51 protein-coding genes (2 of these 51 only partly in view) are annotated in these 57671 nt (G+C 32.7%); 38 read left to right on the forward strand and 13 right to left on the reverse strand.

From position 1 onward, the window contains the following. The 17 genes from DIS18_RS01140 to DIS18_RS01220 form a co-directional block, all read left to right on the forward strand. Positions 1-584: the final stretch of an RsmB/NOP family class I SAM-dependent RNA methyltransferase gene (locus DIS18_RS01140; protein WP_109351211.1), read on the forward strand. It extends 631 nt beyond the left edge of the window; only the last 584 of its 1215 coding nucleotides appear in the window; its start codon lies off the left edge, out of view; the stop codon is at positions 582-584. A 36-nt stretch (positions 585-620) separates the two neighbouring features. After that, a complete protein-coding gene (locus DIS18_RS01145; protein WP_109351212.1) occupies positions 621-1154 on the forward strand; it encodes a hypothetical protein in 534 nt (177 codons plus the stop codon). 284 nt (positions 1155-1438) lie between these two features. Beyond that, on the forward strand, positions 1439-2011 hold the full coding sequence (locus DIS18_RS01150; protein ID WP_109351213.1) for a cupin domain-containing protein: 573 nt from the start codon (positions 1439-1441) through the stop codon (positions 2009-2011). 280 nt (positions 2012-2291) lie between these two features. Next, entirely contained in the window at positions 2292-5951 is a 3660-nt protein-coding gene (gene purL, locus DIS18_RS01155; RefSeq protein ID WP_109351214.1) for a phosphoribosylformylglycinamidine synthase, read from the forward strand. A 63-nt stretch (positions 5952-6014) separates the two neighbouring features. After that, on the forward strand, positions 6015-6533 hold the full coding sequence (locus DIS18_RS01160) for a hypothetical protein (RefSeq protein ID WP_109351215.1): 519 nt from the start codon (positions 6015-6017) through the stop codon (positions 6531-6533). Beyond that, positions 6517-7626, forward strand: coding sequence for a hypothetical protein (locus tag DIS18_RS01165; RefSeq protein ID WP_146191773.1), 1110 nt, complete (start codon positions 6517-6519; stop codon positions 7624-7626). The genes DIS18_RS01160 and DIS18_RS01165 overlap by 17 nt, the downstream gene beginning before the upstream one ends. 112 nt (positions 7627-7738) lie before the next feature. Further along, positions 7739-8395 carry a DinB family protein gene (locus DIS18_RS01170; RefSeq protein ID WP_109351217.1) on the forward strand — a complete coding sequence of 219 codons (657 nt, stop codon included), beginning with the start codon at positions 7739-7741 and terminating at the stop codon, positions 8393-8395. 112 nt (positions 8396-8507) lie between these two features. Further along, positions 8508-10283: an AMP-dependent synthetase/ligase gene (locus DIS18_RS01175; protein WP_109351218.1), complete on the forward strand. Its 1776-nt coding sequence runs from the start codon at positions 8508-8510 to the stop codon at positions 10281-10283. A gap of 107 nt (positions 10284-10390) precedes the next feature. Then, positions 10391-10786, forward strand: coding sequence for a DUF1761 family protein (locus DIS18_RS01180; RefSeq protein WP_109351219.1), 396 nt, complete (start codon positions 10391-10393; stop codon positions 10784-10786). Between the two features lie 115 nt (positions 10787-10901). After that, positions 10902-11348 carry a MarR family winged helix-turn-helix transcriptional regulator gene (locus DIS18_RS01185; RefSeq protein ID WP_109351220.1) on the forward strand — a complete coding sequence of 149 codons (447 nt, stop codon included), beginning with the start codon at positions 10902-10904 and terminating at the stop codon, positions 11346-11348. Positions 11349-11353: 5 nt separating this feature from the next. Continuing rightward, positions 11354-13762, forward strand: coding sequence for a 3-hydroxyacyl-CoA dehydrogenase/enoyl-CoA hydratase family protein (locus tag DIS18_RS01190; protein WP_109351221.1), 2409 nt, complete (start codon positions 11354-11356; stop codon positions 13760-13762). A 4-nt stretch (positions 13763-13766) separates the two neighbouring features. Next, complete coding sequence (locus tag DIS18_RS01195) at positions 13767-14960, forward strand: acetyl-CoA C-acyltransferase (protein ID WP_109351222.1); 1194 nt, start codon at positions 13767-13769, stop codon at positions 14958-14960. 26 nt (positions 14961-14986) lie between these two features. Next, a complete protein-coding gene (locus tag DIS18_RS01200) occupies positions 14987-16789 on the forward strand; it encodes an acyl-CoA dehydrogenase family protein (protein ID WP_109351223.1) in 1803 nt (600 codons plus the stop codon). A gap of 111 nt (positions 16790-16900) precedes the next feature. Then, entirely contained in the window at positions 16901-17647 is a 747-nt protein-coding gene (locus tag DIS18_RS15000) for a nuclear transport factor 2 family protein (RefSeq protein WP_219930750.1), read from the forward strand. A 17-nt stretch (positions 17648-17664) separates the two neighbouring features. Then, the gene (locus DIS18_RS01210) at positions 17665-18294 is read left to right on the forward strand and encodes a TMEM175 family protein (protein WP_109351224.1); all 630 of its coding nucleotides are present in this window, start codon (positions 17665-17667) and stop codon (positions 18292-18294) included. A 49-nt stretch (positions 18295-18343) separates the two neighbouring features. Beyond that, complete coding sequence (locus DIS18_RS01215) at positions 18344-19990, forward strand: M1 family metallopeptidase (RefSeq protein WP_109351225.1); 1647 nt, start codon at positions 18344-18346, stop codon at positions 19988-19990. A 3-nt stretch (positions 19991-19993) separates the two neighbouring features. After that, positions 19994-20569, forward strand: coding sequence for a YdeI/OmpD-associated family protein (locus DIS18_RS01220; RefSeq protein WP_109351226.1), 576 nt, complete (start codon positions 19994-19996; stop codon positions 20567-20569). Between the two features lies 1 nt (position 20570). On the opposite strand, the gene DIS18_RS01225 is transcribed toward DIS18_RS01220, so the two are convergent. The 3 genes from DIS18_RS01225 to DIS18_RS01235 form a co-directional block, all read right to left on the reverse strand. Continuing rightward, positions 20571-22037, reverse strand: coding sequence for a MoxR family ATPase (locus DIS18_RS01225; RefSeq protein ID WP_109351227.1), 1467 nt, complete (start codon positions 22035-22037; stop codon positions 20571-20573). A 75-nt stretch (positions 22038-22112) separates the two neighbouring features. Beyond that, the gene (locus DIS18_RS01230) at positions 22113-23240 is read right to left on the reverse strand and encodes a vWA domain-containing protein (protein ID WP_109351228.1); all 1128 of its coding nucleotides are present in this window, start codon (positions 23238-23240) and stop codon (positions 22113-22115) included. Between the two features lie 89 nt (positions 23241-23329). Further along, positions 23330-24007, reverse strand: coding sequence for a Crp/Fnr family transcriptional regulator (locus DIS18_RS01235; protein WP_109351229.1), 678 nt, complete (start codon positions 24005-24007; stop codon positions 23330-23332). Between the two features lie 113 nt (positions 24008-24120). Between DIS18_RS01235 and DIS18_RS01240 the strand changes: the two genes are divergently transcribed. The 13 genes from DIS18_RS01240 (at position 24121) to DIS18_RS01300 (ending at position 40845) form a co-directional block, all read left to right on the forward strand. Further along, positions 24121-26496, forward strand: a complete 2376-nt coding sequence (locus DIS18_RS01240) for a heavy metal translocating P-type ATPase (RefSeq protein ID WP_109351230.1) — start codon at positions 24121-24123, stop codon at positions 26494-26496. Positions 26497-26659: 163 nt separating this feature from the next. Continuing rightward, positions 26660-26845 carry a cbb3-type cytochrome oxidase assembly protein CcoS gene (ccoS, locus tag DIS18_RS01245; protein ID WP_109351231.1) on the forward strand — a complete coding sequence of 62 codons (186 nt, stop codon included), beginning with the start codon at positions 26660-26662 and terminating at the stop codon, positions 26843-26845. Between the two features lie 98 nt (positions 26846-26943). Further along, positions 26944-29139 carry a cytochrome-c oxidase, cbb3-type subunit I gene (ccoN, locus tag DIS18_RS01250; protein WP_109351232.1) on the forward strand — a complete coding sequence of 732 codons (2196 nt, stop codon included), beginning with the start codon at positions 26944-26946 and terminating at the stop codon, positions 29137-29139. Positions 29140-29159: 20 nt separating this feature from the next. Next, complete coding sequence (locus DIS18_RS15020; RefSeq protein ID WP_109351233.1) at positions 29160-29345, forward strand: CcoQ/FixQ family Cbb3-type cytochrome c oxidase assembly chaperone; 186 nt, start codon at positions 29160-29162, stop codon at positions 29343-29345. After that, positions 29342-30271, forward strand: a complete 930-nt coding sequence (locus tag DIS18_RS01260) for a cbb3-type cytochrome c oxidase N-terminal domain-containing protein (protein WP_109351234.1) — start codon at positions 29342-29344, stop codon at positions 30269-30271. The genes DIS18_RS15020 and DIS18_RS01260 overlap by 4 nt, the downstream gene beginning before the upstream one ends. Positions 30272-30386: 115 nt before the next feature. Then, a complete protein-coding gene (gene ccoG, locus DIS18_RS01265; protein WP_109351235.1) occupies positions 30387-31811 on the forward strand; it encodes a cytochrome c oxidase accessory protein CcoG in 1425 nt (474 codons plus the stop codon). Between the two features lie 139 nt (positions 31812-31950). After that, positions 31951-32397 carry a FixH family protein gene (locus tag DIS18_RS01270; protein WP_109352548.1) on the forward strand — a complete coding sequence of 149 codons (447 nt, stop codon included), beginning with the start codon at positions 31951-31953 and terminating at the stop codon, positions 32395-32397. Position 32398: 1 nt separating this feature from the next. Then, positions 32399-33100 carry a sulfite exporter TauE/SafE family protein gene (locus DIS18_RS01275; RefSeq protein ID WP_109351236.1) on the forward strand — a complete coding sequence of 234 codons (702 nt, stop codon included), beginning with the start codon at positions 32399-32401 and terminating at the stop codon, positions 33098-33100. A 322-nt stretch (positions 33101-33422) separates the two neighbouring features. Beyond that, on the forward strand, positions 33423-34094 hold the full coding sequence (locus DIS18_RS01280) for a TetR/AcrR family transcriptional regulator (protein ID WP_109351237.1): 672 nt from the start codon (positions 33423-33425) through the stop codon (positions 34092-34094). Positions 34095-34096: 2 nt separating this feature from the next. Continuing rightward, positions 34097-35761 carry a peptidase domain-containing ABC transporter gene (locus DIS18_RS01285; protein WP_109351238.1) on the forward strand — a complete coding sequence of 555 codons (1665 nt, stop codon included), beginning with the start codon at positions 34097-34099 and terminating at the stop codon, positions 35759-35761. A gap of 3 nt (positions 35762-35764) precedes the next feature. Then, the gene (locus DIS18_RS01290) at positions 35765-37123 is read left to right on the forward strand and encodes an HlyD family secretion protein (RefSeq protein ID WP_109351239.1); all 1359 of its coding nucleotides are present in this window, start codon (positions 35765-35767) and stop codon (positions 37121-37123) included. A 100-nt stretch (positions 37124-37223) separates the two neighbouring features. After that, complete coding sequence (locus DIS18_RS01295) at positions 37224-38627, forward strand: TolC family protein (protein ID WP_109351240.1); 1404 nt, start codon at positions 37224-37226, stop codon at positions 38625-38627. A gap of 229 nt (positions 38628-38856) precedes the next feature. Further along, positions 38857-40845: a WD40/YVTN/BNR-like repeat-containing protein gene (locus DIS18_RS01300; protein WP_146191774.1), complete on the forward strand. Its 1989-nt coding sequence runs from the start codon at positions 38857-38859 to the stop codon at positions 40843-40845. Between the two features lie 335 nt (positions 40846-41180). Here DIS18_RS01300 and DIS18_RS01305 read toward each other — a convergent pair whose 3' ends face one another. Together DIS18_RS01305 and hemN are read right to left on the reverse strand one after the other, a co-directional pair. Next, on the reverse strand, positions 41181-42014 hold the full coding sequence (locus DIS18_RS01305; RefSeq protein WP_109351242.1) for a universal stress protein: 834 nt from the start codon (positions 42012-42014) through the stop codon (positions 41181-41183). 87 nt (positions 42015-42101) lie between these two features. Continuing rightward, positions 42102-43466 (reverse strand): oxygen-independent coproporphyrinogen III oxidase, encoded by a 1365-nt coding sequence (gene hemN, locus DIS18_RS01310; protein WP_109351243.1) that lies wholly within the window; start codon positions 43464-43466, stop codon positions 42102-42104. Positions 43467-43590: 124 nt separating this feature from the next. On the opposite strand from hemN, the gene DIS18_RS01315 reads away from it, so the two are divergent. The 3 genes from DIS18_RS01315 (at position 43591) to DIS18_RS01325 (ending at position 45323) form a co-directional block, all read left to right on the forward strand. Further along, a complete protein-coding gene (locus DIS18_RS01315) occupies positions 43591-44160 on the forward strand; it encodes a superoxide dismutase family protein (protein ID WP_109351244.1) in 570 nt (189 codons plus the stop codon). 68 nt (positions 44161-44228) lie between these two features. Beyond that, positions 44229-44774, forward strand: a complete 546-nt coding sequence (locus DIS18_RS01320) for a hypothetical protein (protein ID WP_109351245.1) — start codon at positions 44229-44231, stop codon at positions 44772-44774. Between the two features lie 18 nt (positions 44775-44792). Then, the gene (locus DIS18_RS01325; protein WP_245925554.1) at positions 44793-45323 is read left to right on the forward strand and encodes a CIA30 family protein; all 531 of its coding nucleotides are present in this window, start codon (positions 44793-44795) and stop codon (positions 45321-45323) included. On the opposite strand, the gene DIS18_RS01330 is transcribed toward DIS18_RS01325, so the two are convergent. Together DIS18_RS01330 and DIS18_RS01335 are read right to left on the reverse strand one after the other, a co-directional pair. Then, positions 45324-46682, reverse strand: a complete 1359-nt coding sequence (locus DIS18_RS01330) for a pyridoxal-phosphate dependent enzyme (RefSeq protein ID WP_109351247.1) — start codon at positions 46680-46682, stop codon at positions 45324-45326. A 177-nt stretch (positions 46683-46859) separates the two neighbouring features. After that, a complete protein-coding gene (locus DIS18_RS01335; protein WP_109351248.1) occupies positions 46860-48095 on the reverse strand; it encodes an ABC transporter permease in 1236 nt (411 codons plus the stop codon). 9 nt (positions 48096-48104) lie between these two features. Between DIS18_RS01335 and DIS18_RS01340 the strand changes: the two genes are divergently transcribed. From DIS18_RS01340 to DIS18_RS01360, 5 genes are all read left to right on the forward strand, one after another. Next, positions 48105-49337, forward strand: a complete 1233-nt coding sequence (locus tag DIS18_RS01340) for an exo-beta-N-acetylmuramidase NamZ family protein (protein ID WP_109351249.1) — start codon at positions 48105-48107, stop codon at positions 49335-49337. After that, positions 49334-50413, forward strand: a complete 1080-nt coding sequence (locus DIS18_RS01345) for a serine hydrolase domain-containing protein (RefSeq protein ID WP_109351250.1) — start codon at positions 49334-49336, stop codon at positions 50411-50413. Before DIS18_RS01340 ends, DIS18_RS01345 begins: the two co-directional genes overlap by 4 nt. A gap of 86 nt (positions 50414-50499) precedes the next feature. After that, positions 50500-51672 carry an LETM1-related biofilm-associated protein gene (locus DIS18_RS01350; RefSeq protein WP_109351251.1) on the forward strand — a complete coding sequence of 391 codons (1173 nt, stop codon included), beginning with the start codon at positions 50500-50502 and terminating at the stop codon, positions 51670-51672. Between the two features lie 59 nt (positions 51673-51731). Then, the gene (lpxD, locus tag DIS18_RS01355) at positions 51732-52724 is read left to right on the forward strand and encodes a UDP-3-O-(3-hydroxymyristoyl)glucosamine N-acyltransferase (RefSeq protein WP_109351252.1); all 993 of its coding nucleotides are present in this window, start codon (positions 51732-51734) and stop codon (positions 52722-52724) included. Between the two features lie 5 nt (positions 52725-52729). Beyond that, complete coding sequence (locus DIS18_RS01360) at positions 52730-53626, forward strand: hypothetical protein (RefSeq protein ID WP_146191775.1); 897 nt, start codon at positions 52730-52732, stop codon at positions 53624-53626. A 7-nt stretch (positions 53627-53633) separates the two neighbouring features. On the opposite strand, the gene DIS18_RS01365 is transcribed toward DIS18_RS01360, so the two are convergent. The 6 genes from DIS18_RS01365 to DIS18_RS01390 all read right to left on the reverse strand — a co-directional run. Next, positions 53634-54389, reverse strand: a complete 756-nt coding sequence (locus DIS18_RS01365) for a LytR/AlgR family response regulator transcription factor (RefSeq protein WP_109351254.1) — start codon at positions 54387-54389, stop codon at positions 53634-53636. A gap of 6 nt (positions 54390-54395) precedes the next feature. Continuing rightward, positions 54396-55049, reverse strand: a complete 654-nt coding sequence (locus DIS18_RS01370) for a hypothetical protein (protein WP_146191776.1) — start codon at positions 55047-55049, stop codon at positions 54396-54398. A gap of 149 nt (positions 55050-55198) precedes the next feature. Then, positions 55199-55528, reverse strand: coding sequence for a 2TM domain-containing protein (locus DIS18_RS01375; RefSeq protein ID WP_109351256.1), 330 nt, complete (start codon positions 55526-55528; stop codon positions 55199-55201). A 12-nt stretch (positions 55529-55540) separates the two neighbouring features. Next, positions 55541-55843 (reverse strand): 2TM domain-containing protein, encoded by a 303-nt coding sequence (locus DIS18_RS01380; protein ID WP_109351257.1) that lies wholly within the window; start codon positions 55841-55843, stop codon positions 55541-55543. A gap of 12 nt (positions 55844-55855) precedes the next feature. Next, positions 55856-57193: a histidine kinase gene (locus DIS18_RS01385; RefSeq protein WP_425428162.1), complete on the reverse strand. Its 1338-nt coding sequence runs from the start codon at positions 57191-57193 to the stop codon at positions 55856-55858. 22 nt (positions 57194-57215) lie between these two features. Next, positions 57216-57671: the 3' portion of a hypothetical protein gene (locus tag DIS18_RS01390; protein ID WP_109351258.1), read on the reverse strand. The gene runs 168 nt beyond the window's last position; the window shows 456 of its 624 coding nt (coding positions 169-624); its start codon lies off the right edge, out of view; the stop codon is at positions 57216-57218.

Genomic DNA, 57671 nt, shown 5'->3' on the forward strand with positions numbered 1-57671 from the left:
CCTCCTCACAATTAGTAGCCGATTTTCTAGATGTAGCACCAGGTATGAAAGTGGTAGACACCTGTGCAGGCGCAGGCGGTAAAACATTACACATAGCCTCTTTAATGGAAAACAAAGGGCAAATTGTGGCTATGGATATTTACGAAAGCAAGCTTAAAAAACTAAAAGTAAGAGCCCGTAGAAACGGTGTACATAACGTCGATTTAAAAGTAATTGATTCTACAAAGCCAATCAAAAAATTATACAATAAGGCCGACCGCGTTTTAATAGACGCCCCATGTTCAGGATTAGGCGTTTTACGTAGAAACCCAGATGCTAAATGGAAACTAGAACCCGAGTTTCTAGATAAAATTAGAATTACCCAACAAGAGGTGTTACAACAATATTCTAGAATGGTAAAAGAAGGTGGTAAATTGGTATATGCTACCTGTTCTGTATTACCATCAGAAAACCAAAACCAAGTCAAAGCCTTTTTAAAATCTGAAGGTGGTGCAAATTTTGAGTTGGTAAAAGACAAAAAAATTCTAGCTCACGAAAATGGTTATGATGGGTTTTATATGGCTTTGATGGAACGTAAAGCGTAATTTCAATACCAATTAAATGGTTTAAGAATGTTTAGTATGACAAAATTTTCAAAGCACATATTTTCAATAGTTGTATTATTAATTTTATTTAGCTGTTCTTCTAAAGATGAGTGTAAAAAAGATATAATTGTTCAATATGAACAAACAATATCTGGACCTTCAGGAACAACTTTCATACCTGAAATCACACAAGAAGTTCCCTGTGATTTTCCTGAACCAGAAATAGTTGATCCTAACTTAGTTGAAGGAAGTGAATTAGAAAATTTTACCTACGATGTAATCAGTTTCAATTATACGCCAGATACAGGTAATAATACAAGCAAAGTTCAGTTTGAAATAAAATTAAATAACAACAATAACTTTATTGCAAAAGGCTATCCTATTTTAAGGATTGAAGCTGATGGAATTGTCTTTTCTTCAAGCTACCAACAAGATGCTATTACACGTTGTAACGAAATTTCAGCAAACTCTAGTTGTACTTTTACTCTTGATAAAGAGTATCCCATATTACCAAACATACCACAACCAAGTGAATATAAATTAGTTTCTGTCACTTATCTTACCCTCTAAAGAACAAAAAATCTAGCCCACGAAAATGGTTATGACGGTTTTTATATGGCGTTGTTGGAACGTAAAGGGAAATCTCTTATCATTCTGAACTTGTTTCAGAATCTCTTCATTCTTAATAAATAAGTTAGATCAAAGTGTATAATTAATTTCAAGTGCTCGAGTGCTTAAAAACTCAAAAGATTTTCAAAAAAATTCATTTTCTTTTATTAACTTTCCTCCTAGCTACCATAACGTTATCATTGTTATGTTAGTAGTAATATTAACCAACCAAACATCTCATCATTATGAATCGTAAAGATTTTATTAAATCGTCTGCACTTAGCATTGGTGCTTTTTCTTTAATCCCCATGGTAAATGCTTGTAAAACTGAAACTAAAAACGAAACTGTTGTAGAACCTACAGCTCCTGAAGTTGAAGAACTGCTAAACCCAAAAATTGTAAAAAATAGCGAGGGTAAGGTTTTGAATGTTTTGGGAGATAATCAAAACATTAAATTAACAGGTAAAGACACTAACGGACAATACACGCTAATAGAACAAAACAATTTACCTGGTGTTGGTATCCCACCGCATGTGCACGAAAACGAGGATGAAGTATTCCAAGTTTTAGAAGGACAAGTAGAAATGCATGTTGGAGATAAAACGACAACTCTATATGCTGGTGACCTTATTTTTTGTCCTAAAGGTGTACCACATTCTTGGAGAGTTGTTGGAGAAGAAAAAGCCAGAGCTATGTTGAGCATTTTTCCTGCCGGATTAGAGGGTATGTTTCAAGAATTATCTGAATTGCCTGCTGGACCTCCAGATATGAAAAAAGTAAGTGAGATTTGCGGGCGCTATAAATTAAGATTTGTTTAAATAAATAGTTTCTTGCCTTGGCAGGAATGACAAAAAATAGGACTGCGCTATGACTTTGACAGATGGTTGCGTTAGGGATTGAGCGGCATGTTTGAAATCCCCGACTTAGGAGGGATTGAGTAGCGGAAAGCCCGACCCTTTTAGGGTAACGCCCAAAACAAAAAAATAGTTGTTGAAAATACTGTTAATAACAGCTTCTGGTTTCGTAAAAAAAACAACATTGAATCGTGAAAAAAGTGTATTTTTGCACTTTCTTTAAACACATACAAATTAAGACCTAATGATTCATTTCTTTGGAAACGTAACCAGCAAAGTTTTTGCTGTTCAAACAACAAAAGAATTATCAACTGAAACCATCTCTAAATTAACGTGGCTTTTTGGCAACCAAGCAAAAATTAAGCAAGCATCTTTGGATGCTTTTTTTGTTGGCCCTCGTGCAGCTATGATTACGCCTTGGAGTACGAATGCGGTGGAAATTACCCAAAATATGGGAATTACCGATATTATTAGAATTGAGGAATTTAAAGCGGTTGCTGAGGATTTTAAGGATTTTGACCCAATGATTTCGGAGAAATTTAATGGTTTGAATCAAGAGAGTTTTACTATTGATATTAAGCCTGAACCGATTTTAAATATTGAGGATATTGCGGCTTATAATGTGCAGGAAGGCTTATCGTTAAGTGATGAAGAGGTTGCGTATTTAGATGGTGTGGCGAAGAAAATTGGGAGACCGTTAACGGACTCTGAAGTGTTTGGGTTTTCGCAAGTGAACTCGGAACATTGTAGACATAAAATTTTTAACGGGACGTTTGTGATTGATGGTGAAGAAAAACCTACCTCGTTATTTAAATTAATTAAAGAAACATCGAAACAACATCCTAACGATATTGTTTCGGCTTATAAAGATAATGTGGCTTTTATTAAAGGCCCGAAAGTGGAACAGTTTGCACCAAAACGTGCCGATGTTCCTGATTATTACACTACTGAAGATTTTGATTCTGTAATTTCTTTGAAAGCAGAAACACACAACTTCCCTACTACTGTTGAGCCTTTTAACGGTGCTGCAACGGGTTCTGGTGGTGAAATTAGAGATAGACTTGCTGGTGGAAAAGGCTCTTTACCTTTAGCAGGAACTGCTGTTTATATGACATCGTATTCCAGACTTGAAGAAAACAGACCTTGGGAACATGGTGTTTCAGAACGCGATTGGTTATACCAAACGCCAATGGATATTTTAATAAAAGCATCGAACGGTGCATCAGACTTTGGAAACAAATTTGGGCAACCATTAATCTGTGGTTCTGTATTGACTTTTGAGCATGAAGAAGATGCTAGAAAATTAGGGTTTGACAAAGTGATTATGCAAGCTGGTGGTATTGGCTACGGCAAAGCAAATCAAGCTTTAAAAGACACCCCAAAAACGGGTGATAAAATAGTAATTCTTGGTGGTGAAAATTACCGTATTGGTATGGGTGGTGCTGCGGTATCATCGGCAGATACTGGTGCTTTTGCTTCAGGTATTGAATTAAATGCGGTACAGCGTTCTAACCCAGAAATGCAAAAACGTGCTGCCAATGCGGTACGTGGTATGGTAGAAAGTGATGAGAATTTTATCGTTTCTATTCACGATCATGGTGCTGGTGGACATTTAAATTGCTTATCTGAACTCGTTGAAGATACTGGCGGAAAAATTGATTTAGATGCTTTACCTGTTGGAGACCCTACGCTTTCTGATAAAGAAATTATTGGTAACGAATCTCAAGAACGTATGGGATTGGTTATTGGAGAAAAACATATCGACACCTTACATAAAATTGCAGACCGTGAACGTTCGCCAATGTATACCGTTGGTGATGTTACTGGAGACGACCGTTTTACTTTTCAGTCTAAAACCAAAGGCAACAAGCCAATGGATTTGGCTATGGAAGATATGTTTGGAAGTTCGCCAAAAACGGTGATGACAGACAACACCGTTAAAAGAAATTACAGCAATGTTGCTTATAACTCTGATAATTTCAATGATTATTTAGAGCAAGTGTTACAACTAGAAGCGGTAGCTTGTAAAGATTGGTTAACAAATAAAGTAGACCGTTGTGTTGGTGGTAAAGTAGCAAAACAACAATGCGTTGGTCCATTACAAATTCCTTTAAACAATGTTGGCGTAATGGCGTTGGATTATAAAGGCAAAGAAGGTATTGCCACTTCTATTGGGCACTCTCCTATTTCTGGATTAATTAATCCTGTTGCTGGAAGTAGAAATTCAATTACTGAATCGCTTACCAATATTATTTGGGCGCCTTTAAAAGATGGGTTACAGTCTGTTTCTCTTTCTGCAAACTGGATGTGGCCTTGTAAAAATGAAGGTGAAGATGCGCGTTTATACGAAGCTGTTGAAGCGATTTCAGAATTCTCAATTGATTTAGGTATTAATGTGCCTACCGGAAAGGATTCCTTATCTATGAAGCAGAAATATCCTAATGAGGATGTGATTTCTCCTGGTACAGTTATTATTTCGGCAGCAGCCAATTGTAACGATATATCTAAAGTTGTAGAGCCTGTTTTTAATAAAAATGGTGGCGCTATTTATTATATAAACATCTCACAAGATGATTTTAAATTAGGTGGTAGCTCTTTTGCGCAAGTGCTTAATAAAATTGGAAATGATGCGCCAAATGTTAAAGATGCTGGGTATGTTAAAAATGTATTTAACACCATCCAAGATTTAATAAGAAACGAACACATTGTTGCTGGCCACGATGTGGCTTCTGGCGGTTTAATTACTACTTTATTAGAACTATGTTTTGCAGACATCAATTTAGGTGCTGAATTAGATCTTTCTGCTTTAGCTGAAAACGATTCGTTTAAGTTATTGTTTTCTGAAAATGCTGGTATTGTAATTCAGGCTAAAGATACTTCGATAGAGCAAGTTTTAGCTGATGCTAATATTGAATTTTTTAACATAGGAAACGTTACTGAAAGTGATACGTTAAGCATAATTAATAATGCTGATGTATTTACATTAACCGTTTCAAGATTGCGTGATGTTTGGTATAAAACATCGTTCTTACTAGACCAAAAGCAAACAGCGAATGGTTTAGCCCAAGACCGTTTTGATAATTATAAAAATCAACCTTTACAATTTACTTTCCCAAAACATTTTACGGGTAAATTACCTGTAACTGGAAGTTATAGACCAAAAGCTGCCATACTTCGTGAAAAAGGTTCAAACTCTGAACGTGAAATGGCAAATGCTATGTATTTAGCTGGTTTTGATGTGAAAGATGTACACATGACCGATTTAATTTCTGGTCGTGAAACCTTAGAAGATATTAAGTTTTTAGGCGCTGTTGGTGGTTTCTCCAACTCTGATGTTTTAGGTTCCGCTAAAGGTTGGGCAGGTGCTATTAAATACAACGAAAAAGCAAATAAAGCTATTAAGAACTTCTTTGATAGAGAAGATACATTATCTGTTGGTATTTGTAATGGTTGTCAGTTATTCATGGAATTAGAAGAAATAAATCCAGACCATGAGATTCACGGAAAAATGCATCATAACGATTCTCATAAACATGAAAGTTCTTTTACTTCTGTAAAAATTCAAGAGAATAACTCAGTAATGCTTTCTAAACTTGCTGGCACTACTTTAGGGGTTTGGATTTCGCATGGTGAAGGGAAATTTAATCTACCTTACACTGAAGACAAATATCATATTGTTGCTAAGTATGGTTATGAAGGTTATCCTCATAATCCTAACGGTTCAGATTTTAATACGGCGATGATGAGTGATAAAACGGGGCGCCATTTAGTAACCATGCCACACATTGAGCGTTCTACATTCCAATGGAATTGGGCTAATTATCCTGATGGACGAAAAGACGAAGTTTCGCCTTGGTTAGAGGCTTTTGTTAATGCTAGATTGTGGATTGAAAATTATAGTTAATTTCATATAAACTAGATATAAAAAAACTATAGCTTGCAGTTTATTTTTATTGTAAATTGCATAATGCATAAAAAATTAACTGTTTACATTTTAGTTTTTACGCTTCTAATTGTCCCTTTTTTATTAAAAACAATAGATAGTAGGCTTGAAATTTTCCCTTCAGTTATTCTACCTTCAAATTCAAATCCTATAGATATAAGTAAGGATATAAGTTTGACAAAGTTAGACTTGTATGGTATTGATAATTTAGGTAATCAAAAAAAATTAGATTATAATAAATTTTTTAAAAATATTCCTATTTCTTATTCCCATTGGATAATTAGAAATAATTTTGGATTAAATAATAAGCAAAATCTCTCATTTAAAACTACTAAACTTGGTATTACTTTCAAAACCAAATCTAAGGTAACCAACCAAGAGGTTATTAAAACTAAAAAGTGGTTACAAAAAAGACTATTAATTCAAGAGTGTTCAGATTCTCTTTTGATTATTAAGAACACTAAACTCATTATATCAAAAGATACTAGAAAACTAAAAGAAAAATTATTTGTTAATGATACCATTTTTGAATTATATAAATAATCGTCTTTTGCTATTATCTTCAAAAGTCGAAAAAGCTACAAATGTCCCCACAACTAATTTAGCCTATTATCGCGTATTTTTTGGTTTATTACTACTGCTATATTTTACACCTTCTTGGACTTGGATAAGTGATATTCCTCCTGCTTTTTTTAGCCCACGTATTTTTAGTTTTGCTTATTTAGGTGATGGATATCTACCTCCTTATACATACAAAGCAGCTGATATCTCTGCAATTATACTTATAGCAATGATTACTCTTGGAATCAGGACTAGGTTAGCTCTTATAGCTATGTTTATTCTAAATTCAGTTTTTTTTAGCTATTCTTATAGTTTTGGAAAAATCGATCACAATACTACATTTTTAATTTTCACCTATCTTCTACTTGCTTTTACTAACTCTGGATCTGAAATAGCTCTCTTAAAAGACAAAAAAATATCCACTGAAATGCAAAATATTTCAATAGCAATCATTGCAATAATGATATGTTTCGGATTCTTTTCAGCGGGTATTTCAAAATTTTTTAGATGGATTGATTTCGACTTATCAACTAGTGGTTTTTTATTTTGGTTTAATTTAGAATACTTTATCGGTAATAGTAAAATGTTTTTGGCTGATAAGATTTTTTATATGCCAATTATTGTAATTGAGTGCATGGATTATTGCGCTGCTATTTTTGAAGTAAGTGCATTGTTTTTTTTATTAAAAGGAAAGAAATCTTGGTTTATCTTTCTAATTATCAGTTGTGTATTTCATTTATCTACATTAATATTCATTAATATCGATTTTACTTTAAATGTACTTACTTACGGCATTTTTCTATTTACTCCATTTTTTAAAAATTATAGTTTACCTATAAAAAAACATAAAATCTTTAAAAAAATTTTAATTTATTTTGTCTTACTATTTACATTTATCAAAATATTTTTGATTGTAAAAACCAATCAAGCCTCAATCACTTATGATTTAGGATTAACCACAGAAACAAAAAACTACATTAATTTGTTCCTGTGGTTATTTACCATTTTAATAAGTTTTTACATTTTGAAAAAACCTATTAAATTTGGTTTAATAAAAAAGAATGATACCAAATAGAAGTTATCACACCACAAAAATAAAATTTGACCTTGGTTAGAGGCTTTTGTGAATGCAAGACTTTGGTTAGAAAATAAATAGGTAACTTTATGAGGAATTAAATTTCCTCACAATGAAAAATCATCTTAAATCAGTAAACCGAAGAGATTTTATAAAAAAATCCTCTCTACTAACTATTGGAGCTTTAGGAGCTAATCATTTATTTGCAGCTCCACATCTCAAACCACTAAATAACTTTCCTCAAGATGCTAATATAAATATTGTTGGCCCAAAAGAAGGTTATACACCTCAAATAGGAACCCTCGTTTCTATGATGGATTGGATGCGTATGGTAATTCTAAATCCTGTGAGAAATATGAGTGTTTCTGATTTGGATTATTTAGTAGATGAAAACGCCAATAGTATTGGAGCAATGCTTATGCATTTAGCGGCTACCGAACGCTTTTACCAAATACATACTTTCGAGAATAAAACTTGGGGAGATTGGTCTAAAGAAGATGCTGACAAATGGAATGTTGCTTCAGGTTTAGGCGATAGAGCTAGGAAGGAAATTAAAGGCAATAATCTAGATTATTACTTAGAACATCTTTCTGAAGTAAGAGAAAACACTTTAAAAGAATTTAAAAATCGTGATGATGAGTGGTTGATGTATGTAGATAAAGATTTTCCTTGGGGGCCTACAAATAACTATTGTAAATGGTTTCATGTTTGTGAGCATGAGTCAAACCATAATGGGCAGTTTAAATTTATTAAGTCAAGAATTAAGTGACATTTTTAAAGATTTATTCAAACTTCTGCTTAGTATTTATTAGAAAAAAAACTGCTATTTGAAAATCATTTTAATTTTCATACTTTGCATCATTGCTTATTAAAGATTCCCTATGAAAGAGATAACAAGACTTTTTGATTTCCCATATTACCAATTAGAAACAAAACCTAATGATGCCGCTTTAGTAACAAAATACAATGGCGAATGGGTTAAAACTTCTACTCAAGAATATATAGACAAATCCAACGCCATAAGTAGAGCTTTACTAAAATTAGGTATAGAAAAGGGTGATAAAATTGCTGTCATTTCATCTACAAACAGAACAGAATGGAATATTATGGATATTGGAGTACTTCAAGTGGGTGCTCAAAATGTTCCCATTTATCCAACAATTTGTGCTGAAGATTATGAGTATGTGCTAAACCATAGCGAATCTATATATTGTTTTGTATCAGATGAAGAAGTTTTAGAAAAAGTAAATAAAGTAAAAGCAAATACTAAAATAAAAGACGTTTATTCTTTTGATCATATTAAAGGTTGTAAGCATTATTCTGAATTATTTGAACTTGGAAATGACACATCTAATCAAGATGACGTTGAAAAAAGAAAAGAAGCTGTTAAACCATTGGATTTAGCAACAATAATATATACTTCAGGTACAACAGGTAAACCAAAAGGAGTGATGCTTTCTCATTGGAATATTACAAGTAATGTTTTAAATAGTGTTCCAAGAGTTCCATTAAAAGAAGGAGAAACCAGAGTTCTAAGTTTTTTACCTATTTGCCATATTTTTGAGCGTGTGCTCATATATGTTTACCAACATTCTTGTACATCTATTTATTTTGCTGAAGGGATTGATAAAATTGGAGATAATGCAAAAGAAATTAAACCTAACTTAATGAGTGTGGTTCCAAGGCTACTAGAAAAGGTATATGATAAAATTATGGCTAAAGCCGAAGAATTATCTGGAATAAAAAAAGGATTATTTCATTGGGCAGTTCGTTTAGGTGAACAATGGGAACCTTATAAACAAAATGGAGCTTGGTACGAATTTAAACTAAGTATAGCAAATAAACTGATTTTTAGCAAATGGAGAGCCGCTCTTGGTGGTGAGTTATTTACTATGGTTTCCGGAAGTGCAGCTTTACAACCACGTTTATCTAGAATTTTTTGTGCTGCAGGAATGCACATAATGGAAGGTTATGGCTTAACAGAAACCTCTCCTGTAGTATCCGTTGGAAAATACTCTGATGGTTTCTTTAAAATCGGGACAGTTGGAAAGCCAATTGATGGCGTTGAAGTCAAAATTGCTGAAGATGGTGAAATTCTAATTAAAGGTCCTAATGTTATGATGGGATACTATAAGGATGAAGAAAAGACGAATAGTGTCATGACAGGAGATTATTTTCATACTGGAGATAAAGGAGAAATTGATTCAGATGGATTTCTTAAAATAACAGGGCGTAAAAAAGAAATGTTTAAAACCTCTGGAGGTAAATATATCATTCCAACACTATTAGAAAACGATTTAAAACAATCCCTTTTTATCGAGCAAATTATGGTCATAGGAGAAGGTGAAAAAATGCCTACTGCTCTGATACAACCAAATTTTGAATTTGTAAAAGAATGGATTGAACGTAAAAACCATCAAGTAGGAACATCGTTTGAGGATATTGCTAAGTCTGAAATTGTCAAGAAGCGAATCCAAAAAGAAATTGACAAATGCAATCAGAAATTTGGAAAATGGGAGCAGATTAAAAAGTTTGAAATTACTCCTGAAGAATGGTCTATAGATTCAGGACATCTTACTCCTACCATGAAAATGAAAAGAGATGTCATAAAAAAAATGTATTCAGATTTGATTGAACATATATATCGTCCTGTTTAACTTCTTACAACTTTAAAAACCTCTTTATTTTGATCTCTAATCCAATGGTTTTTAACAAATTAATCAATTTTTATTATATTTAAGCCTAACCAATTAAAACTAATATAATGAAAACTAAAAATTTCTTAGTATCAGGTATTGTAGGAGGTATTGTCGATTTCCTATTAGGATGGCTATTTTATGGTATCATTTTTAAAAATGTATTCCCTCAACCAGAAGAAAGTGAAACTACCATGTTATTTATCTTTCTTGGATGTTTAACTTTTGGTTTATTTGTGGCTTATATTTACACTAAATGGGCACAAATAGCAACAGCAGCTACTGGAGCTAAAGCTGGTGCCATTATCGGGCTATTTATTGGATTGTTTTACAATTTCTTTAATTTGGCTATGATTCCTGGAGCTGAAATACAACTTGCCGCCTTAGATGTAGGAATTTCTATTGTTATGACTACAATTATAGGTGCTGTAGTTGGTGCTATTAACGGTAAATTAGGCGAATAGAATAATTGTTTTTAAAACTTATTACTTAATTTAAGTAACGTAAATATAATTTAACAAAAAAATACTATGCATGCATAGTATTTTTTTTTATATTTGAACTCACCAATTAAAAACAATGAAGGACAAAACTATTGATTACATACTAAGAACAACTTGGTTAACTGTTCAAAAAATGTATAATGAAGAGGCTTCAAAATTTGGAAGTACAATGGCCACAGGTTTTACTTTACTTAGCATAGACCCAGAAAAAGGAACACCTTCAACAGCTTTAGGCCCAAAAATGGGTGTTGAAGCTACGAGTTTATCTCGGATTTTAAAAACTATGGAAAAAAAAGGATTAATTACTAGAAAACCTAATCCTAAAGATGGTCGCGGTGTTATTATAGGATTAACCGCCTTTGGAATAGAAAAAAGAGACTACTCAAGAGAAAAAGTATTACTATTTAATGAAGCTATTAAGAACAATGTTTCAGAAGAACAACTCAAAAACTTTTATGAAGTAGCTGAGATTATTAATGATATGGTTAGCAATAAGAAAATATACAATCAATCCGATAGTTAAAAAAAATGAGTAAACGAAGAATAAAAAAAATAGCCATTATTGGCTCTGGAATTATGGGAAGTGGCATTGCATGCCATTTTGCTAATATTGGTGTAGATGTGCTTTTATTAGACATTGTCCCAAGAGAACTAAATGAAAAAGAAAAAGCAAAAGGATTGACTTTAGAAGATAAAGTTGTTAGGAATAGACTCGTAAATGATGCTTTAACTGCATCGTTAAAATCTAAGCCATCCCCTATTTATCATCAAGATTTTTCAAGTAGAATTACAACTGGAAACCTTGATGATGATATTGCAAAGGTTGCAGATGTTGATTGGATTATGGAAGTTGTAGTAGAAAGACTTGACATTAAACAACAAGTTTTTGAAAAACTAGAAAAGTATAGAACTCCGGGTACGCTGATTACTAGTAATACGTCTGGTATTCCTATAAAGTTTATGAGTGAAGGACGTTCAGAAGATTTTCAAAAGCATTTCTGTGGTACACACTTTTTCAACCCTGCACGTTACTTAAAATTATTTGAAATTATTCCTGGGCCAAAAACCGATGCTTCTGTTTTAGAGTTCTTAAATGGTTATGGTGAACAATTCCTTGGAAAAACATCTGTAATAGCTAAAGACACACCTGCCTTTATAGGAAATAGAATTGGTATTTTCAGTATTCAAAGTTTATTCCATACCGTTAAAGACCTAGATTTAACTATTGAAGAAGTTGATAAATTATCAGGTCCAGTAATTGGTCGTCCAAAGTCAGCTACGTTTAGAACGGTTGATGTTGTAGGCTTAGATACTTTAGTTCATGTAGCAAACGGCATTAGAGAAAACTGCCCTAATGATGAACGTTTAGAGCTTTTTAAATTACCAGATTTCATCAATACTATGATGAAAAATAAATGGTTAGGAAGTAAAACTGGACAAGGGTTTTATAAAAAACAAGTTTCTGCTGATGGTAAAAAAGAAATTCTATCCTTAGACCTAAATACTCTAGAATACCGATCTGCAAAACGAGCAAAATTTGCCACGTTAGAATTAACAAAATCTGTTGATAGAGTTGTAGATCGTTTTAAAATATTAGTAAAAGGAAAAGATAAAGCTGGTGAATTCTATAGAAAAAGTTTTGCTGCTTTATTTGCTTACGTTTCAAACAGAATTCCAGAAATCACAGACGATTTATATAAAATTGATGATGCTATGAAAGCTGGTTTTGGATGGGAACATGGTCCTTTTCAAATTTGGGATGCTATTGGAGTAGAAGCAGGAATAGAAATCATGAAAGCTGAAGGTTTAGAACCTAACACTTGGGTTAATGATATGTTAGCATCAGGCAGTTCATCTTTCTACTCGGTAAAAGATGGTGCTTCTTATGCTTATGATATTCCAAATAAAACACAAGAAAAAATTCCTGGGCAAGATAGCTTCATCATATTAGATAATATCAGAAAATCAAATGAGGTATTTAAGAATTCAGGTGTCGTTATTGAAGATTTAGGAGATGGTATTCTTAATTGTGAATTCCAATCTAAAATGAATACTATTGGTGGCGATGTACTTGCAGGACTAAACAAAGCTATTGATTTAGCTGAAAAAGATTTTGCTGGATTAGTTGTTGGTAACCAAGGTGCAAACTTTTCTGTTGGCGCCAATATTGGTATGATTTTCATGATGGCTGCTGAACAAGAATACGATGAGCTAAATGGCGCTATCAAATATTTTCAAGACACGATGATGCGTATGCGTTATTCATCAATTCCAACTATATCTGCTCCTCATGGCATGTCTTTAGGTGGTGCTTGTGAGTTATCGATGCATGCTGATAAAGTGGTTGCAGCTGCAGAAACTTATATGGGACTTGTAGAATTTGGGGTTGGTGTAATTCCTGGTGGTGCAGGCTCTAAAGAAATGGCTTTAAGAGCATCGGATACCTTTAGAAAAGGTGACGTTCAATTAAATACATTACAAGAATACTTCTTAACAATTGGTATGGCAAAAGTATCAACTTCTGCATATGAAGCATTTGATTTAGGGGTACTTCAAAAAGGAAAAGATATTGTTGTTGTAAACAAAGACCGCCAGATAGCAGTTGCAAAACAACATGCAAAATTAATGGCAGACATTGGATACACCCAACCTGTTAAGCGTACTGATGTAAAAGTACTTGGTAAACAAGCTTTAGGTATGTTTTTAGTAGGAACAGATGCAATGAAAGACTCAAACTACATTAGTGAGCATGACATGAAAATTGCTAATAAACTAGCATATGTGATGGCTGGAGGCGATTTATCTGAACCAACTTTAGTAAGCGAACAATACTTATTAGATTTAGAACGTGAAGCTTTCCTTTCACTTTGTACAGAACGCAAAACTTTGGAAAGAATTCAGCACATGTTAACAAAAGGAAAACCTTTAAGAAACTAAAAAGATGAAAACAGCATATATAGTTAAAGCATATAGAACAGCAGTTGGTAAAGCACCAAAAGGCGTGTTCCGTTTTAAAAGAACAGATGAATTGGCGGCAGAAACCATCAAATATATGATGAAGGGATTGCCAAATTTAGATCCAAAACGTATCGACGATGTTATTGTTGGTAATGCGATGCCAGAAGGTTCTCAAGGGTTAAATATGGCACGTTTAATTTCTCTAATGGGATTAGAAGTTATTGATGTTCCTGGTGTAACTGTTAACCGTTTTTGCTCTTCTGGAGTAGAGACTATTGGTATGGCAACTGCAAAAATCCAAGCTGGAATGGCCGATTGCATAATTGCTGGTGGAGCAGAAAGTATGAGTAGCGTACCAATGACTGGTTTTAAACCAGAATTAAATTATGATGCGATTGTAAAAGCTGGTCATGAAGATTACTATTGGGGCATGGGAAATACTGCTGAAGCTGTTGCAAAACAATTCAATGTGTCTCGTGAAGACCAAGATGAATTTGCTTATAATTCTCATATGAAAGCTTTAAAAGCTCAAGCAGAAAACCGGTTTCAAGATCAAATTGTACCTATTGATGTAGAACAAACATATATTGATTCTAACGGTAAAAAAGCAACAAAATCATATACTGTAACTAAAGATGAAGGGCCAAGGAAAGGCACAAACAAAGCAGCTTTAGCAAAATTAAGAGCAGTATTTGCTGCTGGTGGAAGTGTTACTGCTGGTAATTCATCTCAAATGAGTGATGGTGCAGCTTTTGTTATGGTTATGAGTGAGGACATGGTTAAAGAATTAAATCTTGAACCTGTTGCAAGAATGGTAAATTATGCAGCAGCTGGTGTAGAGCCACGTATAATGGGAATTGGTCCAGTAAAAGCAATTCCAAAAGCATTAAAACAAGCAGGTTTAAATCAAGACGATTTATCATTAATTGAATTGAATGAAGCCTTTGCGTCTCAATCTTTGGCAGTAATTAGAGAATTAGACTTAAATCCTGATATTATAAATGTAAATGGTGGCGCTATTGCACTTGGGCATCCTCTTGGTTGTACTGGGGCAAAATTATCAGTGCAACTATTTGACGAAATGCGCAAGCAAAACATGGCAGGAAAATATGGAGCAGTTACCATGTGTGTGGGTACTGGACAAGGTGCATGTGGCATCTTTGAATTTTTAAATTAAAGAAATAAAAAAATAAAGTAAAAGCAATGGAAAAAGACATTCTACGTGGTGGCCAATTTTTAGTTAAAGAAATTGAATGTGAAGATATTTTCACTCCAGAAGATTTTAATGAGGACCAGCTTATGATGAAAGAAGCTGTAACCGAATTTGTTGATAGGGAAATTTGGGCAAAAAAGGCACAGTTTGAAAAGAAAGATTACGCATTAACTGAATCTTGTATGCGTCAAGCTGGAGAGCTTGGTTTTTTAAGTGTTTCAGTTCCTGAAGAATATGGTGGAATGGGTATGGGTTTTGTTGATACCGCTTTAGTTTGCGATTATATATCTGGAGCCACAGGGTCTTTCAGTACAGCTTTTGGAGCACATACAGGAATTGGAACTATGCCAATAACTTTATATGGTAACGAAGAGCAAAAACAAAAATATGTTCCAAAATTAGCCAGTGGAGAATGGTTTGGTTCATACTGCTTAACAGAACCAAGTGCAGGTAGTGATGCCAATTCTGGTAAAACAAAAGCAGTTTTATCTGCAGATGGAAAAACCTATAGTATTACTGGTCAAAAAATGTGGATTTCAAATGCAGGTTTCTGTAGTGTAATGATTGTTTTTGCCCGTATTGAAGACGATAAAAATATTACTGGATTTATTGTTGAATACGACCCAGAAAATCCTAATGGAATAACCATGGGTGAAGAAGAGCATAAACTAGGTATTCGTGCTTCCTCTACAAGACAAGTTTTCTTTAACGATACCGTTGTTCCAGTTGAAAATATGCTTTCCACTAGAGGTAATGGTTTTAAAATAGCCATGAATGCTTTAAACGTTGGTAGAATTAAACTTGCAGCTGCTTGTTTAGATGCTCAACGCCGTGTAATTTCTGTCTCAGTAAATTATGCAAACGAACGTATTCAATTTAAAACACCAATTTCTAGTTTTGGAGCTATTCGTCAAAAAATAGCAGAAATGGCTACTAATTGCTGGGTGGATGAAGCTGCAACTTACCGTGCTGCTAAAAATATTGAAGACCGTATTACAATTCGTCAGAATAACGGTAAAGACTCACATCAAGAAGCAGAATTAAAAGGTGTTGAAGAATATGCCATTGAATGTTCTATTCTTAAAGTAGCAGTATCAGAACATGTACAGAATTGTACAGATGAAGGTATCCAAATTTTTGGAGGCATGGGATTCTCTGAAGAAACACCAGTAGAATCAGCTTGGAGAGATGCAAGAATTGCCAGAATTTATGAGGGTACTAATGAAATTAACAGAATGCTTTCCATTGGCATGTTAATTAAAAAAGCCATGAAAGGTCATGTTGATTTATTAGGGCCTGCTCAAGCTGTTGCCAAGGAACTAACTGGAATACCTTCTTTTGATGTTCCTGATTTTTCAGAATTATTTTCTGAAGAAAAAAGTATCGTTAAGAATCTTAAGAAACTATTTTTAATGGTTGCTGGAGCTGCGTTACAAAAATATGGAGAGAAAATTGAAGAGCAACAACAACTTATGTTAGCAGCTTCAGATATTTTAATTCAAATATACTTAGCAGAGTCTGCTATTCTTCGTGCTGAAAAAATGGCGAAGAAAGAAGGAGAAGATAATGTAAAAGAGCAAATAGCTATGGCCAAATTAAATTTATTTCATGCTATTGATGTTATAGAAACCGCTGGTAAACATTCTATTATTTCATTCTCTACAGGTGATGAGCAACGTATGATGCTTATGGGCTTAAAACGCTATATAAAGTATGTAAATATGCCTAATATTATAGAGTTGAGACATATTATTGCTGAAAAAGTGATTAAAGAAAATAAGTATTGTTTTTAATTTTAGAATACAAAGTATAAAGAGTGACTAACTCAATTATAAAAAGCGCTTCGAATTAATTTTCGAGGCGTTTTTTTATTTCACTATATTTATAATATTAATTAATTAATCATGAAGTATATACTAAGCATACTTTGCTTCCTTTTTACCAAACAAGTATTTTCACAATCAGATTCTATCAACTTAGATTTAAGTAATTCTTCTAAAATTGTTCAACAACATATTGCTCCTTTCAATAATAGAAATTTAGATTCATTTTCAAACGCATTTCATAAAGATATTATGGTAACGAGATTTCCTGATGATACCATGTATATTGGAAAGGAAAAATTAAAAGAAAACTATAAAAAATTCTTTAAGGAAAATAAAAAATCGCATGTATCTGTTTTAAACAGAATGACACTTAAAAACTGGGTTATTGATGAAGAATTAGGAACTGTAAATAATTCCACAAACAGACATATAAGTATATATAGCACAAAAAATGACAAAATAAAATCAATGACATTTGTTGGTAATAAACAAACAACTTCAAACCCAGAATCTATTGTTAACAAACAACTCCTAGCCTACAACAATAGAGACATTGATAAATTTATTGAAACTTATTCAGGACAAATTAAACTTTATATGTTCCCAAATCAGTTAATTTCTAAAGGTCATGAAACCATGCGAAAACAATATGCACCCATGTTTGAAAAAGTTTCAGATTTGAATGCTCAAATAGTAAATAGAATGGTTCTTGGAAACAAAGTAATCGACAAAGAAAAGGTAACCTATAATGGTAATACTTTTTATGCAATTGCTATTTATGAAGTAAAAGATGGAAAAATATCAAAAGTTACATTTATTCAATAATTATATAAATTAAAGTATTGAAAATTAATCACAACATAAATAGAGTTGAAGCACTTAGTGATGCAGTATTTGCTTTTGCTGCAACTTTAATGGTAGTCTCTTTAGGCTCCGGAGATACCCTTTTAGAATTAAAAAGTAATTTTAAAAACTTGATTAGTTTTGGTGTTAGTTTTTTTGTTTTAATAGCTTTATGGAAATTACATTACAACTATTTTAGAAGAAATAATTACTTAGACAATAGAATTATAACTTATAATTCAGTGCTACTTTTTGTAGTTCTATATTTTGTTTTTCCATTAAAATCTTTAACTGGTACTTGGTTAAAGCAATCTGCTGTTTCTTTAAATGACTTAGCATCACTATTTATTCTATATAGTTTAGGATTTTTGTTAATTTTTTTATGTTTTTCTTTAATGTACAAGAGAGCATATAAAAAATCTGAAAAGAATTCAATTACACTTTTATTTTATCACAGACATTTTTTAATTTTTGTAGTAGTAGCTCTTGTATCAATTCTGTTAGCTATTTTTAAAATAGGCATCATATTTGGAGTACCTGGATTTGTATATGCTTTTTTAGGGCCTTTATGCTATTTTCATGCATTAAAATTCAATAAAAAACATCCAGATTTTATTCAAAAAAAATGATGAACTACTATTAACCTTTTTATTTAATTTTAAACAAAATATTAATTTTATGAAAAATAATTTCAGTTTAATCATAGTATTTTTAATCAGTCCCTTATTCTTTTTAAATGCTCAAGGATTGCTTTCAGAAAAAAATGTGTTCACCAAACAAGATACTTTAAGAGGTAGTATTACTCCTGAACGCGAATGGTGGGATTTAACTTATTATCACTTAGACATAAAAGTAGATCCTGATAATAAATTCATTTCTGGCAAAAACACGATACAATATAAAGTTTTAGAAAGTGATTCTGTTATGCAGATTGATTTACAACCTCCTATGAAACTTTTAAAGGCGGTTCAAAACGGTAAAGAATTGAAAATTAAACATGATGGAAATGCTCATTTCATATCGTTATTAGAAAACCAAAAAGCAGATGATGTAAATGATTTAACTGTTTACTACGAAGGGCATCCTAAAGAAGCTGTAAGAGCTCCTTGGGACGGAGGAATTTCATGGAAAAAAGATAAAAATGGAAATCATTTTATTGCATCATCCTGCCAAGGTTTAGGCGCTAGCGTATGGTGGCCTTGTAAAGATCATATGTATGATGAGGTAGACAGTATGCAAATTAGTGTAAATGTGCCTTCAAAATTAATTAATGTTTCAAATGGAAGACTTCGCAAAGTTGAACAAATTGGCGATACAAAAACGTATCGTTGGGTCGTTAAAAACCCAATTAACAATTATGGTGTAAACATAAATATTGGTGATTATGTGAATTTTTCTGAAGTATATGATGGTATGGCAGGGAATCTTGATATGGATTATTATGTTCTTAGAGATAATCTTGAAAAAGCTAAAAAACAATTTAAACAAGCGCCTCTAATGATGAAAGCATTTGAGCATTGGTTTGGTCAATACCCTTTCTATGCTGATAGTTTTAAATTAGTGGAAGTCCCCTATTTAGGTATGGAACATCAAAGTTCTGTGACTTACGGAAATGGTTATCAAAATGGGTATTTAGGAAACGATTTATCAGGAACTGGTTGGGGTTTAAAATTTGATTTTATTATCATCCATGAAGCAGGCCATGAATGGTTTGCTAATAATATCACAAATATTGATGTTGCTGATATGTGGATTCACGAAGGATTTACTGCTTATTCAGAAAATCTTTATCTAGATTATCATTTTGGAAAAGAAGCTTCTGCTGAGTATGTTATTGGTACTCGTAAAAACATACAAAATGATAAACCTCTGATTGGTACTTATGATGTAAACAAAGAAGGCTCTAGTGATATGTATTATAAAGGTGCCAACATGCTTCATACTTTAAGACAGTTAATTGAAGATGATGAGAAATGGCGGAATATTTTACGAAAAATGAACACTGAATTTTATCATCAAACAGTTTCATCAAAGCAAATTGAAAACTTTATAAGTAGGGAAACTGGTTATGATTTAACTGAGTTTTTTAATCAGTATTTAAGAACCGTTAAAATACCAACCTTAGAATATGAGATTAAAAAGAAAACTTTAAAATACCGTTGGGTAAATATTATAGAAGGTTTTGACATGCCTATTCAAGTGAAAATAAATGATGAAGAAAAATGGCTATTTCCTAAAGCTGATTGGAAAGAAGAATCTTTGGAATCTAAAATTAATACTTTTGAAATAGACCCAGATTTTTATGTTGAATCTAAAAAAGGATAAGTTTTGAAAGATTTACCAGAACTTTATTTCGAACGTGATACAGACTGGTATGATTGGTTAATAAATAATCATGATAAAGAAAAAGGTGTTTATCTCATCTTTTATAAACTTGAAATGAATATTCCAACCATGCGTTGGGAAGAAGCTGTTAAAGTTGCTATCTGTTTTGGTTGGATTGATTCTACTGTAAAAAGTTTAGGTAATGGAAAAAGACGACAATACTTCTGCCATAGAAATCCCAAAAGCACTTGGAGCGCTCTAAATAAAAAATATGTAGAAAATTTGGAAGTAAATGGGCTAATTCATGAATCTGGTTATAGAATGATTGATTTAGCTAAAGAAACTGGTACTTGGACAGCCATGGACGATGTTGAAAACGGTATTATTCCAGATGATTTACAAAAGGCTTTTAATAATAATCAAAGGGCTTTTGAAAACTACAAAGATTTTACTAAAGGCTACAGAAAAAGTTACTTATCCTGGTTGCATAGTGCAAAAAGAGAAGAAACCAGAAAAAAGCGCATTATTCAAATTATTGAATTATGCGCTAATAATATTAAAAGTAGGGATAACTGGTAAATTATATACCACTTATAAAACTTCCATAAGGATCTTTAAATTGAATGCCTTCTGTAAATCTATGTTTACTCAATTGTTTGTATTCTACTAAGGCCCATAGCACAAATTCTTTGACAAAATAACTATCTTGTTTTGTTAAATTGGGTTGAAATTCTGATAACAAATCATCTAAAGGAGAAATAGCATTCAATAAGTTTTTATATTCTTTATCACGTAAGTCATCAAACAGCTCGAAGCCATCTTTTTGATTAAAAAACCAAGATACAATGTCATCATAAGGACTTTCTTGATCTTGCTTTTGTAACTTCTCAATTTTTGGGAAGTATTCTACAAATAAACTTTTAACAGCTTGTCCAATTAAGTTATTTGCAACAACAGCTGCTCCTTCTTGTTCACCTTCATAAACCAATTCTACTTTTCCTGTAATGGCAGGAATAATACCAACAAAATCAGATAATCTTAATGTTGTTTGTCCGTCGCCGTTTATTAATGCACGTCGTTCCGCTGTACTTAATAAATTTTCTAAAGCTGTAATACTTAAACGCGCACTAACACCACTTTTCGCATCAATAAATTCACTTTCACGTGCTTCAAAAACAATTTGTTCTAATAAGTCTCTAGCCAAATCAGGAACAATAACTGAAGACTTTTGGTTTTCAACTAATTTAGCTTCTTGTTCTGTGATTTTTCTTGCAGTTTCAATGTCTTCAGGATAGTGCGTTAATATTTGAGAACCAATTCTATCTTTTAAAGGTGTTACTATACTCCCTCTATTAGTGTAATCTTCAGGATTTGCAGTAAATACAAATTGCATATCTAGAGGCAAGCGTAACTTAAACCCTCTAATTTGAATATCGCCTTCTTGTAAAATATTAAATAATGCTACTTGAATTCTAGCCTGTAAATCTGGCAATTCATTAATCACAAAAATACATCGATTTGCTCTTGGAATCATACCATAATGAATCACTCTATCATCTGCATAACTCAATTTTAAATTAGCCGCTTTAATCGGGTCAACATCTCCAATAATATCAGCTACAGTTACATCTGGAGTTGCTAGTTTTTCAGCAAAACGATCATTTCTATGCAACCATGAAATTGGTGTTTTATCTCCTTTTTCTTTAATCAATTCTACAGCATATCTCGAAATAGGCTGTAAAGGATCATCATTAATTTCAGAGCCTTCAACAACTGGTATATATTCATCTAATAAATTCAACATTAAACGTGCTAATCTTGTTTTTGCTTGTCCGCGTAATCCTAATAAATTAATATTATGTCTTGATAAAATAGCGCGTTCTAATTCTGGAATAACTGTGTTTTCATAACCATGTACACCTTCAAATGTAGTTTCCTTATTTTTTATTTTTTTAATCAAATTATCTCTCAACTCATCTTTAATAGACTTGTTTTTGTAACCTGATTTCTTTAATTCTCCTAATGCTTTTATATTTTCTATTTTCATATTTCTTCTTAGCTTTTTGCCATTGGCTTTTTGCCTTTAGCTATTACTATTATGTTTTATAACAGCTAATCGTAGTTAGCCTCTAATTCTTTTTTTTCTGTTTGTTTCGTAATCTTCAAAAATCATTTCTCCCAAACCTTTAAGTCCAGTATAAAATGCCTTACCTTGATTTGCATAGGTAAACTCTCTAACAAATTGCATCAAATAAGGATCTTGGGCAATCATAAAAGTTGTTATAGGAATATGTAATTTTCTAGCTTGTTGAGCCATCATGTAACACTTATTTACAATATGTGTATCCAAACCGTTACTATTCTTATAATATTCTCCATCTGGTAAACGCAAACAACTTGGTTTACCATCGGTAATCATAAAAATTTGCTTATTCGTATTACGCTTTCTTCTAAGCAAATCCATAGCTAATTGTAAACCTGCTACTGTATTTGTATGATAAGGACCTACTTTTAAGTATGGCAAATCTTTTATTTCTATTTGCCACGCATCATTACCAAAAACTAAAATATCTAAAGTGTCTTTTGGGTATCGAGTTGTAATTAATTCAGCAAGCGCCATAGCTACTTTTTTGGCAGGTGTAATTCTATCTTCCCCATAAAGAATCATACTGTGACTAATATCAATCATCAACACCGTACTCATTTGAGATTTATGTAATGCTTCTTCTACCACCAAATCATCTTCTGAAAGTGTAAAATCAGAAATTCCATGGTTGATTTGAGCATTTTTCAAACTTTCTGTCATCGATACTTTATCTAGAGCATCTCCAAACTGGTAACTTCTAAAATCCCCTGTATGTTCATCGCCAATACCTGGACTTTTACTTTTGTGATTTCCTTGTCCGCTACGTTTTATTTTTCCAAAAATCTGATCCAGCGCTTGTTGACGAATAGCACGTTCGGTTTTTGCTGTTATTTCTAAAGTGCCGTTTCCATCTGGATCAATTTCTTCACGCAAATAACCTTTCTTTTTAAGGTCTTCAATAAAATCTTCTATTGAATATTCGGGAGTTGTTAATTTATATTCTTTATCCAACTCACGTAACCAATCTATGGCTTCATCAAAATCTCCTGATGTGTGTGTAATTAATTCCTTAAAAACTTCAAATAATTTATCAAAGGTGGATTTGAAAGGCGCTTCATATTTTTTAAAAACGAAGCCTTTTCTTAGAGTTTTGTCATTTTGCATAGCACTATAAAAATACTATATTTTTATAGAAAACGACAATCTTGATAATCAGATTTATCTATACTTTAACAAGAATTTTTAATGGCGAGTTATTCAACGCGCTTTAAACCGTTTAAGTTTTCAATCTTTATATATTTACCCATTGTAGAGATTAAGCCTTCTTTTTTAAATTGAGAAAGCACACGTATGGCAGATTCTGTAGCAGTACCAACAATATTAGCATAATCTTCTCGAGACAAAAGTACACTTAAGGTTCCATCTGGGTTTATACCAAAACTTTCATGAATATAAATTAATGCTTCTGCTAAACGCTGCCTTACCGATTTTTGAGCCATATTTACTATAATATCGTCGGCTTCTTTTAAGTCATGAGCCATATCTTGTAAGACATCAAAAGAGAATTTTGGATTTTTCTGTAAATCCGCTATAATCTCACTTTTTGGAATAAAACAAACTTCCATATCATTCAAAGCAACGGCTTGTAAATTCGAACTTTCTTCACTTATTAAAGAACGCTGACCAAGTAACTGACCTTTTACAACCATTTTTACAATTTGATCTTTACCGTTTTCACTAAGCTTGGATAATTTACATATACCATCTTTAACGCAATAAACGCCATTTAAGACTTCCCCTTCTTCAAAAATCACTTCTCCCTTTTTAATCGTTTTTGATGTTTTGCAAGACGATATTCTTACTAACTCATCTTTAGTCAAAGATTTAAGTGAATTGAACTGCTTTATAATGCATTGTTCGCACTTACCCATAATGAATAGTTTGTTTGTTCTGTAAAAATATACAAAACATGACAGATATCATATTTTAAACTTAGTTGTTTTATGACTTTTGCCTCAGGTATAAATGAGCAAATAAAATAATTATGGAACATAAAACATGTTTCCATTGTGGATTAGATTCTACAACTTCAGAAATTATATATGATGATAAATCATTTTGTTGTAATGGTTGTAAGACTGTTTACGAGATATTTTCTGCAAACGATTTAACGTGTTACTACGATTTACAAAACGCACCAGGTACTACACCAAAGGAGATTGAAGGCAAATATAACTTTTTAGACAACCCTAAAATAGTTGAACGTTTACTGGAATTTAATGATGAAAAAACTCAAATCGTTACTTTATATATTCCGCATATACATTGCAGTTCTTGTATTTGGATTCTTGAGAATTTGAATAAACTGCATCCTTCTGTAAGTTCATCAATTGTAAATTTTGGAAAGAAAACAGTTCGGGTAAATTATCATACGGAACATTTTTCTTTGAAAGATTTAGTAAAACTTCTAAGTAGTATTGGCTATGAGCCTTTTATAAGTTTAGATGATTATAGCGTTGGAAAAAAGAATGTTGACCGCTCACTAATTTACAAACTAGGTGTTGCTGGTTTTGCTTTTGGTAACATTATGTTTTTGTCGTTTCCTGAGTATTTTCAGGTGAGTGGATTTTGGATTGAAAAATATGCACCCGTTTTTAGATGGTTGATGTTTGTGTTTTCTTTACCTGTTGTTTTTTACTCGGCTCAAGATTATTTTATTTCAGCTTATAAAGGAATACGCTCTAAAATTTTAAATATTGATGTGCCTATTGCTTTGGGTGCAGCAGTTTTATTTGTGAGAAGTACAGCCGAAATTATTTTTGATATTGGCACAGGTTTTTTTGATAGCCTTTCTGGACTTATTTTCTTTTTGCTACTTGGGAAGTTTTTTCAGCAGAAAACCTATGCGTTTTTATCCTTTGAGCGCGACTATAAATCGTATTTCCCGATTGGAATCACTAAAATTTTATCTGATAATTCTGAAACGTCTATTCAAGTTTATGATATTGAAAAAGGCGACAGACTTTTAATTAGAAATGAAGAGTTGATTCCTGTAGATTGTATTTTGATTAAAGGGAATGCACGGATTGATTACAGTTTTGTTACTGGAGAATCTGAGGCGGTTTCAAAACAATCTAGCGATAAATTATTTGCTGGTGGAAAACAATTGGACGGCAGTATAGAGGTTGATGTTTTAAAAACCGTAGAGCAAAGTTACTTGATCCAACTTTGGAGTAACGATGTGTTTAGTAAAAATAAAGAGGATGGTTTTATAACTTTAACTAATGCCATTAGTAAGCGTTTTACCATTGCTGTTTTGAGTATTGCTATAATAGCCACAAGCTATTGGCTATTTTCAGATTCTTCTAAAGCATTAAATGTATTTACATCTGTATTAATAATTGCTTGCCCATGCGCTATTGCATTGGCAGCACCTTTTACGTTTGGTAACTTATTGCGCATTTTTGGAAAGTTGAAATTTTACGCAAAAAACGCTTCAGTTATTGAACAATTAGCGGCTGTTGATACTATCATTTTTGATAAAACAGGAACCATTACTGCTAATAAAGAAACGTCTATTGAATATATTGGATTAGAACTTTCAGAAGATGAAGAAGCGTTATTGAAAAGTACATTGCGAAATTCTAATCATCCATTAAGTAGGTCTTTATATTCTCTTTTGAATGAAAATGACATTGTGACTTTAGATACTTATGAAGAACATATTGGTAAAGGTATTGAAGCGAAACACAATCAAGATTCTATAAAAATTGGTTCTGCACCTTTTGTGGGTTATACTTCTGAAGCAGCTACGCTAAATACGGCGGTACATGTGAGTACTAATAACAAATACAAAGGATCTTTTACGTTTTACAATAAGTATAGAAAAGGATTATCCAAATTATTTAATAAACTGAAAAAGGAGTATGATTTAGTGATTCTTTCTGGCGATAATGCTGGAGAAAAAGAAAACTTAACAAAACTGCTTCCTGCTAAAACGAAATTATTTTTTAATCAGCAGCCTGAGGATAAATTAGAATACATAAAACACCATCAAAATTCGGGTGCTAAAGTGTTGATGATTGGAGATGGTTTAAATGACGCTGGTGCTTTGGCACAGAGTAATGTTGGGATTGCTATTTCGGAGAATGTGAATGTGTTTTCGCCAGCTTGCGATGCGATTTTGGATGCTACGAAATTTAATCAACTATATCATTTTATTAAGGCTTCAAAACAGGCTATAAAAATTATTAAATGGAGTTTTTTGCTGTCTCTTATTTACAACTGTATCGGGCTTTATTTTGCGATTACTGGACAATTAGCACCTGTGATTGCTGCAATTTTAATGCCTTTAAGTTCGATTAGTATTGTGGTTTTTACAACGATTTGCACGAATATTTTAGGACGAAAATTGAAATAGGGATTGGAACTGATTTTAGCGGATAAGTGCGTTAGGGATAGCAGCGGATAGCCCACAGCCTTGTGGTAACGTCAAAAAAATTAAAATAAACGATAGAACATGACAAATGTCATCTTTTAAAAATAAGTATAAAAGTACTTTTGAACCATAACTTCAAGTAGGTATGAGTGTTATATATATTTTATTAACTATAAGTATTGTAGTAGCTATTGGCTTTTTTGCAGCCTTTATTGTTGCGGTAAAACGTGGGCAGTTTGACGATAGTTACACACCGTCTGTACGCATGCTTTTTGAAGACGAATTGATTAAGGATAAACCAGAAAAAACGATACTAACCAAAGAAGAATAAATTTTTAGATATGAAATCGCCAACCAAAAGCTTAATTGAAAAAGAGCAAATTTTAAAAGCGATTGCATAAGACCTTTGATAAAAATAAATATGTACTTATGAAAATGCAACAATTTCATTACGATAACAAAATCGTTACCAAGTTCCTCTACGCCACCATTGTTTTTGGGGTTGTAGGTATGGCAGTAGGTTTGCTACTTGCTTTTATGTTTTTATTCCCGAACCTTACGGATGGGATTTCGTGGCTTAGTTTTGGAAGGTTAAGACCTTTACATACTAATGCTGTGATTTTTGCTTTTGTGGGAAATGCAATGTTTGCAGGGATTTATTATTCGTTACAACGTTTATTGAAAACGCGTATGGCAAGCGACCTTTTAAGTAATATTAACTTTTGGGGTTGGCAATTAATTATTGTTGCTGCGGCTATTTCGTTACCGTTAGGCTATACCACATCTAAAGAATATGCCGAATTGGAATGGCCTATTGATATTGCGATTGCCCTAATTTGGGTGGTTTTTGGTGTGAATATGATTTGGACGATTTTAAAGCGTCGTCAACGCCATTTATATGTTGCTGTTTGGTTTTACTTAGCTACGTTTATTACAGTTGCGGTACTTCATATTTTTAATAGTTTGGAGTTACCTGTAAGCGGTATGAAAAGTTACTCGGTTTACGCTGGTGTACAAGATGCCTTAGTGCAATGGTGGTACGGACATAATGCGGTTGCTTTCTTTTTAACGACGCCGTTTTTAGGATTGATGTATTATTTTGTTCCTAAAGCAGCGAATAGACCTGTGTATTCTTATAGATTATCTATTGTCCACTTTTGGTCGTTAATATTCATTTATATCTGGGCAGGACCACACCACTTATTATACACCGCCTTACCAGAATGGGCGCAAAACTTAGGTGTTGCATTTTCTGTAATGTTATTAATGCCGTCTTGGGGTGGTATGATAAACGGACTTTTAACCTTACGTGGTGCTTGGGATAAAGTAAGAACAGACCCAGTTTTAAAATTTATGGTGGTAGCCATTACGGGTTACGGTATGGCAACTTTTGAAGGTCCTACCCTATCGCTTAAAAACGTAAATGCGATTGCCCACTTTACCGATTGGATTATTGCTCACGTGCACGTTGGCGCTTTAGCTTGGAATGGATTTATGGCATTTGGTATTATTTATTACTTAATTCCAAGGTTATTTAAAACGAAATTATACTCTCTAGGACTAGCCAATTTACACTTTTGGTTAGGTACTTTAGGGATTATTATATACGCTTTACCTATGTATGTTGCTGGATTTACACAAGCAAGTATGTGGAAGCAATTTAATCCTGATGGCACTTTAGTTTATGGTAACTTTTTAGAAACAGTTACTGAAATTATGCCTATGTACTGGATGCGTGCTATTGGTGGTACACTTTATATTGTTGGTATGTTTATACTGGTTTACAATGTGATTGTTACCGTAAGAAACGGAAGTAAAGTACAAGATGAGTTGGCTGAAGCTCCTGCTTTAGAGCGTGTGACTAAAAAGCGTACAGCTAGCGAAGGATGGCATACTTGGTTGGAAAGACGTCCAATTCAATTAACATTATTAGCTACTGTGGCTATTTTAATTGGTGGTATTATTCAAATTGTACCGACTATAATGGTTAAATCGAATATCCCAACAATTGCTAGTGTAAAACCTTATTCACCTTTAGAATTAGAAGGAAGAGATATTTACATCCGTGAAGGTTGTGTGGGTTGCCACTCGCAAATGATTCGACCGTTTAGAAGTGAAGTTGAACGCTACGGCGAATACTCAAAAGCTGGAGAATTTGTTTACGATCATCCATTCCTTTGGGGTAGTAAACGTACAGGTCCAGACATACACAGAATTGGCGGTAAGTATTCTGATAACTGGCACTTTAACCACATGTATGATCCGCAGAGTACCTCATCGGGTTCAATAATGCCTCGTTATCCTTGGCTGATTACTGGTAGCAGTAGTGAGTTAGATAAATCGATGACTGAAGCAAAAATGGAAGCTATGGTAACTTTAGGTGTACCTTATACAGATGAAGACATTGCCAATGCGCAACAGAACATGTTAGACCAAGGGGCTCAAATTGAGCAAAACTTATACAGCGATCCTGATTTTGCTAAAAACTATGAAGCAGATAAAAAATATGCTGCTGATAATGGCGAAGATTTTATAGAGATGAAAAACAGAGAAATTGTGGCTCTTATTGCTTATTTACAGCGACTAGGAACTGATATTCACGTAAAACCTGAGCAACAGCAATAACCCTAAAAATATTTGAAATCATGTTAAAATTTGTAAAAAATCATATGGAGAGTATCACAGGGATTGAAATATACCCGATTATCTCCTTACTTATATTTTTCATCTTTTTTGTAGCCTTATTTTGGTGGGTAGCAACCGCTAAAAAGGACTATATAAAAAGAGTGAGTAACCTTCCATTAGACAACCAAAACGACGATATATTATGAGAAATTTAGTTCCATCTTGGATTCGTGTTCCAGTAGTATTTTTTATTATTTTCGGAGCCGTAGAATTCTTTATAGATTCTGGAGAGAAACCTGCATTTATAGAATACCCAGAAGTATTACTTTTTTTACTACTAGTACTTTTAATACTCATAGCTATTGAAGCGATTGTTGGCGCGTTGGAAAACGTAATGCTTCATAAATTAGATGAAGAAGCTAAAGCGCGCTTTTTAGCTGAAAAAGAAAAGTCGTTTAAATTTACTTGGTTAAAAAAAACGTATGCTAAACTTTTAGGTCAAAAACCTATTGAAGAAGAAGGAGAAATTATTTTAGACCATAATTATGATGGTATAAAAGAATTAGATAACAATTTACCGCCATGGTGGCTATATGGTTTTTATGCTTCTATCATTTTTGCTGCTGTCTATTTAGTAAAGTATCATGTTTTTGATGGCGACAACCAAATTGATGAGTTAGAAACTGAATTAGCTGATGCTAGAGTTGCTATTGAAGCTTATAAGAAGACTGCTAAAAACCTAGTAGATATTAATACAGTAACCATGTTGACTGATGCTTCTGATTTGGCAACTGGTAAAACCATTTTCCAAACCAACTGTGTGGCTTGCCATATGGCTGATGGTGGTGGTGGTATTGGACCTAACTTAACTGATGAGTATTGGATACTTGGTGGTGGTATTAAAAACGTATTTAGAACCGTATCTGAAGGTGGACGTTCAGGAAAAGGAATGATTCCTTGGAAAACACAGTTAAAACCTTTAGAAATGGCTCAAGTAGCTAGTTATATATTAACCTTTCAAGGTACAACATCTGCAAACCCAAAAGCTGCTGAAGGCGATATTTGGATAGATGAAGATGCTGAAACACCTGCTGAAACTGTTACAGATTCAGCACAAACCATATCAAACTAAGCTAACACTTATTGACCTGCGAGGTTTTCAAAAACCTTGTAGGTCTTTAAAAAAAAGCCAAGCAATACCTAAAAGATTTTAGGGAACCTTGTAAATAGAGAAAAAAGAAAAGGCTGTGGAAACCCCAGATAACGAAAATTTTAGAGATTCTATTGGTACGGTTACAGAAGACGGTAAGCGTGCTTGGGTATTCCCTAAAAAACCTAGTGGGAAATTTTATGAGTACAGAAAGTATGTAAGCTACTTTTTACTAGCTATTTTACTATTGTCGCCTTTCATAAAAATTAATGGCAATCAGTTTTTGATGTTCAATGTATTAGAGCGTCGTTTTAATATTTTCGGATTTCCATTTTGGCCTCAAGATTTTCATTTGTTCGTGATTTCCATGTTGATTGGTGTGGTTTTTATCACACTATTTACAGTAGTTTTCGGTCGGATTTTTTGTGGTTGGATTTGTCCGCAAACCATTTTTATGGAAATGGTTTTTCGTAGAATTGAATACTGGATTGAAGGCGATAGAAATAAACAACGGAAACTTGATAGACAAAAATGGGATGCTGAAAAAATAAGAAAAAAAGGGCTTAAATTTATCATATTCGCGCTTATCTCTTTCATTATAGCAAATGTGTTTTTGGCATACTTAATTGGTAGTGATAAGCTTATTGAACATATAACTGAAGGGCCATTAAATAACATAAGTACCTTAATTTCTCTGCTTATTTTTACTGCAGTATTTTATTTTGTGTTTGCATGGTTTAGAGAACAGGTTTGTATTATTGCTTGCCCCTACGGAAGGTTGCAAGGGGTTTTGCTAGACACCAAATCTATTGTTGTGGCTTACGACCATAAACGAGGAGAAGGCGAAAGTGGCAGAAAGAAATTTAGAAAAAACGAAGATCGTGAAGCCTTAGGTCATGGCGATTGTATTGATTGTTTACAATGTGTGCATGTTTGTCCAACGGGAATTGATATTAGAAACGGCACACAATTAGAGTGTGTAAACTGTACAGCTTGTATTGATGAGTGCGACCATATTATGGAAAGTATCAACTTACCAAAAGGGTTGATTCGTTATGCTAGTGAGGAAGAAATTGAGAAGAAAACAAAGTTCAAACTCACACCAAGAATTAAAGGTTACATTGCTGTTCTTTCTATAATGATTGGGTTGCTGATTGGAATGTTGTTTTTAAGAAATGATGTTGAAGCCAATGTATTAAGATTACCTGGGCAATTGTATGAGCATAAAGATGGTAATATTATCAGTAATGTGTTTACTTATAAATTGGTAAATAAAACCTCATCAGATATTGAAGATGTGAGTTTTAAATTGATGTCTCATAAAGGCGAATTGAAATTGGTATCGACTAGTGAAGATTTTATTGTTCCTAGTCAAGGGATAGCAGAAGGGACTTTGTTTATCGAGATTAATAATTCGGCATTGTCTGGAGATAGGAATAAAATTAAAATTGGCGTTTATAAAGGCGAAAAACTCATTGAAACGACTAAGGCTAATTTTTTAGGGCCTAGGAGTTATAAGTAAGTTGGGAGCATAAAGTTGGAAGTGACTTTGGCGGATAAGTGCATTAGGGATTGAAACGGCATCCTTTTTTGAGGCACGAGAAAAAGATATAGTGGAAAGCCCGACCCGACAGGGTAATGCCATAAAAAAAATAGAAATTATGAAATTTAATTGGGGTACCGGAATTGTATTAGCGTTTATTGGATTTATTTCCTTTATTATGTACTTTATTATTACCATGAACGTGGATAATAAGTACGACCACGACTTGGTTAGCGAGGATTATTATGCTGATGAATTGCAATACCAAAACGATATAAACAAGCTTGAAAATGCGAACACTTTAGAGACAAATTTAAGCTACGAAAAAACAGCTGAGGGGCTTGTGATACACTTCCCTGAAACTGTAAATTATAAAGATATTACTGGAAAATTGTTCCTATATAGGCCATCTAACAAACAACTAGACTTTGAGACTGCTATCTCTTTGTCTAATCCATATTTGCTCATACCTGACAAACGTTTGGTAGATGGCCGTTGGAACATTAAAGTGGATTGGCAATATAAGGGAAAATCTTATTTGTTTAAAGAATCTATAAATTATTAGTGTGTTAGTTTCGGCGTTCATATTAGGGCTATTGGGGAGTTTTCATTGTGTAGGCATGTGTGGCCCTATTGCGTTTATGTTACCTGTAGACAAAACAAATCAAGTAAAAAAAATATCTCAAATTGGTATATATCATGTAGGCAGACTTTTAGCTTATAGCTTGATAGGGTTGGTTTTCGGGCTTATTGGCAAAAGTCTGTTTATTTTTGGATACCAACAGCAACTCTCTATTATTATTGGCGTTTTAATGATTCTGGTGGTTGTAATTCCGCAAAAAACATTCAACAAATACAACTTTTCTAAGCCAATTTACAAAGCCATTTCAAAAGTAAAATCAGCCTTGGGTAACGCTCTCAAGAAAAAAACTATGGATACTTTTTTAACCATTGGTTTTTTAAACGGATTTCTACCTTGTGGTTTGGTCTATATGGCACTTTTTGCTGCTATGGCTGGCGGAAACGCACTTAGCGGTGGGCTATACATGGCTGTTTTTGGACTTGGAACTATCCCGCTTATGACTACTGCAATTTACTTTAGTCAGTTTTTAAAAGGCACTGCCAGACAAAAAATTCAGAAGGCAATTCCTGTGTTTGTGGTGCTTATCGGTGCGCTTTTTATCCTTCGCGGTTTAGGCCTCGGCATCCCTTACCTCTCGCCTGCTCCTGTTTTCGATTTGGTTTCTAACGGGATAGATTGTCATTAAAATAATTTTGGGGTTACCTTTTTCTCATACCTATAAGGTTTTCAAAACCTTGCAGGATCGCAAAAGGTCGGGCTTTCACTACTCGTTCCCTTCTACGTCGGGGAGCTCAAACATGCCGCTCAATCCCTAACCCACGCACCCGCCAAAGTCGTTTTTACATAAAAAAATACTTTTTTTCAACTCAAACCCCTGTCTAATAGACTTGTTTTCAATTAGTTACATGTGTCATAAATTTTATTTATGAATTGCATTAACATAATCAATAGTTATATTCACTTTTATAATAGTATTACTATTATATTTGCAATCAAATTAATTAACTATGGATTCATTACTTTCAAATTTAAAGATTGCGGTTCCAGAAAAAATCTTTGTAAAAGACCCAGAGTCTTCCGATTTAGGAAAACGCATTATACAGCACAGTATCATCTTAATTGATGAGATTGGTTTTGATAGTTTTACCTTTAAAAAACTAGGAAACATAATAGGTTCTAACGAGAGTTCTATATATCGTTATTTTGAAAGTAAACACAAACTCCTACTCTATTTATCATCATGGTACTGGGCTTGGATTGAGTACCAATTGGTATTTGAAACACATAGCTTAAACCCTTCAGATAAGATTGAAAAGGCTATTGAAATAGTTACTAGATCAATAAAAGAAGATTCTAACTTTTCTCATATCAACGAGGTTGTATTAAACCGCATCATGGTTAACGAAAACTCGAAATCTTTTTTAACCAAAGAAGTCGATCAAGAAAATAAAGACGGCTATTTTGTAATCTACAAACGCATTGTACATCGTTTACGCGATATGATTAAAACGCTAAAGCCAAATTATAAATTCCCATCAAGTTTGGCGAGCACTATTCTAGAAGGCAGTTTACACCAACATTTTTTAAAAGATCACTTTACATCTATTACAGACTGTAATGAAACGCTATCACCAACCGATTTTATGAAAAACCTAGTACTTAATACTTTGAAATCATAACTATGGAAAATAAAATAATGACGCCTTGGCAACGTTTAGTAGGCTTGCTTCAACTAGAAAAAAGGGACATTTTACAAATTTTTTACTACGCCATTTTCGCGGGTATTGTTGCTTTATCCTTACCTCTTGGTATTCAAGCTATTATTAACCTCATTCAAGGTGCGCAAATCTCTACATCATGGATAATATTAGTGATTATCGTAACGCTGGGTGTTGCATTTTCAGGTGCATTACAACTCATGCAACTTAGGATTATTGAAACTATTCAACAACGTATTTTCACAAGATCATCTTTTGAGTTAGCTTACCGTTTCCCAAAAATAAAAATGGCAGAATTACGCAACTACTATCCGCCAGAATTAGCGAATCGTTTTTTCGATACATTAACGATTCAAAAAAGTTTATCTAAAATTTTAATTGATGTACCAACGGCAGTGCTACAAATTTTATTTGCCTTAATTCTACTATCGTTTTACCATCCATTTTTTATCATTTTTGGATTACTCCTTTTAATCTTAATATTTGTAGTTTTTAAATTTACTGCTATTAAAGGTCTTGAAACCAGCTTAAAAGAATCAAAAAACAAATATAAAGTTGCGCATTGGATTCAGGAAATTGCCCGTTCAGTTATAAGTTTTAAACTCTCAGGAAGCACTAGTTTAGGTATTAGTAAAAATGATGATTTAGTAAATGATTACTTAAAAGCAAGAGAAAGTCACTTTAAAATATTGATGCTCCAGTTTATTCAAATGATAAGTTTTAAAGTCATTGTAACTGCTAGTTTACTATTAATAGGTGGAGCCTTAGTGTTAAATCAAGAGATGAATATTGGGCAGTTTGTAGCAGCAGAAATCATCATCATTTTAGTCATCGCTTCAGTTGAAAAACTTATTCTTGGTCTTGAATCATTTTATGACACTTTAACTTCATTAGAAAAAATAGGACAAATAGTTGATAAGGATTTAGAAAGTCAAACAGGAGAAACGCCACAATTCAGTAAAGGTATTCATATTGAATTAGAAAATGTTTCTTATGAAGTTGGTAATAGAGATAAACACATACTTAAAGACATCTCATTAAAAATAAATTCGAAAAGCAGGTTATTAATTCAAGGAGAAAGTGGCTCTGGAAAGTCAACTTTACTTCGATTAATTGCTGGAGTTATTCAGTCCACTGGCGGTCATGTTTATATAAATGATATGTCCATTAATAGTTTGCACTTAAACTTTTACAGATCTCAATTAGGTCTTTCTTTATCTGATGAAAGCCCTTTTGAAGGGACTATTAGAGATAATTTAACTTTTGGAAACTCTAATATCAAAGATGAAAAAATATACGAAATTCTTGATATTGTTGGACTAAAAGCTTTTATAAAAGAACAACCCGAGGGCTTAAATACGGTGCTTTATCCAGATGGCAGACAAATGTCTTACTCTTTATCTAAAAAGCTTGTTTTGGCTCGTGCTATACTAAAAGAACCAAAAGTATTAATTCTTGAAGATGCTTTAGATCGTTTTAATAGATCTGAAACTAAAGCCATAGTAGATTATTTATCACATCCTGACAGACCATGGGCACTCGTTGTAGTTAGTTTTAGTTCAGTTTGGACAGATAAATGTAATGAAATCATCATTTTAGAAAAGGGTCAAATAAAATCTAAAAACTAAATTATGCTTAATATATCTCATAATCAATTAAATAAAAAGATAGACTTAGCTAAATTTAAGTCTGGTAAAAACATCATGAATGTTGAGTATTACAAATACTTTAACAGGTTTTTATTAGCGGCAGCTATTATTGGGTTTATAGTACTGTTTTTACCTTGGACACAGAATATAACTGGGCAAGGTATAGTAACGACTTTAAAACCCAATCAACGTCCTCAAACCATACAATCTCAAATACCTGGACGTATTGAAGAATGGCGTGTACAAGAAGGTGATTACGTAGAAGCAGGCGATACTATTTTAAGAATCTCTGAGGTGAAGAGTGATTATTTTGATGATAAATTAGTAGAAAGAACTAACGATCAAATCAAGGCTAAATCATCTTCAGTTACTGCTTATGATGCCAAAGTAAGTGCCTTAAATAGACAAATTTCTGCTTTAAGAAACGAGCAAAGTCTAAAACTTAAACAAACTAGAAATAAGTTAATACAATCACGATTAAAAGTAAAAAGTGATAGTATTGATTTAGAAGCTTCTAAAACAAATCTTAAAATTGCAGAAACACAATTTAATCGTATTCAAACCTTACAAGAAGAAGGCTTAAAAGCTGTAAAGGATGTTGAAGAAAAACGTTTGAAACTTCAAGAAACTCAAGCAAAGTTTATTTCGCAAGAGAATAAATATCTAATGAGTCAAAATGAAGTGATTAATGCACAGTTAGAATTATCTAGAACTAATGCAGCTTTTGCAGATAAGATTTCAAAAGCACAAAGTGATATGTTTACCGCTCAGTCTAGTGGTTTTGATACCCAAGCACAGGTTTCTAAACTAGAAAATGCTTCTACAAATTACAAACGCCGTAGTGACTTACTTTATGTAACTGCACCACAAAGCGGATATATTAATAAAGTTTTAAAAGGTGGTATTGGTGTTACTTTTAAAGAAGGTTCTGAATTAGTTGGTATTATGCCAGCACAAATTGATTTAGCAGTTGAGACTTTTGTAAGACCTATAGATTTACCATTGTTGCATCCTGGAGAAAAAGTACGTGTACAGTTTGATGGATGGCCAGCAATTGTATTTAGCGGATGGCCTAATGTATCTTACGGAACTTACGGCGCAAAAGTAGTGGCGATTGAACGTTTTATAAGTGATAATGGTAAATACCGTGTTTTATTAGCACCAGATGAAACAGACCATGAGTGGCCAGAAGCCATACGGGTAGGCTCTGGAGCTAAAACTATTGCATTACTCGAAGATGTACCAATCTGGTTTGAGTTATGGCGACAAATTAACAGCTTCCCTCCTAATTATTATCAACCAGAAGGAGGAAATGTAGGGTCTAAAAAAGATAAAAAATAACTTATAATATATCCCGATATAAAATCGGGATTAGTTCAACTTACAATTTTGAGTTCGTAAAAAACTTCTCAAAATTGAGTTTCACTAAAAAAGACAAAAAATGAGAGTCATCTTATTAAACATATTATTGTTCTTTAGTTGTTTGGTTTCAGCTCAAGATTCAACCTCGGTTATTACACTTTCAGAATATTTAGGATATGTAAAATCGTTTCACCCCATTGTGAAACAAGCTAACTTGGTTATCAATGAAAGTGAAGCAAAACTCATGAAAGCGCGTGGTGCTTTTGACCCCAAATTAGAGGTTGATTATGATAGAAAGAAATTTAAAAACACTGAGTATTTTGATAGACTAAACGCTACGTTTAAAATCCCAACATGGTTTGGTGTAGAGTTGAAAGGAAACTTTGAAGAAAACACAGGCGATTTTTTAAACCCGCAAGCCTTTGTTCCAGAAGACGGATTATACAGTGCTGGTGTTTCGGTTCCTGTTGCTCGTGGTTTATTAACAAACAAACGTATGGCAATGTTAAGGCAATCTAGATTATATGTTAAGCAAGCTCAAGCCGACAGACAGTTATTAGTTAATAATATATTATACAATGCAACTGTAAGCTATTTTAGCTGGTTGAGATCTTATAATGAAAAGCGAGTTTATGAAGATTTCTTAACTAATGCTGAGATTAGGTTTGATGGTATAGTGAAGAGTTATGAAGTTGGAGATAAACCAGCAATTGATACTTTAGAAGCTAGAATTGCCTTGAACAATAGAAAGTTGAATTTGGAGAAATCTAGAATTAAGTTTGTAAAGTCTTCATTAGAATTATCAAACTATTTATGGTTGAATGATAATACACCTATTGAAATTAAAGAGGGAATTGTCCCAGATATAAATACGTTTGCAACTATTGATACTATTTTAAACACTTCGGGTTTAGATATAGAAAATTTTAATATTGAAGACCACCCAAAAATGCAATCATTAGATTATAAATACAGAAGTTTAAATATTGAAAAACGACTCAAATTAAATAACTTATTACCACAAATTGATTTGCAGTATAACTTTTTATCGCAAACACCTGAGGTAGCAAGATCGTTTAGCACCTCAGCTTATAAAAGTGGTGTAAATATTAGTTTTCCTTTGTTTTTAAGAAAAGAACGTGGCGATTTAAAACTGGCTAAAATAAAGCTTCAAGACACTAAGTTTGATATTCAGAATACTAAATTGAGTCTTAAAAATAAGATTGATGCCATTAACCAAGAACTAGATTCTTATGTGTTGCAAAACGATTATACTGAAACTATTGTTGAAGATTATGCTAAAATGCTATCTGCCGAAGAACGCAAATTCTTTTTAGGGGAAAGCTCCTTGTTTTTAGTAAATTCTCGAGAATCAAAATTGATTGACGCAAAGTTGAAAGCTATTGATATTGAAAATAGTTTCTTTAAAACTAAAGCAAATTTATTTAATGTTTTGGCACTTTCTGAAGTGCAGATGAACTAGATTGATGATTTAACTATTACTTGACTTTGTAAAAAATTTCTGCTACCTTCGTTTAACGTCGGATATAAGTCATTAAAACGACGCATATCCGTAAAAACATTGCCCACAATTAAACGAAACCCTTAACAAACAAGAAACTGACTAGTTAACTAACTGAAAAACATAGTTCACTCAATCTGAATTTTTAAATTCATAAACCCGAATTAACTTCGTGGAAACGAATGAAACAATGAGAAAATTACTTTTATTACTAATATTTATTTTACCGCTAACAATATTTAGTCAAGATGAATATTTAGCTAACTTACCTATTAGTGGAGGAGTTTCAGAAATAGGAGTTTCACCTTCAGAAAAGATTTGGATTGCAACTAAAGCTGGTAACACATATTACACGGATAAAATAGGTGATTTATGGCATTTTGGACCTTTAGGAACAAAAGACCCATTATCAATTTCAAGTAGAGGAATTTTTGAAAGAGTGAGTTTCTTTTCAGAAGATATTTTGATGATTTCTGGCTTTATTCACGGAGAAAACTCAAATCAAGATTTTGTGCTTCGTTCAACGGATAAAGGAATAACTTGGAATAAAGTAAAATTTGGTAAAAGCAGTTGGATTGATGCTTTTTACATAAATGAGAGTGGAAAAGCTTGGATGAGTGGAAATTCTCAACTTATTTACTATACTGATAATAATGGGGAAACTTGGAAAAGCTTTGATAAAGCGGGAAATGAAAACGCATTAAGATTTAACACAATTCATTTTGCTAAAGATGAAAAAACAGGCTTATTTGGTTCTTTTTGGAATGTCCTTTACAAGACCACTGACAATTGTGAAACTTGGGAGAGATTGCCGACACCATTAGACCAAAAAAAATATAAAAGACTTTCCAAAGAACATAGACCTGACATAAGAAAAATAAGAATTTTTGGTGATTATTACATAATCAATCAACAAGGTAACATCTTCTATACAAAAAGCGATAATATTAACTGGATAGAATTACCAAATATATCTGACTTTGAAACCACATCTAATGAATCTATTTATTTAATTGACAAGGATTTAAAAATTGATTTAAGGGATTCAGAATTCGTTTCTATATGGAAATCCGATAAAGAATTGAGTAGCACACCTTCTGCTATCAACACAAAAAACAAAAGTCTTTTCGTTTTTACTTACGGAGAAATTTATAAAATCAACAAGACCGATTTTATAGTTTCAAAGCTTATGACAAATGAAGTGCCAATTAGAGAACCTTACTTAAAAGTAAATTATGGAGGAGAAGAAATTGGATTTGATGGAACTACTGTTTTAAGATTTGATAAAAATAGAACGGGATGGTATCGATATATGGAATTACCTGTTAACGTTTCAAACGCTGTTATTTTTGATAATCAAGTTGTGATTGCAGACAATTATTTAGACAAGAGGTTTGTTGTAAATATTGATGAACAAAAAATTTCTGAATACGAACTTCCAAAATCACTATTTAATCTATCGGCAAATAATATAGATAAGTTTTCTATAGAAATAGGAAGTCAAGGTTGTTTTCATAGCGACAGGCAATTCAGAGAATATCGATTAAAAAACAATTCATTTAAACTCTACAAAAAAGGTAAAGGATTTTTATCCAAAATGGATAAAGAAATAAATCCTCAATTATTAAATGATATAGTCAACGAAATTGATAATTCTCGTTTTAAAAAACTAACTGTAAACGATTTAGAAATTTCAAAAAAAGATTTGGACAACTTCAAAGATTTCATCGGTAAAGAAGAACAGAAAATAAAGAAAAAAGGCTTTGACCGTTTTGACTTCGAGAATTATTACACGTTTCCAGGTGAAAACACAGATTTTACTTTTTACAAAAATGTGGCTGACAGATTTGATTCGATTCCAGATGTTGTGATTAACCAAGTATTTAATACTGGATATGGCAATTGGAGTACCACAAGTGTTTGGAGAAAAATAACAATTGTTTTTAAAAACGGAGAAGTCTTGACCATTGAAAATTCAGACGATAAACCAAATTATTTATATACACCTTGGATTATAAATTTTAACGGATTAATTATTAAAAGTAACTCTTTAAAATTAGGTGAGTTCATTAACGAATTAACTAATGGAGATTTATATTCTGATGTTTCCAAAGAAAAAAATTACGCTATTTATAAGGTTTCTGATTTTCTTTACAAACAGTCACTGAATAAAAAATAACTGTGGGCAACAATGTGTATAATTCATTGCTAGTTATAGCCTACTTACGAAAGTCCTCGCGGACTTTCTATCTGTGATTTATTTGCTAACTTTAGTGCTTAAACACGCAACGAAATCATACACTAGACCGTTAAACGAACTTCTCCAAAAAAGCCTCTCTTTTTGATTTTAAAACTAGTAAATAGATAAGCCCGCGTTAGGGATAGCAGTGGAAAGCCCACAGCCTGACGAAGGAAGTGCGAGGACTTGTAATGGATAGCCCGACCCTTGTGGTAACGCCCAAAAAGTTTTTATTACTTTTTTATGTGGATTCCTGTCTTCGAAGGAATGACAAACTAAATCTTAAACGTCATAACGGGAAGTGTGGAGTGATTTGCCACATCTTCGCCTATGCTGCCTGCAAAGAAATGCGCTAAGCCTTTTCTGCCATGAGTTGGCACTACTATTAAGTCGGCACCAATTTTATTTGCAGCGTTTAACACACCCTCCTCAATGGTATAATCAGATGTGTAATGCACGTTTTTCATTTTATCTAAACTGCGCTCTGCCTTAGTAAAAAAGTTTACCGCTTTTTTCTCGATTTCTAAACTGCTCTGAAACCTATCGTTTGGCAAATTAACATGAATTAAATAGAGTTTGGTATCTGTTTTACTAAACATATTTACAGCATTTAGATAAGGTTTTATGGTTTCTTCTGAAAAATCGCAGGCAAAAGCGACTACATCAAAGTTTACATCTGCCACATCATTTTTCACAACTAAAACCGGAATATTTGCGTTACGTACCACACGCTCGGTATTTGACCCCACAAAAAACTCAGCTAGCCCACTTGTACCATGAGAGCCCATAACAATTAGGTCTGCATCGTTTTTAAGGGCAACTTCATTTACTTCACTAAATACTTTAAAGTGTTTAATAATAGGTGTGGTTTTAATATCATCTAGATAATCTTTCTTTAAAAAATTATCGAACTTTTGTTGTGCTAATTGGAGAAAAAAAGCGGCTTTTTGATTTTGAAGTCCGTCTGAAGCCGACAACATAATATCTGACATTTCTAGCATGTGAAGCACTAATAATTCGGCACCATATTTTTTAGCCAGTTTTGCAGCCGTTTTTAAAGCATATTCTGATTGTTCAGAAAAATCTACTGGGATAATAATTTTTTTCATAATTTCTTTTCTTAGTTCCCGCTTTTACGGGAGTTACAATTTCAATATTACCATCGATACACAAAAAGACGATGTGTTTATTTTCAATTAAACAGTCATAGAAAACAACTGTGTATTGGGTTGTTTTCTTTGTAGCAACACATCAAACGCCATACATACATTCCTAATAAATGGTTGCCCTTTTTTTGTAACTTCTATTTTATTTGAATAGATATGAAGTAACTCATCTTTTTCCATTTCTTTTAGCTTAATTAATGCATCTGGTAATTCATTAAAATAGAGATAGTTTGAGTTCCAAGAGGTTTCAAATTGACACATTAAATTGAGGATATGTTTACGGATAATTAGATCTTCTTCATTTAAAATATGCCCTCTGTAAACGGGAATGGTGTTTTTTTCTAAAAGTTTATAATAGCTTTCAATATCCTTTACGTTTTGAGCAAATCCGTACCAACTATCACTAATTGAAGACACACCTAAACCAATCATTGCTTGGGTCTTTGATGCAGTATAACCCATAAAATTACGGTGCAGTTTACCATTTGCCATAGATTTGAAGAGCGTATCTGTTTCTAAGGCAAAATGATCCATTCCTATTTCGCTATACCCAACTTCTGTTAATAATTTTTTACCTAATTCGTATTGCTGTCTTTTTAGTTCAGCTGTTGGTAAATCAGAATCATTAAACCCGCGTTGTCCGTTGCCTTTTATCCAAGGCACGTGTGCGTAACTGTAAAATGCTAAGCGATCTGGCAGGAGTTCTTTGGTTTTTAAAATAGTCTCTTCTACATGTTCTAGCGTTTGAAACGGCAAACCAAAAATAATATCGTGCCCAACAGAAGTGTAACCTATTTCTCTAGCTAATTCTGTAGCTTTTTTTACATTTTCAAAAGGTTGAATTCTATGAATGGCTTTTTGCACTCTTGGGTTATAATCTTGCACGCCGTAACTTACCCTTCTAAAACCAACTTCGTATAGGGCTTCAAGATGTTCTCTTGTAGTATTATTTGGATGACCTTCAAAACTAAACTCATACCCAAATGCTAATTCTGAAGTTTTTAAAATACCAAGAATAAGGTGTTTTAAGTTTTCTGGACTAAAAAAAGTTGGTGTCCCGCCTCCTAAATGCAACTCTTTTATAATAGGTTTTTCATCAAACAATTGAGTATATAAATCCCATTCTTTTAGAACCGCTGTAATATATGGCGACTCCACACTGTGTTGTTTTGTAATACGCTTATTACATCCACAAAATGTACATAGGCTTTCGCAAAACGGTAAGTGGATATATAAACTTATGCCTTCTTTTGAGTTACTTTCTTTGAAGGATTTTATTAATGAGGATTCCCATTTCTCTGAAGAAAATGTATTTTGATTCCAATACGGAACTGTTGGGTAACTCGTATAACGAGGCCCCGCAATATTATACTTATTTACTAATTTGCTAAACATACCTAATAATTATACTTCAAAATTATAGCTAATGTTTAATTTAAAATATGACATATATCATGGTAACTCTTGCAATTCATTTATTAATATCTTAACTTTCGAATGAATAAAAACTCCTGAAAAAATGAAACGATTAAGCATTATATTATTTGCCATAGCCATAAGTTTTACATCTTGTAAAAAAGAAAAGAAAGCTACTAAAACCGTTGAGAGCGAGGTTACTGAAACTGCTGTTGTTGCTCCTAAAAAAGTAAAAATAGCTTTGAGTGCTAAAAGTGATAGTAATGTAACTGGTAATGTCGTTTTTAAAGAAGCTGATGGTCAAGTTAGCATGACAGCTATTATAAGTGGATTATCTGCTGGCCAACATGCTATACATATTCATGCATCCTCTGATTGCTCTTCTGCGGACGGAAAATCTGCTGGTGGACATTGGAATCCTACTGCACAACCTCATGGTGAATGGGGTGCTGAAACAGGTTACCATAAAGGTGATATAGGAAACTTTACTGCTGATGAAAATGGAAATGGCACTATCTCATTCTCTACAGATGAATGGTGTATTGGCTGTGGAGATGATACTAAAGATATTCTTGGTAAGGGTGTTATTGTTCATGCTGGAATAGATGATTTTACGTCTCAACCTTCTGGTGCTGCTGGTGCACGTGTAAGTTGTGCTGGAATAATTCAATAAAACACTAATTTAATTGCATTATAGTTTTAACTATTTTAAGTTATAACTGATTTTTTAACGTCTGTAACATGAAACAAATAACAACTCTTTTTATTGTTTGTTTCGTGGCTTTTAGCTGTATTGAATTCAAGAAAAACAAAGCATTAAACTCTAGCAAACCTAAAAATAACATTTTATGTTCTGATAGTGGTTGTAGTGGAACCTATGAAGGCCCTGAATTTATATATAGTGATGATATTGCACATCAGTTTTCAAACAAAATGTCTCGTAAAGTTGGTGATAAATTAAAAGAACTTTATAAAGCTAATGATTTCAAAAAAGTAGACTTCTCAAAAATAAGCATGTCTACAATTGGGATGGGTTCAGGAGAAGTTATATACAAACTATCAATTCCTTTTATTAGCGTTAAAAATAAGTGTGAAGCATACACATCATTTGACCATGTTGGCGGTTGGAATCATAGTCCAGAACTTTTAAGACGTAAACAAGCTTTAAGTGCCGCCTTAATGGAAGGGCATAAATTGGATATAAGTGATTTAAAAACCACTCCTGAAGGTTTGCAAGAGTATTGGATACAATGGAAAAACAAAGATGTTCAAGCAGATTGCAAATAATAAAAACTCAAAGCCCTAATGAAATATATTATTCTATTTTCATTTTGTCTAATAGCCCAAATATCTATGACTCTATTCAATTTTAATTCTAAAAGTGATATTTCCAATTGGCGCACAATTGATGACGTAGTTATGGGTGGACGCTCTAACGGAAGTTTTAAAATTAATGATGCTGGTAATGGTTTATTCTATGGTGAAGTCTCTTTGGAAAATAATGGTGGGTTTTCGATGGTGGAATACCGTTTTGAAACGAAAGAGGTTAATAAATTTTCTAAAGTTTGCATAAGATTAAAAGGAGATGGAAAACCATATCAGTTTAGAGTAAAAACTAATACTTCAGATAGACACTCGTATGTTGCATCTTTTAATACTTCTGGAGATTGGGAGATTATTGAAATTTCTTTTAAAACCCTATCGCCTGCTTTTAGAGGTCGAAAACTAGATATACCAAATTACGATGGTAGCCATATGGAGGTGCTTGCTTTTTTAATTGGAAATAAAAAGGCAGAATCTTTTAGTCTTGAAATAGATACGATTGTTTTAAAATAGCTAAAGTGAGCTAATAATATCATACTTGGTAATAATTTGATAATTACCATTTTCTAGTTTTACCATAACTGCATTATTTTCTTTATTAAATAACTTTGAAATAACTTCAATTGGCGTGTTTTTATCGACTATTGGAAATGGTTTGTGCATCACATCTTTAATTGGTAAATCTGAAATATCTTTATTTTCAATGTACTTTCTTAGTAAATCAGCTTCATCAATAGCCCCTACAAACCCTGTAGAATCTTCAACTGGGATCTGAGATATTTTATGTGCTTTCATACGCTCTATAGCATGAGATACTAGTTCTTCAGTCTTTACAGTTACTAATGGTTTTTCTGAATTGTTTGCAACTAAATCTGCTGCTGATGTGATATCATCTTCTATAAACCCACGTTCTCTCATCCACTCGTCATTAAACATTTTACCAACATATCTGCTTCCATGATCGTGAAAAAGTACGACCACAACATCTTCTTTTTTGAAATGCTTTTTTAATTGGAGTATTCCTTTTAAAGCTGCTCCTGCAGAGTTACCAAGAAACATCCCTTCTTCTTTGGCTAATTTTTGAGTGTAAATAGCAGCATCTTTATCTGTTACTTTTGTAAAACCATCAATGATACTGAAGTCTACATTTTTTGGTAAAATATCTTCGCCTATACCTTCAGTGATATATGGATAGATTTCGTTTTCATCAAACTCGCCAGTTTCATGATATTTTTTAAACACTGAACCATAAGTATCTATCCCCCAAACTTTAATATTGGGGTTTTGCTCTTTTAAATATTTACCAACCCCTGAAATGGTTCCGCCTGTACCTACGCCAACTACAAAGTGTGTTATTTTCCCTTCGGTTTGTTTCCAAATTTCGGGTCCGGTACTTTCATAATGTGCCAAAGCATTACTTGGGTTATCATACTGATTTACATACCAAGAATTTGGCGTTTCTTCGGCTAATCTTTTGGATGTTGAGTAATAGGATTTTGGATCTTCTGGCTCTACATTGGTAGGGCAAACTATAACTTTACTACCTACAGCGCGAAGAATATCCATTTTTTCTTTACTTTGTTTATCGCTGATAACACAAATCATTTTGTAGCCTTTAACTATAGCTGCTAAGGCTAAACCCATGCCTGTGTTTCCTGAGGTTCCTTCAATGATAGTTCCTCCGGGTTTTAATCTTCCATCTACCTCTGCATCTTCAATCATTTTAAGAGCCATTCTATCTTTTGTGGAATTACCCGGATTGAAAGTTTCATATTTTGCTAACACCAAACATGGCAAATCTTTTGTAAGTTTATTGAGTTTAACTAAAGGTGTATTGCCTATTGTTTCTAATATGTTTTTTGCGTAATCCATAGTCTATATCGTGTTGTTTCAAAAATACTAAAAAGCTAGCTGGTAATTACTAAATGTTAGTTAATATGTGCGTTAGGGATAGAAGTGGATAGCCCACAGGTTTGCCAATTTTTATTGGCGAACCGAGGACTTGTAACGGATAGCCCGACCCTTGTGGTAACGCCCAAAAATAAATTACTAATCGAAACGAATGGCTTTTACTGGAGATATTTTTGTGATGATATACGATGGTATTAACAACATAAGCAAACATAGGATTAAGGTGCCTACATTTAAAGCTACAATATAACCTAAACTTATGTAAACTGGGGCTTCTGTAACATAATACACGCTTGGGTCTAGTGGGAATAATTTAAAATACTTTTGGGCAAATAGTAAGCCTAGACCTAAAATATTACCCCACAGTAGTCCTAATAAAATTAGATAAGAAGCGTTATAAAGAAATAACTTTCTGATGCTCCAGTTATTGCTTCCTAATGTTTTTAAAACGCCTACCATTCTGGTGCGCTCTAGTATTAAAACGAGTAGTGCAGTTATCATGTTGATTCCTGCTACGAGTATCATGATACCGATTATTCCGTATATATTTTTATCAAAAATTTTAATCCATTCGAAAATAGAATAGTACTTATTTGTAATGGTTTGTGAGTCTAGTAGTGAAGATATATTTTGATGAATTTCTGCACCTTTTTCTTCTAAATCATCATAGTCATTTATAAAAACCTCAAAACTGCCAATTTCGTCTTTTCCCCATCTATTAATACGTTGTAAATGTCGAATATCTCCGATAAGATATTGTGCATCTAAATCTTGAAATCCTGAATTATAAATCCCCACAACGTTGTAAGTTATAATATTGGGGAGCTTTTCTGGATCATCTTTTGCAAATACCATTTGAAAATTATCACCCACTTTAAAATTTAAACGATTTGCTAAGTATTTTGAGATTAAAACATCTTCATTACGCTTTTGTTTGTAATCTGGCAGTTTGCCTTCTATTAAAAATTCTTTAAAATAGCTCCAATTATAATCAGCGCCAACACCTTTTAAGTAGACGCCTTCAAAGTCAGTTTCAGTTCTTATTACTCCAAATTTCGATGCGACCCCTTGTACATGATTTACACCTTCTACTACCTTAAAATCTGGGTAAAAATCTTGATTTTTAGAAATAGGGGCTATACTTTCCTGGGAGTTATTGTTATCATAGTTTGTAATAGTAACATGCCCGTTAAATGCTACAACTTTATCCCGAATTTTTTGCTGTAAGCCTATACCAGTTGCAATAGCAATCATCATTACAATAATTCCAATAGCAATTGCTGCGATACCAATTTTTATTATTGGTGCCGATATGCTACTTTTATACGCTTTACTACCAATAATGCGTTTAGCTATAAAAAACTCGTAATTCAAAAGTTACTTATGAAGTTTAATGTTTTCAAAAATACAGTTTTATTATTTGTTTTGGTAATGATTTCTTGCGCTTCTAAAGTAAAAAATAGCACAAATGAAACAGAAGAGACTCTTGAACAAGTTAAGATTGATAGTTCTCTAGTTGTTGGTGCAAATCAAACCGAGAACTATTTACCTTTATTGAAAGATAAACGTGTTGGAGTTGTAGCTAACCAGACTTCTGTTATTTTTAACGCAGACACAAGTTATACTCATTTAATAGATTCTTTACTTAACTTGAATATCAACATTAAAAAAGTTTTTTCTCCCGAACATGGCTTTAGAGGAAAAGCAGATGCAGGTGAACTCGTTAAAGATGGTATTGATACAAAAACTAATTTACCAATATTTTCTCTTCATGGAAGTACTAAAAAACCCTCTAAAGAACAACTTGAAGGTTTAGATATTATAATTTTTGATATTCAAGATGTAGGCGTTAGGTTTTACACATACATTTCTACTTTACACTATATAATGGAAGCTTGTGCTGAACAAGATATACCGGTTTTAATTCTAGACAGACCTAATCCTAACGGGCATTATGTTGATGGTCCTACCTTAGAGATTGAAAATAAAAGCTTCCTTGGTATGCATCCTATACCTTTGGTACATGGTATGACTATTGGGGAATATGCGCATATGATTAATGGGGAAAAATGGCTAAAAAATGCTATAACATGTGATATAAGTATTATTCCTATTAAAAATTACACCCATAAAACACCTTATAGTTTGTCAATTAGACCTTCTCCAAACTTACCAAACGATCAATCTATAAAACTATACCCAAGTCTTGGCCTTTTTGAAGGCACTAATATAAATGCTGGTCGTGGCACAGAATTCCAGTTTCAAAGATTTGGCGCTCCTTTTTTAAATAAAGCATTTTATAAGTTTAACTATACACCCATTGCTAATTTTGGTGCCAAACATCCTAAGCATAAAAATACTGTTTGTTATGGTAAAGACTTAAAAGATGAAGTTTTAAATGGTGTTATGACGCTTAAATGGGTTATTGAAGCTTATAAAAATTCAACTGATAAATCCTTGTTTTTTAATACTAAAAATTTCACAAAACACGCAGGTACTGATAAATTACAAAAACAAATTGAAGCAGGTATATCTGAAGCAAATATTAAAGCTACCTGGAAAAAAGATTTAGAGGATTTCAAAAAAACAAGAAAAAAATATTTACTATATCCGTGAAACACATTTTAGCATCTTTAATTATATTTTTAACTTCTGTTGGTTTTAATTTTAGTACAGATATTACATCAACTGATTACAAAATTAAAACGGCTAAGAAAAAAGCTAAAAAGTTTTTGCGACAGCAAAAGATCCCTGGAATGTCTATTTCTGTATCGCAAAATGGTGAATTGATATGGTCTGAAGGCTTTGGCTATGCTATTCGTAAGCCTAAAACTAAAGTTGACCCAAGTAAAACCCTTTTTAGAATTGCCAGTATCTCAAAATCTATTACCGCTTTAGCACTTGCAAAATTAGTAGATGATAAGCAAATTGATTTAAATAAGAGCGTTTATAATTATCTTCCTGACTACCCCAAAAAAGCTTATGATTTTACAGTTAAAGAATTAGGAGGACATTTAGCAGGAATTAGACATTATAAAGGGAATGAGTTTACTATAAACAAAAAGATGTCGATTACTGATGGTATTGATTTATTTAAAAACGATCCTTTACTTTTTGAACCCTCGACACAGTTTTCTTATAATACTTTTGGGTATGTTTTGTTGAGTGAAATTATGCAAAAAGCATCTGAGACAGAGTTCAATACTTTAGTTAATGAATACATTTTTAAACCTTTAGGAATGACTAATACGATGCTAGATGATTCTGAAATTAACTTTCCTAATAAAACGAATTTCTATCGAAAAAAACGTATCCTTTCAACGTCTGTAGCCAATGAATATAAAGTTGCTGGTGGTGGATTTTTATCTACATCAGAAGACTTAATCAAATTTGGTGAAGAAATTATTTCGCCTTCAACTGTTTCAAAAGAAGCTTTATCACAAATGATTACTTCTCAAAAATTAAAGTCTGGAAAAATAACGGGATATGGTATTGGTTTTTCTGTAGAATGCACCAAAAACAACACACACAAATATTATCATACAGGTGGTGGAGTTGGAGCGTCTACCATACTTCTAATTTACCCTAAAGAACAGATAGTTATTTCTGTTTTGACAAATAAATCTGGTGTTAGTATGGATGAATTTGGAGAACAATTAGAATCCATTTTTATCGATTCTAAAACTTTTTGATTTTTTTTATTTAACCGCTTACCAAAAAATTAATAATTATATTCAGTTAATAGTTTACTTTTACACCCTGCAATTATAATTGAATCATGAACCCATCTTCTGCTGGTTGGATAAAGAAGTTACTTCAAGAAATAGAAAAGAATAATCTATTTTTAAAGTGCGAAGAAGAATCATTTTATGATGCTTTGAGAGCTTGTGGATTTATATATGGGAGCAACCTTGATGTTGTAAATCAAATTATTCCTAAAAAAGACTTTACAGAAGAAGAGCTTAGTAAAATAAATTTCTGTTTAGCACTTTACTATACACATTCAAACTCTAATTCAAAAGTATCTTTCATTGAAAGTATTGTGAATTTTTATACAGATATAGATGAAATAAAAACTTCTTTTTTTAAGAATCTCTTAGGCGGTAAAAAATCTAGTGAACAATTAGAAAAAATAATACATAAACGTATTCAGATTGATGCTAATGTGCTTACCAAAAACTTCAACTATTTTATTATTAATGCTTTATTGTTTGTTGATGTTTTAGCCTACAAAACCTATTTAGAAAATCATAAAATTTCTACTAACTACTTAAAAAATATCGAAGCTTCCATTACTTCTATTTCTCTTGATGTTTTAAACTCCAAAGAATCTAAAAATCAATATGATGACAGTTTAATCAAGTTATTTGAATCGTCATTAAGATTTCAAGAAAACTCTCATTTAACCTACAATAAGGCTATAAAAAATGTAAAAACAGAACTTGAAAAATATTACATATTAGATTTAGCTTGTATGGCTACTTGGAGCGATCAAATAATAGATATTGAAGAACAACATTTTTTAGAAAAATTAGGCAAAGATTTAAATCTTAGCATTTCAAAAACACTTCAGTCCATTAAAACGGTTAATCATTTTTATACCGTTAATAAAGATAATATTGCGCTATTGAGTTCTAAAAATATCGTGCAAAGTTTTTACAATAATTCTAGCAGAATGGTTAATAAATTAATCTCTAGAAATAGTAAACGTTTGTATCAAGAGTTAAAAGATAGTAAAGAGCTTATGGTATTACTCACACAATCTACAGTGCGGGATTTAAATAAAGAGGAACAAAAAAAAGTACAAGAGCAATTATTAGATATTTTTAAATCCATCCCAAGTCTTGCTATATTTTTACTCCCTGGCGGTGCTTTACTTTTACCGTTAGTAGTAAAATTTATTCCAAAATTATTGCCTTCAGCTTTTGATGAAAATAGGATTGAAGAATAAAAATTCTCTTTTCTATTTTTTTTCTAGTAGTTTTACAAATACACTAACTATACTACTACATGATATCTTACACTATCCAAGAAATTAATGATCTATTAAAAGGTGAATTAATTGGCAATACCACAAATAATATTGAAGGACCAGAACAACTTCAAAACGCTAAAAACCAACACATTACATTTATAGGAAGTAGTAAATACATAAAGTATTGGGCAGAATCTGAAGCTAGTGCAGTTTTGGTTAATGATAATTTAACGGTAGAACCTGGAGACAATCGCGCTGTAATAAAGGTTAAAAATGCAGATTTGGCTATGGCTAAAGTATTAGAGTTATTTAATCCACCGGCACCAGAATTTGAAACTGATATTCATCCAACCGCTGTTATTCATGAAACTGCTAAAATTGGTGATGGTTGTAAAATTGGTGCTAACTGCTATGTTGGAAAAGATGTAGAATTAGGAAATGGTGTGATTTTGTATCCTAATGTTTGTGTTTTTGATGAAACCACTATTGGTGATAATACTATTGCATGGTCTGGAACTGTAATTAGAGAACGTTGTTTAATTGGTAGCCATTGTATTTTCCATACCAATGTAAGTATTGGAGCTGATGGTTTTGGATATAGACCAAGTGATGATGGCAGAGGCTTAACAAAAATCCCTCAAATTGGAAATGTTATTATTGGGCATTATGTTGAAATTGGAGCAAATTCCTGTGTGGATCGCGCTAAATTTAGTAGCACTATTATTGGTGATGGCTGCAAAATAGACAACCTAGTACAAATAGCTCATAACAGCGTTATGGGACGCTCTTGTATTATGGCTGGACATAGCGGACTTGCAGGTTCTGTAACTTTAGGAGATGGTGTTATTATTGGCGGAAGCGCTTCCATTAAAGACCATACCACCATCGAATCTGGAGCAACTGTTGGTGCTGGTTCTGGGGTTATGAATAATGTTAAAGCTGGCGAAACGGTTTTAGGATATCCTGCACAAGATGCGAAGGCGATGTTAAAACAATGGGTTGTTATGCGAAGGTTAGCTAAGAAGTAAAAGGCATGATTTTATCTAAGAATAAATACCTTAAAGCTAGAGATTTTATATTGACAAATGCCAGAATGATTGAAAGGCGTTTATTTGAATTTCATTTTGCAAACGGAGATAAGAATGGTGTTTATCACGCAGTATATGCTTACCGAAACCCTGATGGTGGATTTGGACACGGCATGGAACCAGACACTGCTTCACCAGAAAGCCAACCTCTTTTTAGTATTATGGCACTTGAAACGCTCGATGAAGTTGGTTATCTGACCAAAGAAATTATTCTAAATGATTTTATGCCTTATTTTCAAAGTGTAACTACAGAAAAAGGAGGAATTCCATGGATGTTTAGACCCAAAAGTGATTATCCTTGTGAAGGACATTTTAAAACTGTGAAAGAATGGGCAGCATTGAGTACTACCGCACCACTACTTGGAATTTTAGAAAAATATGAGATTGATATTCCTTGGATGAAAAAAGCTGAACAGTTTGTTTGGAGTGAATTTGAGAGAATAAAAGATAAACATGTTTTTTGCTATTTATGCGTACCAAGATGGTTGACTTTTTTAAAGTATACTAAAAATCAAGATAAAGCTGAAGAAACTATTAACAACTTAAAAAAATGGATATTAGTTGACGGCATAGTTTGTAAAGATAAAGCCGATGAAGGTTGGGGACTTTACGGAAAACCTCACAGTTTAAATTACGCTACATCTCCGGAGAGCATTTTACATTCGTTATTTAATAAAGAGACAATTACATCTGACTTAAAAGAATTAGTTAACAAACAAAAAGACGATGGACGATGGGATACCTGGTATGGTATTAGTGAAGGCACTAAATTAGAGTGGGCAGGTATACAAACTTTATGGGCTTTAAAAGTACTGAATAACTATGGGGAAATTGAAAAGTAATAAAACACTATTCCAACCACCCCTTAAAATCCTTAACACGCTCTCTAGCTACAATAACCTCTTGTTCGTTATAAGAATTGAGTTTTATTTGTAAACGCGAATTGGTGTAGCTTACCATATCTTTTATAGCATTTATATTTACAAAGAATTTACGGTTAATTCGGAAAAAAGTTTGCGGTTCTAACTCGTTCTCTAAATTATCCAGTGTGGTATCTAAAAGATAGTTTCTACCTTCTGTGGTATGCAAATAGGTACCTTTATTTTCGCTATAAAAACATTCTATGTCATCAATATTTATAAGTTTTAGATGTTGCCCTACTTTTACTGAAAAGCGCTTTTTGTATTCTCTATCAATTGGGTTTACTAGTAGTTTTTTAATATCATTAAAATCTAAGGTTACAGCTTGTTTTTGAGGTGCTCGTTCTTGGTATTTTTTTACTGCGCTTGCTAAATCGTCTTCGTCAATAGGTTTTAGTAAATAATCGATACTGTTTAACTTGAAAGCTTTAAGTGCATATTCATCATAGGCAGTGGTGAAAATGATGGCAGATTTTATTTCTATAGCTTCAAAAATCTCGAAGGATAAGCCATCGCTTAACTGGATATCTAGAAATATTAAATCTGGATGGTCGTTATTTTGAAACCAATTAATAGATTCTTCTACGGAATGTAGCATAACATCTGTTGTTAAATCTAGTTTTTGCAACATGCGTTGTAAACGTCTTGCTGATGGTTTTTCGTCTTCTATAATGATGATATTCATTTTATTTTATCTTTTAATTGATTTATTTTTTTTAGCATAATAGATTATAAATCCAATAGCAATAACCATGCATAACGTGGATGGCAAAAATTGACTATATGGTTGATAATCTTCAAATACAGTTCCTGAAAATGCTGATAAAATAGCACTAAATGCGCTTACCATTTTCAAAATATGTTCGTATAACCAAAGGTTTTTATATTTAGATTTTGGTACTAGGTAACGTAAAAAATCATAGGTAATTATAAACAACAAATACCCAACCGTACTATAAATAATTATTGGCGACCAGATCATCCCAATAGATTTAAAACAATACAAAAAATAGGATACGGACATTAGCGTTAATATGGCCACAAAAACATCCAACAATTTTAGTTTATTGCTTTTATTTTTTAAAACCCTATAACCTGAAAACCCCAAGTAAGCACTATCTGCAGTAATTACCAATAAAAATGTGTTACGATTAAAAATAAAAACACCTATTAAACCTGTAATAATTACCACAATTAAACACCATAAAAACAGTTTCCCGCTTTTTTTATGGAGCTTATTCCCTTTTTGACTTAATAACGCTATTAAGCCCAAAGCTAATGCGGTAGAGCCAAAAATAACATGCATTATAATGTTTGCGTTATGTAAAAGGTTGTTAGTTTCCATTTATTTTTTTTGATGGGAATACTGGTTTGCGTTAGGGATAGAAGCGGCATCATTTTTTGCTTAAACTAATACCTTTCGACTGTGCTGAATGTAACATGCAAAAAAGATATAGCGGATAGCCCGACCCTTGTGGTAACGCCCAAATTATTCTATTTCCATTGTTTTTTATCGTTATCCATGTATTGTTTAATCTTACGTTCTTCCCAAGATTTGCTAAAAATGAGATTTTTACCAAATACTCCAAGTGCATGAAAGCCTAAACCTATCCCCCAAAAAAGGGCCGTTGAAAAGGTTCCGAAATGAAATAAGTCTCCTCCATTTGACACCACCATAGTTATAATAAAAATATTAACTGCTACATACCAGAAGGCATGCCAGTAAAAGCCTTTAATCTCTTTTACACGTTTTTTTGCTCGTGTATATGCTTGTTCTTTTTGATGGTTTTTATTTTGATACGGTTCTAATTTATAATTTTCCATAATTTTAATTTTTTAATCCCACTTGTTTTCTTCTTTACGCATTATTTCTTCAATTTTGCGTTCTTCCCAATCACGCCCGAAGTTGCCTTTGTGAACAAAAATTGTAAAAGCATGAATGGCTACTCCTAAGCCCCAACCTAAAATTGGAAACCAAAACCATTTATATTCCCAGTAGGTTTTATAATTGATAAAAATCATGAACGGTGAAAATAAACAGTAAGCAAAGAGATGCTGATAAAACCCTTTTATATCTTCAATACGCTTACGGGCTCTTATTGCTTTTTTATTAGTTTCTGTATCTTGTAATTGTTCCATTTTTTTAATTTTTTAATCCCAATTTTTATCTTCGTTACGCATAAACTCCTCCATTTTGCGTTTTTCCCATTTTCTTCCAAATGCACCATCATTTACAAAAACCCTAAAGGCTTGAATAGCTAAACCAATACCCCAACCAAACATTGGGAACCAAAACCATTGGAAACTCCATGAGGTTTTATAATTAATAAATATTAAAAAAGGAATGACTAAACAATACGATATAACACTGTAATAAAACCCTTTAAGTTCGTCTACATGGTTTAATGCTCGCATGTAACTGTCATCTAATTGTGATATGGACTGTTCTGTTCTCATGACTGATATTTTTTTAGTAAGCATAGGTATTGCTACTGCAAAACGATTTGCTTCTTTGTGTATATTTACTTTTTTGTTGGTTAATAAATCGTAGCGTTGTTTGATGTTACTTAAACCTACACCACTACTCTTTTTGACTATTTGTTTGGGTTGTAAATTATTTTCAACTACCAAATCTCCTTGGTCTTCATAAATCCTAATATGCAAAGGTTTACTTGATGTTACCATATTATGCTTTACCGCATTTTCTAACAATAGTTGCAATGATAATGGCACCACTTTACTTTCTGGATTTGATGCACTTTCGGGCATTGTAAAAACAATACTATCTTCAAAACGCATTTTAAGTAAAGACATATAGGTTTTTGCAAATTGCAACTCCTCATCAACCGTAACTAACTCTTTGTTTTTTTGCTCTAAAACATAGCGGTATACTTTTGATAACGAGGTTGTAAATTTTTGTGCATTATCTGGATTTTCTTCAATTAAACTGGTTAATACATTTAAACTATTGAATAAAAAATGCGGATCTAACTGGTTTTTTAAAGCATCAAACTTTGCACTTGCTGTACCTGCAATTACTTTTTGTTCTTTAATTTTATTTTGCTGATATCTATTATAAAAATAGATGACATGAAAAATAACAACAATGGTTAACGTTACCCATAACCCGAATTGATAGTACTCAAATTTTTCTCTAGAAATGAATTCATTAAAAGTAAGGCCTGCATATACCATATGGGTGGACGCTCTGAGTACAAATAAGCCAATTAAGGTTATAATTGTGGCTCCTAGAATACCAATTACTATACGTTTAATGGTATCATTCTTTTTCCAATTTCGGCGTTCCATGTAATCGAAAAAATACATATTGGAATACCCTAACACAAAAGAATACAGTTGATAAAATCCGAAATCGATTAAAAATTCATTTGTAGTTTCAAAATCAAACCCACCAGAAAACAGGTTGCCAACTACAAAAATGGCACATCCTATGATAAAGGTTAAAATGATATTTTTAGTCGATTTCATAATAATTATTTAGCTGTTTATTTTACTTACCGCAAGACTCTAATAGCATTTTTGCTCGGTCTGCTCCCCAATTTGGATAAAAAGGTGTTTCTGGTTTAAAGTTAGCAAAAAGTTCTATGGCACGCTCAAGTTCTTTACAAAATGGTTTAGTGTCTTGCCCAAAATATTTAGCACCACCTATATCCCACTCTGCTTTACAATATACTACTCTTGGATTTTCAGGCGCAAGCATATTTGCTTTTGTATAAAGTTCTACTACTTTTCCTGATAAAGTCATGCCATACGTAGCTCCATCATAAGCTACCCAAGCGGTGTGTAACAGAGCTTGTAATACCAATATTTCTGGATTTTCTTTTGAGATGGCTGTGGCATCGTTAATTAAATCTTGAGCTTTTTTAAGTTTAGCAGAAAGTACCTCTTCATCTTTTTCTCCAAAACTGTAAATGATATTAATTTGTGCTGCATAATATGGCGGTAA

Source organism: Algibacter marinivivus, from assembly GCF_003143755.1.
Lineage (GTDB): Bacteria > Bacteroidota > Bacteroidia > Flavobacteriales > Flavobacteriaceae > Algibacter_B > Algibacter_B marinivivus.

Coding starts and splice junctions, on each gene's coding strand:
- DIS18_RS01240 (WP_109351230.1), top strand. CDS start 24,121: ATGGAACATAAAACATGTTTCCATTGTGGATTAGATTCTACAACTTCA.
- DIS18_RS01290 (WP_109351239.1), top strand. CDS start 35,765: ATGCTTAATATATCTCATAATCAATTAAATAAAAAGATAGACTTAGCT.
- DIS18_RS01180 (WP_109351219.1), top strand. CDS start 10,391: ATGAAAACTAAAAATTTCTTAGTATCAGGTATTGTAGGAGGTATTGTC.
- ccoN (WP_109351232.1), top strand. CDS start 26,944: ATGAAAATGCAACAATTTCATTACGATAACAAAATCGTTACCAAGTTC.
- DIS18_RS01305 (WP_109351242.1), bottom strand. CDS start 42,014: ATGAAAAAAATTATTATCCCAGTAGATTTTTCTGAACAATCAGAATAT.
- DIS18_RS01270 (WP_109352548.1), top strand. CDS start 31,951: ATGAAATTTAATTGGGGTACCGGAATTGTATTAGCGTTTATTGGATTT.
- lpxD (WP_109351252.1), top strand. CDS start 51,732: ATGATATCTTACACTATCCAAGAAATTAATGATCTATTAAAAGGTGAA.
- DIS18_RS01175 (WP_109351218.1), top strand. CDS start 8,508: ATGAAAGAGATAACAAGACTTTTTGATTTCCCATATTACCAATTAGAA.
- DIS18_RS01235 (WP_109351229.1), bottom strand. CDS start 24,007: ATGGGTAAGTGCGAACAATGCATTATAAAGCAGTTCAATTCACTTAAA.
- DIS18_RS01225 (WP_109351227.1), bottom strand. CDS start 22,037: ATGAAAATAGAAAATATAAAAGCATTAGGAGAATTAAAGAAATCAGGT.
- DIS18_RS01170 (WP_109351217.1), top strand. CDS start 7,739: ATGAAAAATCATCTTAAATCAGTAAACCGAAGAGATTTTATAAAAAAA.
- DIS18_RS01185 (WP_109351220.1), top strand. CDS start 10,902: ATGAAGGACAAAACTATTGATTACATACTAAGAACAACTTGGTTAACT.
- DIS18_RS01365 (WP_109351254.1), bottom strand. CDS start 54,389: ATGAATATCATCATTATAGAAGACGAAAAACCATCAGCAAGACGTTTA.
- DIS18_RS01190 (WP_109351221.1), top strand. CDS start 11,354: ATGAGTAAACGAAGAATAAAAAAAATAGCCATTATTGGCTCTGGAATT.
- DIS18_RS01340 (WP_109351249.1), top strand. CDS start 48,105: ATGAAGTTTAATGTTTTCAAAAATACAGTTTTATTATTTGTTTTGGTA.
- DIS18_RS01260 (WP_109351234.1), top strand. CDS start 29,342: ATGAGAAATTTAGTTCCATCTTGGATTCGTGTTCCAGTAGTATTTTTT.
- purL (WP_109351214.1), top strand. CDS start 2,292: ATGATTCATTTCTTTGGAAACGTAACCAGCAAAGTTTTTGCTGTTCAA.
- DIS18_RS15020 (WP_109351233.1), top strand. CDS start 29,160: ATGTTAAAATTTGTAAAAAATCATATGGAGAGTATCACAGGGATTGAA.
- DIS18_RS01200 (WP_109351223.1), top strand. CDS start 14,987: ATGGAAAAAGACATTCTACGTGGTGGCCAATTTTTAGTTAAAGAAATT.
- DIS18_RS01385 (WP_425428162.1), bottom strand. CDS start 57,193: ATGAAATCGACTAAAAATATCATTTTAACCTTTATCATAGGATGTGCC.
- DIS18_RS01160 (WP_109351215.1), top strand. CDS start 6,015: ATGCATAAAAAATTAACTGTTTACATTTTAGTTTTTACGCTTCTAATT.
- ccoS (WP_109351231.1), top strand. CDS start 26,660: ATGAGTGTTATATATATTTTATTAACTATAAGTATTGTAGTAGCTATT.
- hemN (WP_109351243.1), bottom strand. CDS start 43,466: ATGTTTAGCAAATTAGTAAATAAGTATAATATTGCGGGGCCTCGTTAT.
- DIS18_RS01300 (WP_146191774.1), top strand. CDS start 38,857: ATGAGAAAATTACTTTTATTACTAATATTTATTTTACCGCTAACAATA.
- DIS18_RS15000 (WP_219930750.1), top strand. CDS start 16,901: ATGAAGTATATACTAAGCATACTTTGCTTCCTTTTTACCAAACAAGTA.
- DIS18_RS01320 (WP_109351245.1), top strand. CDS start 44,229: ATGAAACAAATAACAACTCTTTTTATTGTTTGTTTCGTGGCTTTTAGC.
- DIS18_RS01195 (WP_109351222.1), top strand. CDS start 13,767: ATGAAAACAGCATATATAGTTAAAGCATATAGAACAGCAGTTGGTAAA.
- DIS18_RS01380 (WP_109351257.1), bottom strand. CDS start 55,843: ATGGAACAATTACAAGATACAGAAACTAATAAAAAAGCAATAAGAGCC.
- DIS18_RS01150 (WP_109351213.1), top strand. CDS start 1,439: ATGAATCGTAAAGATTTTATTAAATCGTCTGCACTTAGCATTGGTGCT.
- DIS18_RS01145 (WP_109351212.1), top strand. CDS start 621: ATGACAAAATTTTCAAAGCACATATTTTCAATAGTTGTATTATTAATT.
- DIS18_RS01330 (WP_109351247.1), bottom strand. CDS start 46,682: ATGGATTACGCAAAAAACATATTAGAAACAATAGGCAATACACCTTTA.
- DIS18_RS01280 (WP_109351237.1), top strand. CDS start 33,423: ATGGATTCATTACTTTCAAATTTAAAGATTGCGGTTCCAGAAAAAATC.
- DIS18_RS01325 (WP_245925554.1), top strand. CDS start 44,793: ATGAAATATATTATTCTATTTTCATTTTGTCTAATAGCCCAAATATCT.
- DIS18_RS01360 (WP_146191775.1), top strand. CDS start 52,730: ATGATTTTATCTAAGAATAAATACCTTAAAGCTAGAGATTTTATATTG.
- DIS18_RS01230 (WP_109351228.1), bottom strand. CDS start 23,240: ATGCAAAATGACAAAACTCTAAGAAAAGGCTTCGTTTTTAAAAAATAT.
- DIS18_RS01315 (WP_109351244.1), top strand. CDS start 43,591: ATGAAACGATTAAGCATTATATTATTTGCCATAGCCATAAGTTTTACA.
- DIS18_RS01215 (WP_109351225.1), top strand. CDS start 18,344: ATGAAAAATAATTTCAGTTTAATCATAGTATTTTTAATCAGTCCCTTA.
- DIS18_RS01295 (WP_109351240.1), top strand. CDS start 37,224: ATGAGAGTCATCTTATTAAACATATTATTGTTCTTTAGTTGTTTGGTT.
- DIS18_RS01375 (WP_109351256.1), bottom strand. CDS start 55,528: ATGGAAAATTATAAATTAGAACCGTATCAAAATAAAAACCATCAAAAA.
- DIS18_RS01285 (WP_109351238.1), top strand. CDS start 34,097: ATGGAAAATAAAATAATGACGCCTTGGCAACGTTTAGTAGGCTTGCTT.
- DIS18_RS01350 (WP_109351251.1), top strand. CDS start 50,500: ATGAACCCATCTTCTGCTGGTTGGATAAAGAAGTTACTTCAAGAAATA.
- DIS18_RS01370 (WP_146191776.1), bottom strand. CDS start 55,049: ATGGAAACTAACAACCTTTTACATAACGCAAACATTATAATGCATGTT.